The following is a 56,622-nucleotide window of genomic DNA, read 5'->3' as shown; positions in this document are numbered from 1 at the left end:
AGCGCGGCACGCGCATGCACGCAGGCGAGAACGTCGGCATGGGCAAGGATCACACCCTGTTCGCGCTGGTCGACGGTCACGTCAAGTTCGCGACGAAGGGCGCGGACAAGAAGCATCTGGTCATCGTTGTCCCGGCGGCTGCCTAAGTTCAGGCACCCACGGGCTTCGTAGCCGAAAGGCCCCGCAGTCTTCGCGGGGCCTTTTTTTATTTGGCCGCCGGACGCGTGTGCGTTCCGGCGACTATCGCGCAACCGGCGTACGATCGGCCGAATGGCAGATTGTTCAAGCGCGCCGGTGCGCGGCACAATAGCGGAAATACTGGGCGGAGTGACGAATGAAGTTCATTGACGAAGCACGAATCGAAGTCATCGCCGGAGACGGAGGCGATGGCAGTGCGTCGATGCGCCGCGAGAAATTCGTCCCGTTCGGCGGGCCGGACGGCGGCGACGGCGGCCGGGGCGGTAGCGTCTATGCAATCGCCGACCGCAACATCAACACGCTGATCGACTACCGTTACGCGAAGAAGCATCTGGCGCGCAACGGCGAAAACGGCCGCGGCTCGGATTGCTACGGCAAGGGCGGCGACGACGTCACGCTGCGCATGCCGGTCGGCACGATCATCAACGACATGGATACCGGCGAGCTGATCGCCGACCTGACCGAGCACGACCAGCAGGTGATGCTCGCGCAGGGGGGCGCCGGCGGGCTCGGCAACCTGCATTTCAAGTCGAGTACGAACCGCGCGCCGCGCCAGAAGACGGACGGCAAGCCCGGCGAGCGCCGCATGCTGAGGCTCGAGCTGAAAGTGCTGGCCGACGTCGGCCTGCTCGGCATGCCGAACGCGGGCAAGTCGACGTTCATCTCGTCGGTGTCGAACGCGAAGCCGAAGATCGCCGATTACCCGTTCACGACGCTCGCGCCGAATCTCGGCGTGGTGCGCGTCGGCCCGAGCAAGAGCTTCGTGATTGCCGACATTCCGGGGCTGATCGAGGGCGCCGCCGAAGGCGCGGGCCTCGGCCATCAGTTCCTGCGTCACCTGCAGCGCACCGGCGTGCTGCTGCATCTCGTCGATCTCGCGCCGTTCGACGAAAGCGTCGATCCGGTCGCGGAAGCGACCGCGATCGTCGGCGAACTGCGCAAGTATGACGAGGCGCTCTACGAGAAGCCGCGCTGGCTCGTGCTCAACAAACTCGACATGGTGCCGGAAGACGAGCGCAAGGCGCGCGTCGCGGATTTCCTGGAGCGCTTCGGCTGGGACGGCTCCGTGTTCGAGATTTCGGCGCTGACGGGCCAGGGCTGCGAAGCGCTGTGCTACGCGATCTACGACTATCTCGCCGAACATTCGGACGCGCATCGCGAGGCGGAGGCGGAAGATCTCGCGGCGGACGTGCGTTTTCGCGACACGCCGCCCGCGAGCGGCGGTGCGACGCCGGGCGACGACGCCTGAGCGGTCCCGGAGTGCGTCGGGCGTGTTGCCCGGCGTCGGCGTTCAATCGCGCATCAGATACAGGAGACACGGCAGGATGCGTTCGATCATCGCGGATTCGAAGCGATTGGTGGTGAAGGTGGGCTCCAGCCTCGTGACCAACGACGGCAAGGGGCTCGATCATGCGGCAATCGGCCGCTGGGCGGCCCAGATTGCCGCGCTGCGCGCACAGGGCAAGGAGGTCGTGCTGGTCAGTTCGGGCGCGATTGCCGAGGGGATGCAACGGCTCGGCTGGAGCAAGCGGCCGCGGGAAATCGACGAGCTGCAGGCCGCCGCCGCAGTCGGCCAGATGGGGCTCGCGCAAGTCTACGAGAGCCGCTTCACCGAGCACGACATCCGCACCGCGCAGATCCTGCTCACGCATGCCGACCTGGCGGACCGCGAGCGTTACCTGAACGCGCGTTCGACGCTGCTCACGCTGCTGAGGCTCGGCGTCGTGCCGATCATCAACGAGAACGACACGGTCGTCACCGACGAAATCAAGTTCGGCGACAACGACACGCTCGGCGCACTCGTCGCGAACCTGATCGAAGGCGATGCGCTGATCATCCTGACCGACCAGTCGGGGCTGTTCACGGCCGATCCGCGCAAGGATCCGGGCGCGACGCTCGTTGCCGAAGCCAATGCCGGCGCACCGGAGCTCGAGGCGATGGCGGGCGGCGCGGGCTCGAGCCTCGGCCGTGGCGGCATGCTGACGAAGATCCTCGCGGCGAAGCGCGCGGCACACAGCGGCGCGAATACGGTCATCGCGAGCGGCCGGGAGGCCGATGTGCTCGTGCGTCTGGCGGCCGGCGAGGCGATCGGCACGCAGCTGATCGCGCGTACCGCGCGGATGGCGGCGCGCAAGCAGTGGATGGCCGACCATCTGCAGGTGCGTGGCCATGTCGTGATCGATGCGGGCGCGGTCGAGAAGCTGACGGCCGGCGGCAAGAGCCTGCTGCCGATCGGCGTGACGGGCGTGCAGGGCGCGTTCGCGCGCGGTGAGGTCATCGCGTGTGTCGGCCCCGACGGGCGTGAAGTGGCGCGCGGGCTGACGAACTACAGCAGTGCGGAGGCGAAACTGATTCATCGCAAGCCGAGCGGCGAGATCGAATCCGTGCTCGGCTACATGCTGGAACCCGAACTGATCCACCGCGACAACCTCGTGCTGGTATGACCCTGCGTTCCGGTGCCCGTCGCCACATGAAAAAGCCCGCTTGATGCGGGCTTTTTCATTCGAGCGGGGTGAGCGGGCGGGCGGCCCTGCGCACCGTCAGCGCAACTGCGTCATCGCGGTGCGATGGAACCGGATGTTCTCCAGGATCTGCCGGGTCGAGCCCTGCGGCATCTTGTTCGCGCAGAAGTAGTCCTGATAGAGCGCGGAATGGTAGGCGTTCAGCTCGCCGTTCTCGATGCGCTGCCAGTCGTTCTCGACCGTGCGATCCCAGCCGTCGTGGTCGGAATTCAGGGCGGCGTACTGACGCCATTCGTAGGTGTCGCAGCGGATGCCCTCGTAATTCACGTTGCGCGCGCCGGCGGGGCTCGTGACGACAACCGCGTAGCGCACGACGCCATCGGTGCCGACCGCGAGCGACTTCGCGTCGACGAAGAACTTGAGCGGCGTGTTCTGCGATACGTTGAACGGCAGCAGGTCGCCCGCCTGCGGCAGCGGCGGCAGCGAGTCGACCGCGTTTTCCTTCCAGTTGCCCTGGCGGTCCAGCAGATACACGAACGCGCTGTCATCCTTGTTGGTGGGCGTCTTCGAATTCGCGCAACCTGCCAGCGTGGCCGCCGCGGCAATCGATGCGAGCGCGAGAGCAATCGCTTTCAATATGCATTCCTCGTAAAAAAAGGGCGCGACACCAAGGTCGCGCCCGGTCATGCAGTTCGATTCGTCATTTGCCGATGATCAGGTGGGGCGGCATCGCGTCGAGCGTGCTCGCTTCCACTTCGATCTCCGAACAGACTATCGATGTGTCGACAATCGTCAGCGTTTGCTCGGACGATGCGCCAATGACGCGCGGATAGCGCGACAGACGCGGCCCGCGCGGCTTCTCGGCTCGCTGCGCCGGGCGGCGCAGGAAGCGCGACAGTTCCGTCAGCGCCAACTGATAGACATCCCGCTTGAACTCGATCACCGCATCGAGCGGCACCCAGTACTCGTTCCAGCGCCACGCATCGAACTCCGGGTGGTCGGTCGCGCGCAAGCAAATGTCGCAATCGCGTCCAACCATCCGCAGCAGGAACCAGATCTGCTTCTGGCCGCGGTAATGACCGCGTACCTCGCGCTTGATGAACTTGTCAGGCACCTCGTAACGCAACCAGTCGCGGGTGCGGCCGATTATCTTGACGTGTTCCGGATGCAGGCCCGTTTCCTCGTGCAGTTCCCGGTACATCGCCTGCATGGGGGTCTCGCCATACTTGATCCCACCTTGAGGAAACTGCCAGGAGTGCTCGCGGAGCCGCTTGCCCCAAAACACCTCGTTGCGCGCGTTCAAGAGGATGATGCCGACGTTCGGGCGAAAGCCTTCACGATCCAGCATACAACCACCTTCGAATCCTTTAAAATTGCTTTGATTATAAACAGATAACGGGCGCTGCGCACCGTGACGGAGCGAATCCGCGCGAGGCGTGCCGGTTGAATTGTCCCTGATTAGTCTGCTAAGTCATCTGCGCCATCGCCGTTCGTCGCGCGCAGCTTTTTCTCCTTGAAACTTTTTCGGGCGCCCCGCCTGGGGGCGCCGTTTTTGGAACCGTCCGCATGAAAGCTTCCCGTTTCTTTATCGGCACCCTGAAAGAAGCTCCCGCCGACGCGGAGATCGTCAGCCACAAGCTGATGGTCCGCGCCGGCATGATCCGCCGCGTCGCCGGCGGCATCTATAACTACCTGCCGGTCGGCCTGCGTTCGATTCGCAAGGTCGAGGCGATCGTGCGCGAGGAAATGAACCGGGCGGGCGCCATCGAGCTGCTGATGCCGGCAGTGCAGCCGGCCGAGCTGTGGCAGGAATCGGGCCGCTGGGAGCAATACGGCCCCGAGCTGCTGCGCTTCAAGGACCGCAAGGACAACGACTTCGTGATCGGGCCGACGCACGAGGAAGTCATCACCGACATCGCGCGCAACCAGATCAAGAGCTACCGGCAGATGCCGGTGAACTTCTACCAGATCCAGACGAAGTTCCGCGACGAGATCCGTCCGCGCTTCGGCGTGATGCGCGGCCGCGAATTCATCATGAAGGACGCGTATTCGTTCGACAAGGACGCGGCGGGCCTGAACGAGTCGTATCGCAAGATGTACGACGCGTACGTGCGCATCTTCACGCGCCTCGGCCTGGAGTTCCGTGCGGTCGCGGCCGACAGCGGCTCGATCGGCGGCAACTTCTCGCATGAATTCCACGTGATCGCCGACACCGGCGAGGACGCGATCGCGTACTGCCCGACGTCCGAATTCGCGGCGAACGTCGAGGCGGCCGAAGCGCTGCCGCTGACGCACGAGCGCGCGGCGCCGTCCGAAGCGATGGCGAAGGTCGCGACGCCCGGCAAGGCGAAGTGCGAAGCCGTGGCCGAGCTGCTGGCGATCCCGCTCGAGCGCACGATCAAGTCGATCGTGCTCGCGACCGACAACGAAGGCGCCGAGCCGACCATCTGGCTCGTGATGCTGCGCGGCGATCACGACCTGAACGAGATCAAGGTGTCGAAGCTGCCGGGCCTGAAGAACCACCGCTTCGCGACCGAGCAGGAAATCGTCGAGTGGTTCGGTACGCCGCCGGGCTACCTCGGCCCGGTCGGCACGAAGAAGCCCGTGAAGGTGATCGCGGACCGCACGGTCGCGAACATGAGCGACTTCGTCGTCGGCGCGAACGAGGTCGACTATCACATCGCGGGCGTGAACTGGGGCCGCGATCTGCCGGAGCCGGACGTTGCCGACGTGCGCAACGTGCAGAAGGGCGATCCGTCGCCGGACGGCAAGGGCGTGATCGACATCTGCCGCGGCATCGAGGTCGGCCACGTGTTCCAGCTGGGCACCAAGTACTCGGAAGCGATGGGCGCGACGTTCCTCGACGAATCGGGCAAGCCGCAGCCGATGCTGATGGGCTGCTACGGCGTCGGCGTCACGCGTATTCTCGGCGCGGCGATCGAACAGAACTTCGACGACCGCGGCATCATCTGGCCCGAGTCGATCGCGCCGTTCGAGGTCGTGCTGTGCCCGATGGGCTACGACCGCAGCGACATGGTGCGCGAGGCGGCCGACAAGCTGTACGCGGAACTGTCCGCGGCCGGCATCGACGTGATCCTCGACGATCGCGGCGAGCGCCCGGGCGTGATGTTCGCCGACTGGGAGCTGATCGGCGTGCCGCATCGCCTCGTGATCGGCGAGCGCGGCCTGAAGGAAGGCAAGATCGAGTACCAGGGCCGCCGCGACGCCGAAGCGACGCTGCTGCCGGCCGACGCGGCCGCGGCGACGGTTGCGGAGAAGATCCGCGCCGCGCTCGCGCGCTAAGCGCACCGACCGGGGAACGCGGTGGAATACACCTTCCTGTCGGCCACCGTGCTCCTGGTGCTGATCACCGATCCGCTCGGCAACATCCCGCTGTTCATTTCGGCCATGCGGGATGTGCCGCGCGAGCGGCGCGTGAAGCTGATCCTGCGTGAAGTCGGGATCGCGTTCGTGATCCTGCTGTTCTTCATGGTAGTCGGCGACCGCTTCCTGCGGATGATGAGCCTGACCGACCTGTCGCTGCGGCTCGGCGGCGGGATCGTGCTGTTCCTGATCGCGCTGCGGATGATCTTCCCGCATCCGGACGGCGCGCTCGGCAACGATCCGCGCGCGGGCGGCGAGCCGTTCATCGTGCCGCTCGCGATTCCGGCGCTGGCCGGGCCGTCCGCGCTCGCGACGGTGATGCTGCTGACGTCGCAGGCGCCGGGCAAGATGCTCGAGTGGGTCGGCGCGCTGACGGTCACGATGATCGTCTGCGCGGTGACGCTGGTGCTGGCAGAGCGGATACAGCAATGGATCGGCGAGCGGACCGTCGCGGCGTTCGAGCGGCTGATGGGCCTCGTGCTCGTCGCGATCTCGGTGGAAATGATGCTGGGCGGTATCCGCGCGTTCGTACACCAGTTGTAGGGCCGGGCGGCGCGCGCCCACGAAAGAAAGCGGCGCTCCGGGATGCCGGAGCGCCGCTTTTCATTTGTCTGGCGGGCAGCGGGGGGCTCAGACGTTCGCGGTGAGCGCGCGGATCGTCGGCAGGTTGCGCCAGTAGCCCTTCGCATCCATCCCGCAGCCGAACACGTAGCGGTCCGGCACCGAGAAGCCGCAGAAATCGGGGTGCAGCGGCTTCGCCTTCGCGAGCGTCTTCTCGCACAGCACGGCCGACATGAAGCGCTGCGCGCCCATGTCGAGGATGCGGTCGCGGATCGCGGCCATCGTCTCGCCTTCGTCGAGGATGTCGTCGAGCACGAGCACGATCCGGTCCTTCACCGATTCGCGCGGCGCGACGCGCCAGTGCATTTCCGGGCTGCCCTGCGTCGTGTTGCGGTAGCGGGTCAGGTGGATGTAGTCGAATTCCAGCGGGAAATCGAGATGCGGCAGCAGCATCCCGGTAAACACCGCGGCGCCGCCCATCACCGAGAGAACGAGCGGGAACGCATCGCCGATCTCGGCGCGGATCGCGTCGGCCATCCGGGAGATCGACGCGTTGACGGCGTCGGCCGAGACGATCTCTTCGGAGTGGTCGAAAATGTGGAGGGCTTCTTCGCGGTTCATGTGTTCAGGCGGGCAGTCGGTATACAAATAAGAATGAAGCAGAACGGCCGGCGAGCGCTACAGCAAAAACCCGCGCGCCGGCCGGCGGGCGGAATCAGCGCATGCCGGGCATCATGCCCTTCAGGCCGCGCATCATCTTCTGCATGTTGCCGCCCTTCAGCTTCTTCATCATCGTACGCATCTGGTCGTACTGGTTCAGCATCCGGTTGACTTCCTGCACCGGCACGCCCGCGCCGGCTGCAATGCGGCGCTTGCGCGTCGCCTTGATGATTTCGGGTTTCGCGCGCTCGGCGGGCGTCATCGAGCTGATGATGCCTTCCATCCGGCGGATCTGCTTTTCGGCCTGGCCCATGTCGGCGCCGGCGGCCGCCTGCTGGAATTGCGCAGGCAGCTTGTCCATCAGCGACGACAGGCCGCCCATGTTCTTCATCTGCGAGATCTGCGCGCGGAAATCGTTCAGGTCGAAGTCGCCGCCTTTCTTGACCTTGTCTGCGAGCTTCTGCGCGGCCTGCACGTCGACGCCGCGCTGTGCCTCCTCGACGAGCGCGAGGATGTCGCCCATGCCGAGGATCCGGTTCGCCATCCGGTCGGGGTGGAATACCTCGAGGCCGTCGAGCTTTTCGGCGACGCCGACGAACTTGATCGGCTTGCCGGTGACGTGGCGCACCGACAGTGCGGCGCCGCCGCGCGAATCGCCGTCGAGCTTGGTCAGCACGACGCCGGTGAGCGGCAGCGTGTCGTTGAATGCCTTCGCGGTGTTGACCGCGTCCTGGCCGAGCATCGCGTCGACGACGAACAGCGTCTCGGCAGGCTTCAGCGTGGCGTGCAGCGCGGCGATCTCCTGCATCATCGCCTCGTCGATGCCGAGGCGGCCGGCCGTGTCGACGATCAGCACGTCATGGTAGTGGCGCTTCGCCCAGTCGACGGCCGCGAGTGCGATGTCGACGGGCTTCTGGTCGGGCGTGGACGGGAAGAAGTCGGCGCCGACCTGTTCGCTCACCGTTTTCAGCTGCATGATGGCGGCCGGGCGATACACGTCGCACGACACGGTCAGCACCTTCTTCTTGTACTTCTCGCGCAGCAGCTTCGCGAGCTTGCCGGCGGTCGTGGTCTTGCCGGCGCCCTGCAGGCCGGCCATCAGGATCACGGCGGGCGGCGTGACTGCGAGGTTCAGCTCGGCGGCCTTGCCTTCGTAGTCGCCGCCGATCACGGCGGTCAGTTCCTTCTGGACCACGCCGACGAGCGCCTGGCCTGGCGACAGGCTGCTGATCACTTCCTCGCCGAGCGCCTTTTCCTTGACCTTGGCGATGAATTCGCGGACGACCGGCAGCGAGACGTCGGCCTCCAGCAGCGCGAGACGCACCTCGCGGAGCATCTCCTGCGTGTTCGCCTCGGTAAGCCGGGCCTCGCCGCGCAGCGTCTTGACGACGCGCGCCATCCGTTGAGTGAGATTGTCGAGCATGGGGAGCGATGGACAGTGGGGCCCGAAGGCGCGGCGGAACCGAATAAAGGGAGCCGTCGCGGGAAGGGGGCCTAGTGTAAACTTCGAACATGGATATTGTACTGTATGCCCTCACCGCATTCCTGTACGGCGGTCTCGCCGTCGCCGGCTGGCGCGCGCACCGCCAGGGCGGGACGCCGCTCGTCGCGAGCGTGCCGGCCGTGCCGGTTCCCGCGTCAGCCGCGTCAGGGATGAGCGGAGCCGGCCGCGCGCTGCTGTTCGCCGCGCTCGTCGCGCACGGCGTGCTGCTCCACATGACGATCTTTCCGAACGACGCGATGGTGTTCGGCTTCGCGTTCGCGCTGTCGGCGATGTTCTGGCTCGGCGCCGGCATCTACTGGATCGAGAGCTTCTTCTTCCCGCTCGACAGCCTGCGCCTGCTGGTGCTGCCGCTGGCGTGCGGCGCGTCGCTGCTGCCGCTCGTGTTCGGCGGCGTGCGGGTGCTTCCTTATGCCGCAGCGCCGCTGTTCAAGCTGCATTTCCTGATCGCCAACATCGCCTACGGCCTGTTCGCGATCGCCGCGCTGCACGCGATCCTGATGCTGCTGGTCGAGCGGCGCCTGCAGTCGCTGAGAGGCGGCGGGCGCGCCGGCTCGACGGGCTGGATCGCGAGCTGGCTCGAAACGCTGCCGCCGCTGCTCACGCTCGAGAAGCTGCTGTTCCGCCTGATCGGCGCCGGCTTCGTGCTGCTCACGCTGACGCTCGCGTCCGGCATCCTGTTCAGCGAGCAGGTCGACGCACGCGCGCTGCGGCTCGATCACAAGACCGTGTTCGCGATCCTGTCGTGGCTGATGTTCGGCGGCCTGCTGGTTGCGCGCAAGACGTCGGGCTGGCGCGGGCGCGGTGCCGCGCGCTGGGTGCTCGTGTCGTTCGCCGCGCTGCTGCTCGCGTATGTCGGCAGCCGGTTCGTTTTCGAGGTGCTGCTGCACCGTTCCGTGGTTTGACCGCAGGTTTCCGATGCGACAGATTCTTCTCCTGATTCTTCTTTTCTTCGCGGGTTCGTGGCTCGCACGCAAGCTGCGCCAGGCCCAGGAGCAGGCGCAGGCGCGTACCGGCCGCGGCGCCGGTTACGACGGCGCGTCCGGCGCCGGCGGCGCGGCGCGCCCGAACGGCGACGCGCGGTCGCTGCCCGAACCGATGGTGCGTTGTGCCGAATGCGGCGTGCATGCGCCGAAGGGCGATGCCATCGCCGCGGGCGACGAGTACTTCTGCAGCGCCGAGCACGCCCGGCGCCACGCGGCGCGATGAGCGGCGCGACGCTGCTGGCGGTCGACCCGAACGGCTGGGTGCGCGAGGCGCGCCACGCGCCGTCGCCGAATTTCGAGGCGCGGCCCGCGGGCGCGGTGCCGACGCTCGTGGTCGTCCACAACATCAGCCTGCCGCCCGGCGAATTCGGCGGCGACGCGATCGAGGCGCTGTTCCTGAATCGCCTCGATTGCGATGCGCACCCCTATTACCAGAGCCACCTGCGCGGCGTGCGCGTGTCCGCGCATTTCCTGATCCGCCGCGGCGGCGAACTCGTGCAGTTCGTGTCGTGCGACGAGCGCGCGTGGCACGCGGGCTCGTCCGAGTTCTTCGGCAGGCCCCGCTGCAACGACTTCTCGATCGGCATCGAGCTCGAAGGCGCGGACGACGTGCCGTTCGACGACGCGCAGTACGCGATGCTCGCCGCGCTCTGCCGCGCGCTCGCCGCGCACTATCCGGTCGACGCGTTTGCGGGGCACTCGGACATCGCGCCGGGCCGCAAGACCGACCCGGGCCCGCATTTCGATTGGCAACGCTTTGCGAGCGATGGCGGCTTTCCCGCCGGATACTTTCCTTTCCGTCAGCACTGATCGCGGGGTTTTTTGATCGGAGAAAGTTTTTTCCCCGACCAATGCCTTGTCGTGTCTGCGCGTGCGCGATGTCAAGACCTCCATCGCAAATTAACCGTTTGGACGTCCTCCGAATGTCCACTATACTTGGTGCCAGTTGAGCAGTTCTGCACTAGATATAGTGTGTGTCGCAGGGGAAACCCGAGCGGCGCCAGCCGGCGGTCAGTGCCGGCGGACAGGGTTCTCAGGGCGGCGCGTCAGGCCGGCGGTCCGGGCGTCGCGATCAGCGCAGCGAATTTCGGCGGGGCAGGGTACACATGACGAGGCACACGACCGGATCGGTTGTCGCGCATCGGCCGAACCGGCTCCCCCGGCGCATCGCTCGCCTCTTACCGCTCGCGCACCGCGTTGCGCAGCGTTCGTTTTAATCCGCGGTTCTCTCCGCACCATCCAACACCAGGAGCTTTGCACATGCAAACCACCGACAACGCGACGTCCCAGTACGAGAGCGCCTCGAGCCGTCCGCTCGGCGGGACCGAACAGGGCGCGAAGGCGCTCGCGCCGCAGGCCACGTTTGCCGACTACAAGGTGATCCGCCGCAACGGCAGCGTCGTGTCGTTCGAACCTTCGAAGATCGCGATCGCGGTGACCAAGGCTTTCCTGGCTGTCAACGGCGGGCAGGGTGCGGCATCGGCGCGCGTGCGCGAACAGGTCGAGCAACTGACGCAGAACGTCGTGCGCGCGCTCGTGCGCAGCCGCCCGAACGGCGGTACGTTCCATATCGAAGACATCCAGGATCAGGTCGAACTCGCGCTGATGCGCGGCGGCGAGCACAACGTCGCGCGTGCGTACGTGCTGTATCGCGAGAAGCGCCACCTCGAGCGCCAGAATGCGGGCGAGGAAGCGGTGGCAGCAGGCGGCGAATCGAACGCCGCCGGCATCAACGTCGTCGACAACGGCGTCACGCGTCCGCTCGACCTGAACGCGCTGCGCGCGCTGATCGTGTCGGCGTGCGATGGCCTCGGCGCTGCGGTTAACCCTGACCCGATCGTCGCGGAGACGGTGAAGAACCTGTACGACGGCGTGCCGATGAGCCAGGTCTACGACTCGGCGATCCTCGCTGCGCGCACGATGATCGAAAAGGATCCCGCGTACAGCCAGGTCACGGCCCGCATCCTGCTGCACACGATCCGTCGCGAGATCCTCGGCGAGGAAGTGGTGCAGGCCGAGATGCCGGCTCGCTACTCGGAGTATTTCCCGCAGTTCCTGAAGCGCGGCGTCGACGCCGGCCTGCTCGACGACAAGCTGCTGCAGTTCGACCTGAAGCGCCTCGGCGAAGCGCTCGACGCGAACCGCGACCTGCAGTTCGGCTACCTCGGCCTGCAGACGCTGTACGACCGCTACTTCCTGCACGTCGACGGCGCCCGCATCGAAATGCCGCAGGCATTCTTCATGCGTGTCGCGATGGGCCTGTCGCTGAACGAGATCGACCGCGAAACGCGCGCGATCGAGTTCTACAACGTGCTGTCGAGCTTCGACTTCATGAGCTCGACGCCGACGCTGTTCAACTCGGGCACGCACCGCTCGCAGCTGTCGTCGTGCTACCTGACGACGGTCGCGGACGATCTCGACGGCATCTATGAAGCGCTGAAGGAGAACGCGCTGCTGTCGAAGTTCGCCGGCGGCCTGGGCAACGACTGGACGCGCGTGCGCGCACTCGGCTCGCATATCAAGGGCACGAACGGCAAGTCGCAAGGCGTGGTGCCGTTCCTGAAGGTCGTCAACGACACGGCCGTCGCCGTCAACCAGGGCGGCAAGCGCAAGGGCGCGGTCTGCGCGTACCTCGAATCGTGGCACCTCGACATCGAGGAGTTCCTGGAGCTGCGCAAGAACACCGGCGACGATCGCCGCCGTACGCACGACATGAACACGGCGAACTGGATTCCCGACCTGTTCATGAAGCGCGTGATGGAAGGCACGGACTGGACGCTGTTCTCGCCGTCGACCTGCCCGGACCTGCACGACAAGTTCGGCGCGGAATTCGAGGCGGCTTACACGGCTTACGAAGACAAGGTCGCGCGCGGCGAGATCAAGCTGTTCAAGAAGATCCCGGCGCAGCAGCTCTGGCGCAAGATGCTCGGCATGCTGTTCGAGACGGGCCACCCGTGGATCACGTTCAAGGATCCGTGCAACGTGCGCTCGCCGCAGCAGCACGTGGGCGTCGTCCATTCGTCGAACCTGTGCACGGAAATCACGCTGAACACGAGCGACTCCGAAATCGCGGTGTGCAACCTCGGCTCGGTGAACCTCGTCGCCCACCTGGTGAAGCAGGCCGACGGCAGCTACGCGCTCGACCACGACAAGCTGAAGCGCACGGTCCGCGTCGCGATGCGCATGCTCGACAACGTGATCGACATCAACTACTACGCGGTGGCGAAGGCGCGTAACTCGAACCTGAAGCACCGCCCGGTCGGCATGGGCATCATGGGCTTCCAGGACTGCCTGCACCTGCTGCGCACGCCGTACGCGTCGGACGCGGCAGTCGAGTTCGCCGACCGTTCGATGGAAGCGGTCTGCTACTACGCGTATTACGCGTCGACCGAGCTGGCCGAAGAGCGCGGCCGCTATTCGAGCTACCGCGGCTCGCTGTGGGATCGCGGCATCCTCCCGCAGGACACGCTGAAGCTGCTGACGGAAGCGCGCGGCGGCTACGTCGAGGTCGACACGTCCGAGTCGCTCGACTGGACGACGCTGCGTTCGCGGATCGCCGCGCACGGCATGCGCAACTCGAACTGCGTCGCGATCGCGCCGACGGCGACGATCTCGAACATCATCGGCGTGTCGGCGTGCATCGAGCCGACCTTCCAGAACCTGTACGTGAAGTCGAACCTGTCGGGCGAATTCACGGTGGTGAACGAGTACCTCGTGCGCGACCTGAAGGAGCGCGGCCTGTGGGACGAGGTGATGGTCGCCGACCTGAAGTACTTCGACGGCATGCTGTCGCGCATCGACCGTATCCCGGCCGACCTGCGCGCGATCTACGCGACCGCGTTCGAAGTCGACCCGACGTGGCTGGTCGAAGCCGCATCGCGTCGCCAGAAGTGGATCGACCAGGCGCAGTCGCTGAACATCTACATGGGCGGCGCATCGGGCAAGAAGCTCGACGAGGTCTACAAGCTCGCATGGCTGCGCGGCCTGAAGACGACCTACTACCTCCGCACGATGGCGGCGACGCACGTCGAGAAATCGACGGTGGCGCACGGCGCGCTGAACGCGGTGCCGACGAACGGCGGGTCGGGCAGCGGCGGCGCGCAAGGCGCGGCAGGCGGCTTCGGCGCGGCGGGTGGCGATGCGTCGTCGGGTGCGATCAACGCGGCACCGGCACTCGCGCCGGTCGAGGCCGACGGCCCGGTGTGCACGATGCGTCCGGGCGATCCCGGCTTCGACGAGTGCGAAGCGTGCCAGTAACGCAGTGCGCCTGACCTGAAGAAGGTTCGGGCGGCGCACACGACGACCGATCGAGGTTGAAGTGTGCGCCGCTCTCAACTAAAAAAATGATAAGGAATCTGTAACGCGGCACCTGCGTTGCAGGCAGTGACGAGCGATCGAAACGTCCCCGACGATGTCGTGTTTCGATCAGCGTTCGATGCGTCGAGCGCACCTCGCGATACACGCGCGACTCGCATCGCGCGCTGCATGAACGACGATGCGTTGCTCAAAGTGTTGTATCGAGGTCGCAACGCGAATCGAAAAAAGGATTTTTCGTGAGCGAACCCTTTTATCGCTCAGGAAAAGATGGTACAAACCGTTCTAAATTGATGGTGAGAATTTATGCTCAACTGGGATGACGAGAAGACTGCCGTAACTCCCGCGAGCGGGGCGCAGCAAAACGCGATGCGCACCTCCGCCGGAATGGCTGTCGGAACGCAGGCAGCAGCGCCTGCCGCCCATCAGGTCCGCGACATTTTCGAAGGCGATCTTGCGGTGCCGCCGCAAGCATCGGCTGTTCCCGCCGGCGGTTCGGAAGCGCGGGTCAATGTCGCCGACAAGCGCATCATCAACGGCCAGACTGACGTGAATCAGCTGGTGCCGTTCAAGTACAAGTGGGCGTGGGAAAAGTATCTGGCCGGTTGTGCGAACCACTGGATGCCGCAGGAAATCAACATGTCCCGCGACATCGCCCTGTGGAAGGACCCGAACGGTCTGACCGAGGACGAGCGCCGCATCGTGAAGCGCAACCTCGGCTTCTTCGTGACGGCCGATTCGCTCGCGGCGAACAACATCGTGCTCGGCACGTACCGCCACATCACGGCGCCCGAGTGCCGGCAGTTCCTGCTGCGCCAGGCGTTCGAGGAAGCGATCCACACGCACGCGTACCAATACATTGTCGAATCGCTCGGTCTCGACGAAGGCGAGATCTTCAACGCGTACCACGAGGTCACGTCGATCCGCGCGAAGGACGAATTCCTGATCCCGTTCATCCACACGCTGACGGATCCGGCCTTCAAGACCGGCACGCTCGAAGCGGATCAGAAGCTGCTGAAGTCGCTGATCGTGTTCGCCTGCATCATGGAAGGCCTGTTCTTCTATGTCGGGTTCACGCAGATCCTCGCGCTCGGCCGCCAGAACAAGATGACGGGTGCTGCAGAGCAATATCAGTACATCCTGCGCGACGAGTCGATGCACTGCAATTTCGGCATCGACCTGATCAACCAGATCAAGCTCGAGAATCCGCATCTCTGGACCGCGGAATTCCGCGCCGAGATCCGCGAGCTGTTCAAGCAGGCTGTCGAACTCGAATACCGCTACGCCGAAGACACGATGCCGCGCGGCGTGCTGGGTTTGAACGCGTCGATGTTCAAGAGCTATCTGCGCTTCATCAGCAACCGCCGTTGCCAGCAGATCGGCCTCGATCCGCTGTACCCGAACGAGGAAAACCCGTTCCCGTGGATGAGCGAGATGATCGACCTGAAGAAGGAACGCAACTTCTTCGAGACGCGTGTGATCGAGTATCAGACGGGGGGCGCGCTGTCCTGGGAATAACCCGCAGCAGCGAACCCGTCACATGATGGAGCAGCCGGCGGCCTCTCGGCCCCGGCCCAAGGTTTAGGAGCAAGAACGCCTGATGCAAAGCATGCCCGGTGCCTTAACGGCCCAACGATACGACAGGCACTTTGCGAACCCTTCAGTGGGATGGGCAAACTTCCCTCCGGAAAAAGCGGACGGCCGTGTGGCGGTCCGCTTGATCAAGCGATTAGGGGTAGCGGCGCGAGGCGCGCCGGCTACCGACTTGATTTGGCGCGCGAGGCCGGGCGGTCACGCGCGCCATACCGTATTCATTAGCGTAAGCGCGTGGTATCCGCGTACGCCGATGAATAGCCCGCTTCGAAGCGCACGTCCTGAACAGCGTCCGCGGGAAGCGGGTTTTGACGAAGGGTGTAGTTTGAACTGACTCTCATCTGAACCTGAAGGAGAACAACATGGTTACCGCCAAGAAGAAACCGGCTGCTAAGAAGGTTGCTGCAAAGAAGACCGTTGCGAAGAAGGCTGCTGCTCCGGCGAAGAAGGCCGCTGCAGTGAAGAAGGTCGCGGTGAAGAAGGTTGCCGCGAAGAAGGCAGCACCGGCCAAGAAGGCCGCGGTGAAGAAGGTCGCAACGAAGAAGGTTGCAGCGAAGAAAGTCGCGGTGAAGAAGGTTGCCGCGAAGAAGGCAGCACCGGCCAAGAAGGCCGCAGTGAAGAAGGTTGCAGCGAAGAAGGTCGCAGTGAAGAAGGTTGCTGCGAAGAAGGCAGCACCGGCTAAGAAGGCTGCTGCGAAGAAGGCCGCGCCTGCTGCGAAGAAGGCTGTCGCGAAGAAGGCTGCGCCTGCTGCGAAGAAGGCCGCTGCGAAGAAGGCTGCCGCTCCGGCGAAGAAGGCCGCTGCGCCGAAGGCTGCTGCTCCGGCGAAGAAGGCCGCTGCACCGAAGGCTGCTGCTCCGGCGAAGAAGGCTGCTGCACCGAAGGCTGCCGCTCCGGCGAAGAAGGCTGCTGCGCCGAAAGCTGCCGCTCCGAAGGCTGCCGCTCCCGCAAAGAAGGCCGCTGCACCGAAGAAGGCCGTCGTGAAGAAGGCTGCGCCGGCAACGACCGCGTCGACCGCATCGGTTGCGCCGGCATCGGGCGTGAAGACCGCGCTCAACCCGGCAGCGGCATGGCCGTTCCCGACCGGCAGCCGTCCGTAATCGAGGCTGACCAGCACTACCCGGGCACTCACGTGGTGTCCGTGGGTTGAGTAGCGCTACTCAATCGATCCCGCCATCTGGCTCAGGTGGCGGGATTTTTTTTCGCCCGCATTCGAGCGTGCGCCGGATGCCCGTCTGCGGGCTGCGGCGAGCAGGGGCGAAAAAAAACGCATGTGCAGCTTCGCACATGCGTTCGACCGCGGCTTGCGCCGCGTGCTGAGGATACCGGTTAGTGCGTGACGCGCGTGACGCCGCCGCTCGACAGCAGTCGCACACGCTCGCCTGCGCGGAACGCTTCGCCGCTGGCGGCCTGCGTGATCGAGCGCAGATCGCCGTTGTCGAGGCGCACGGTGATTTCGACACCGTTCGCCGTGCTGAGGTTTTCGCCGACCGCGTTGCCCGCGACCGCACCCACGAGACCGCCGGCGATTGCCGTCAGGATCGATCCCTTGCCGCCGCCGATCGCGCTGCCTGCCACCGCACCGAGTGCGCCGCCGCCGATCGTGCCGATCGCGGCGCCGCCGCCGTCGGACTGGATGCGAACCGCGCGGACGCTTTCGACCGTGCCCATGCGGACCGTCTGTTCGCGCTGCGCCTGGCCGACGCTATAGACGTCGGCCGACCCGGGCGGCGTGAAGCAGCCGGCGAGCGTCAGCGAGGCCGTCAGCATGGCCGCGAGCGTGAGGGTCTTTTTCGTCAACATCTTTGCTCTCCCACAAAATTCATTCGAGACTGTAACCGAAGGCAGCCTCGAAGCGCGCGTCGATCTCGGCGCGCGTCAGTACGTAAGTCTGGGGCCCCTGGTGGGCGATCTTGAGCGAGCCCATCAGGCTCGCGAGGCGGCCCGTGGTTGCCCAGTCGAGGCCATTCTCGATGCCGTACAGCAGGCCGCCCCGGAAGGCATCGCCGCAGCCGGTCGGATCGACGACGCGCTCGGCACCCACGACGGGAATCTGTTCTTCGCCGTTCTTGTGAAGAATGGTGGAGCCGTGCTCGCCGCGCGTGATGATCAACGCCTGAACCCGGCTGGCGATTTCCTGTTCGGACCAGCCCGTCTTGTCGCTGACGAGCTTGCCTTCGTAATCGTTGACCGCGACGAACGTCGCGAGTTCAATGATGCGGCGCAGCGTCGCACCGTCGAACAGCGGCAGGCCCTGGCCCGGATCGAAGATGAACGGAACGCCGGCCTTCGCGAACTGCTCGGCGTGCTGGACCATGCCGTCGAAGCCGTCCGGCGCGACGATGCCGAGCTTCACGCCCGCGACGTCGTCCGCACGGTTCAGGTGCGACTGCATCATCGCGCCGGGGTGGAAGGCGGTGATCTGGTTGTTGTCGAGATCGGTCGTGATCATTGCCTGCGCGGTGTGCGTATCGGGCACCACGCGCACGTTTGCCTTCGACAGGCCGAGGCTGTCGAGGCGTTCGAGATACCGGTCGGCATCGTTCGCGCCGACCGTCGCCATGATGCGGGCGTCGCCCCCGAGCATGTGCAGTGCGTAAGCGATGTTCCCCGCGCAGCCGCCGAATTCGCGACGCATCGTCGGCACCAGGAAGCTCACGTTGAGAAGGTGAACCTGGTCGGGCAGGATGTGCTCGCGGAAGCGACCTTCGAAGGTCATGATGTTGTCGTAGGCGAGCGAGCCGCAAATCAGCGTAGTCAAGGCGTACGTTCCTGTAGAGAACAAAGGGAAGCGGCCGCCCGGCCGGCGCGCGAAGGGCCCGTCGTCGGGCTTCGCGCGGCAGGGCCGGGCGGCAGCGGGATTACTTCAGCGCGGCGAGCGCGGCGTCGTAGTTCGGCTCGTCCTTGATTTCGCCGACGAGTTCCGCGTGGATCACCTTGTCCTGCGCGTCGAGCACCACGACCGCGCGTGCGGTCAGGCCGTTCAGCGGGCCGCTCGTCACGTCGACGCCGTATGCGTTCGCGAACGCGCGGCCGGTGCGGAACGTCGAAGCCGTCACGACGTTCTCGAGGCCTTCGGTCGTGCAGAAGCGCGTGGCGGCGAACGGCAGGTCGGCGGACACGACGACGACGACCGTGTTGTCGAGCGACGATGCGGCTTCGTTGAACTTGCGGGTCGACGTCGCGCAGGTCGGCGTGTCGAGGCTCGGCACGATGTTCAGCACCTTGCGCTTGCCGGCGAAGCTGGCGAGCGACAGGTCGGCGAGATCCTTGCCGACCAGCTTGAAATCGGCGCCCTGGGCGCCGACAGTCGGGAACGTGCCGGCGAGATCGATCGGGTTGCCACCCAGCGTAACTTTGCTCATGTTCGTGCTCCGAAATAGCGCGCCGCTCGGGCGCGCGGGTTGAGACGGGCGCGCATGCGCGCGCCGCGGCGCGTCAAGGATAGAAGATCTGGACGCGGAAATTCGAGGCGGGCGTGCCGTTCGTTTCGAGGCGGACGACCATCGTCTGCGTCGTGCCGGGCGGCAGCCCGGCGTCGATCGGCGTGCCCGGGCGCACGTAGTCGCGCGGCGCGAGCACGCGGCGCACGGTTACGTGACTGGTGTCGTCGAGCAGCGTCAGTTCGAGCGACGGGTACGCGAGCGCAACGCGGTAGCGGTTCGTCAGCGGCACCTTCAGCTCGAGTTCTCGCGGGCCGTCGAGCTGGCGCAGGTCGGTTGCGTCGAGCCGCAGGCCGTCGATCGCGCGCGGCGGCGCGACGGTGCAGCCGAGCGGCGCGCAGGCCTGCCGGAACCAGCCCAGCGTGGCGGGCCAGCGGATCATCAACGCCTCGCGCTGCCACCACGCGAGCTGGGCAACGAGCAGCACGGCCAGCGCGGCGGCGACGAGGCCGCCGAAAAAGCCGCCGAGGATCCCGCGTCGCTGCGGTGCGCGCGTCTCGCGCGTGACGGCGAAGTGCGGGCGATCGTCGTCGGTCAGCGCAGCCGGAAACGGTGCGGCGGGCGTGTCGGCTGCCGCGGTTGTGGCTGTGTCGCGACGCGTGGCGGCGGTTTCGGGTGCCTGTTCGATGGCGGCCGGCGACGGCGTGAACGCGAATCGCGGTTCGCGCGGCGCGCGTTCGTCGTCCGGCAATGTGAAGCGCGCGGTGCCGACGGGTTCGGCTGCTTCGTGCGCGGTGTCTGCTTCGGGCGGAAGGTGGGCGACGAAGCGCGGTTCACGTGGATCGCGCTCCACGGGCGACTGAGCGGACTGAGCGGACTGAGCGGACTGAGCGGACTGAGCGGACTGAGCGGACTGAGCGGACTGAGCGGACTGAGCGGACTGAGCGGACTCAGCGGACTCAGCGGACTCAGCGGACTCAGCGGACTCAGCGGACTCAGCGGACTCAGCGGACTCAGCGGACTCAGCGGACTCAGCCGATGCTTCGGTATCTTGATGGATCCGCGCCGACGGCGATTCGGCCAATTGCGCGACGGAGGAGGCGGCCGGCGCGGCCGCGGACGGGGCGAACGGCGCCGCCGAGGCCGACAGGTGGACGACGCCGGCTTCCGTGGGCGGGAGCGCGACCGGCACGAGCGGCGCGGTACGCACCGTCCGCACGTTGTGCTGCAGAGCCGGATCGACGCCGGCATCGAGCCAGGGCGCCCACATGTCCCAGTGTTCCGGCTCGTAATCGGTGTCGGCAGGAGATCCGGCCGGCGCAGCGGAAGTGAACAGGCGGGCCGGCGGAGCGGGATGGTGCACCTCGCCGTCGTCCGGCTCGCCGGCCGGTTCGGTCACGGTCGGTTCGGGTTGCTGCGCGTGCTCGGGTACGAGCGACTCGGACGCGTTGAAGACTTCGTGGCAATGCCCGCAGCGCACGAGCCCGTGATGCAGCGAGAGCTGTTCCTGCTGCAGCCGGAAGACGGTTTCGCAATGAGGACAGCGCGTCGCAAGAAGCATGTCGAGCCGGGCGGCCTGCAGGCCAGAGTGAAGGACAGCGCTATTCTAATGGCTTTCCCGCCGCGTTCCGGCGAGGCATACCCAACCTTCGTGTTCGCGCCAGACCGAGATGTCGACGTAGCGTGCATAGACGGCCGCCACCTCGTCCGCCTGGCGTGCCAGCACGCCCGACAGCGCGATACGCCCGCCCGGTTTGACCTTCGAGGCAAGCATCGACGCCATCAGCTTCAGCGGATTCGACAGGATGTTCGCGACGACGATGTCGAATTCGCCGTCCGGGCACGCGTCGGGCAACCCGTACGTGACTTCCGCGCGGTTGCGTTCGCTGTTCTGCCGCGCCGACTCGACCGCCTGCGGATCGATGTCGATGCCGATGACGGGGTTCGCCCCGCATTTCCTCGCGAGGATCGCGAGAATGCCCGAGCCGCAGCCGTAGTCGAGCACCGACTGGCCGGGCTTCACCGACTGCTCGAGCCATTCCATGCAAAGACGCGTGGTCGGGTGGCTGCCGGTGCCGAACGCGAGGCCGGGGTCGAGCTCGAGGACGAGTGCATCGGGATCGGGCGCGTCGTGCCACGACGGCACGACCCAGATCCGTTCGCCGATCGGGATCGGCTCGAACTGCGACTGCGTGAGCCGCACCCAGTCCTGTTCCTCGACTTCGCGCACGGTGAACCCGGGCGTCTCGGCGATGCCGATCTCGTTCGCGGCCGCCGCGAGCAACACGGCCGGCTCGTGGTCGGCCGACAGCAGCGCGACCACGCGCGAGTGCTGCCACGCGGTGCGGTCCGGCACGAGGCCGGGCTCGCCGAAGAGCGGCTGTTCGTCGGGCGTGTCGGCGTCGGCGTCCTCGACGGACACCGACAGCGCGCCGAGTTCGAGCAGCGCGTCGGACAGCGCCTCCGCATGCTCGCGGGCCAGTTCGACGACGAGTTCGCGATAGCTCATGCTTACGCTTCTTCCGGTGCGACCTGCTGCTTCTGCGCGAGCCGGTTTTCGAGGTAATGGATGCTGGTGCCGCCTTCGACGAACTTCGAATCGATCATCAGCTCGCGGTGCAGCGGGATGTTGGTCTGGATGCCTTCGACGACCATTTCCGACAGCGCGATGCGCATCCGGCTGATCGCCTGCTCGCGCGTCGCGCCGTAGGTGATCAGCTTGCCGATCATCGAATCATAGTTCGGCGGCACGAAATAGCCATTGTAGGCGTGCGAGTCGACGCGCACGCCGGGGCCGCCCGGCGTATGCCAGGACGTGATGCGGCCGGGCGACGGCGTGAACTTGAACGGATCTTCGGCGTTGATCCGGCATTCGATCGCATGTCCGCGGAACTGGATGTCGCGCTGGCGCAGCGTGAGCTTCTCGCCGGCCGCGATGCGGATCTGTTCCTGCACGATGTCGACGCCCGTGATCAGCTCCGATACCGGGTGTTCGACCTGCACGCGCGTGTTCATCTCGATGAAGTAGAACTCGCCGTTTTCGTACAGGAACTCGAACGTGCCGGCGCCGAGGTAGCCCATCTTCTTGCAGGCGTCCGCGCAGCGGTCGCCGATGCGGTCGATCAGGCGGCGCGGGATGCCCGGCGCCGGTGCTTCCTCGATCACCTTCTGGTGGCGGCGCTGCATCGAGCAGTCGCGCTCGCCCAGCCAGATCGCGTTCTTGTACGCGTCGGACAGCACCTGGATCTCGATGTGACGCGGGTTCTCGAGGAACTTTTCCATGTACACCTGCGGGTTGCCGAACGCACGGCCGGCTTCCTCGCGGGTCATGTTGACCGCATTGACGAGCGCGGCCTCGGTGTGCACGACGCGCATGCCGCGCCCGCCGCCGCCGCCGGCCGCCTTGATGATGACCGGATAGCCGACCGCGCGCGCAATCTTGACGATCTCCTTCGGATCGTCCGGCAACGCGCCTTCCGAACCCGGCACGCATGGCACGCCGGTCTTGATCATCGTCTGCTTGGCGGTGACCTTGTCGCCCATCATGCGGATCGTTTCCGGGCGCGGGCCGATGAACGTGAAGCCCGACTGCTCGACGCGCTCGGCGAAATCGGCGTTTTCCGACAGGAAGCCGTAGCCGGGGTGGATCGCCTCGGCGTCGGTGACTTCCGCGGCGCTGATCAGCGCCGGCATGTTCAGGTAGCTCAGGTTCGACGGAGCCGGGCCGATACAGACGGCTTCGTCCGCGAGGCGCACGTACTTGGCTTCCTTGTCGGCTTCCGAGTAGACGACCACCGTCTTGACGCCGAGCTCGCGGCACGCGCGCTGAATACGCAGCGCGATTTCACCGCGGTTGGCAATGAGGATTTTTTCAAACATAGCGAGTATTCGTCTCTTCGAGGGGCGCGCGAACGGCGCCTGGCGAGCATCGGCGGCGCGCGGCCCGCAGGCCGCGCGGCGGGCTTAGCCGATCACGAAAAGCGGCTGGCCGTATTCGACTGCCTGGCCGTTCTCGACGAGGATTTCCTTGATCACGCCGGCCTTGTCCGACTCGATCTCGTTGAGCAGCTTCATCGCTTCGATGATGCAGATCGTCTGGCCTTCCTTGACCGTGTCGCCGACCTGGACGAACGGGTCCGCGCCCGGCGACGGTGCGCGATAGAACGTGCCGACCATCGGCGACGTCACGACGTGGCCCTGCGGAGCGGCCGGTGCGGCGGCACCGCCTGCGGCCGGCGCGGCAGCGCCGTCGGTCGGCAGCGCGACCGACGGGACCGGCGCGCTGACCTGCGGGGCATACCCAGCCGTCGGCTGCACGTAGACCGGCGGCGCGTTCTTGACGATGCGCACCTTGCCTTCGCCTTCCGTCACTTCCAGCTCGGAGATGCCGGATTCGGAAACGAGGTCGATCAGAGTTTTCAGCTTACGAAGATCCATCGGGAATTCCCCTTTCAATACGTGAAAGCGCCGGTTTAGCGGCCGGCGCTCAATCTAGATCGCGAAATCAGCCGCGCGACGCGCCTTGCAGCTTGTCCAGCGCGTACTCGAGCGCGTACAGATAACCTTTCCAGCCGAGCCCGCAGATCACGCCTTCGGCCTGGTCGGAAAAGTAGGAGTGGTGCCTGAACGCTTCGCGACGATGCACGTTCGACAAGTGAACCTCGACGAACGGAATGCCAACGCCGGCGATCGCGTCCCGGATCGCGACGCTCGTGTGCGTATACGCGGCCGGATTGATCAGGATGAAATCGGTCTGTTCTTCCCGCGCGGCCTGAATGCGGTCGACCAGCGCGCCTTCATGGTTGCTCTGGAACGACGACAGTTCGGCACCGGCTTCCCGGGCACGGGCGGCAAGCGCCTGATCGATCTGCGCCAGCGTGACGCGGCCGTACACCTCCGGTTCCCGGGTGCCGAGAAGGTTCAGGTTGGGGCCGTGCAGCACCAGCAATCGTGTCATGGTCGCTTCTATTTCTGCGGAATTGCGCGAACTTTAGCGCTATTTAGAGAAATTTGTCTAGTTTCGCCGAACGGCCGGGCGTTCCGGGCCTGAGGGAATTGCCGGTACGGATGCAAAGTGTCGGCGAATTCACGCGAAATTGCGGCGATCGACGGACAAATGGCCGCCAACGCACGTACAGCCGTTCGGGCAGGTTACAGCGCGTCGAGCGTCTTTTTCAGCTCGGCCGGCTGGATTTGCCCTAATTTTGTCTCGCGAATCTTGCCGGTTTCGTCGATGACGACCGTAAACGGCAGCGCGCCGGCGGTATTTCCGAAATTCCGGGCCAGATCGGCGCCTGCATATCCGCTGACGAAAACCGGATAGTCGACCTTCACCTTCTGCAGGAAGTTCTTCACGTTCTGCCCGGAATCGACGCCGATTCCGATGAAACGGATGCCCTTCTGCTTGTACTGGTGCGACAGCGCGACGAGCTCGGGCATCTCCTCGACGCACGGACCGCACCATGACGCCCAGAAATTGACCACGACCTTCTGGCCCTTGAAGGCGGCCAGCGAGGCCGGCTTGCCGTCGACATCCGTGAGCGATGCCGCCCACAGCTGCTCGACCGGGCTGCCGTGCGCGGCGGGCGCGGCGACGGCGACGCCGTCACCGTCGCCGGGAGCGCCGCGGAACCAGTGGCCGGCGGCGATCCCGCCGGCAACGGCGGCGGCCGCGACTACCGCGAGCGCCATCATGCGTTTCATTGTCATCGTTGAATCATTCCGGTTCGGAAGGGGCGTCGCCTGCTTCGACGAGCGCGCGCAGCGCCGCGGCATCCGCACGGGCGACCCGGCCGCGCGCGTCGGCCTTGACCGCGCCGCGCAGGTCGTCGCTCGCATAGAGCGCGAGGTGGATGCCGATCGCGTCCACGTCGCGCCGCGGGCGCCACAGGAAGCTCAGCGTCTCGACGTCGCCGCGGCCCGCGAAGTGCCGCGTCTCGGATACGTCGTACTGGACGTTCTGGTTCAGCAGGTAGATTGCGACGTCCTTCGGGTTATCGGTAAATGCCTGCAAATGGATGTCCGAATGCGCGTTCGCGGTGCCGTTCAGCACGGCGCCCGTCACATACGGGTTGAACTCGGCGAGCCGGCGCATCCATTCCAGCGCGACCTCGCGCAGGCGGCGCAGCTCGTCCGGCTGCGTGTCGCTCTGGAACAGGGCGAGGTACGCGTGCAGTTCTTCCTCGATCTGGTCGTTATCCGGCAGCCATTCGCCGGCAACGCGCGATTCGCCGAGCAACTGGCGCGCGGCCTTGCGTTTCGCGCCGGCGTAGTCCAGGCCGTCCTCCGCGATCAGGCGGGCGGCGGACTGGGCGATTTCCTCGCGGACGCGCCGCGGGTCGACAAGAGGTTTGCGAGACATGATCCGGCAATCATACTCGATCGCCGCAGCGCCCGAGCGCAGGTGCGGCGGCCTGCCGCCGGGCGCGCCGGCGCCGTTCGCGGACATCGTTCGGGCCGCCGGGCACGGCAGGCCGTCAGTTACAATAGTGTTCTTTGTGTCGCGGCAACCGCCGTCGAACGGGCACCGGTCGCACGGCGTGTCCGGCGCGCCGCAGACGCAATCTTTCCGAATCGACGGCGCCCCGGCGGCGCGAAAGCATTCATCTATGCACATCCACATTCTTGGCATCTGCGGCACCTTCATGGGCGGTCTCGCCGTACTCGCACGCGAGGCGGGCCACACGGTGACGGGTTGCGACGCGGGCGTCTATCCGCCGATGAGCACGCAGCTCGAAGCGCAGGGCATCACGCTGACCGAGGGCTACGGCGCCGAGCAGATCGACCTGAAGCCGGATCTCTTCGTGATCGGCAACGTCGTCACGCGCGGCAATCCGCTGATGGAAGCGATCCTCGATCGCGGCCTGCCGTACGTGTCGGGCCCGCAGTGGCTGGGCGAACACGTGCTGGCCGGCAAATGGGTGCTGGCGGTCGCGGGGACGCACGGCAAGACGACCACGTCGTCGATGCTCGCGTGGCTGCTGGAGGACGCAGGCCTGAACCCGGGCTTCCTGATCGGCGGCGTGCCGCTGAACTTCGGCGTGTCGGCGCGGCTCACCGATTCGAGCTTCTTCGTGATCGAGGCCGACGAATACGACACGGCGTTCTTCGACAAGCGCTCGAAGTTCGTCCACTATCGGCCGCGCACCGCGGTGCTGAACAATCTTGAGTTCGATCACGCCGACATCTTCCCGGATCTCGCCGCGATCGAGACGCAATTCCACCATCTCGTGCGTACCGTGCCCGGAGTCGGCCGGATCGTCACGAACGGCCGGTCGGACGCGCTCGAGCGCGTGCTGGCGCGCGGCTGCTGGAGCGAGGTCGAGCGGTTCGGCGTCGACGGCGGCTGGCAGGCGCTGCCGGCCGAGGACGGCGTGCCGGTCGACGAGCGTTTCGCCGTGTATGCGCAGGCCGGGCGCGTCGGCGAAGTCGCCTGGCAGGTGCAGGGCGATCACAACCGGATGAACGCGCTCGCGGCGATCGCCGCCGCGCGCCACGTCGGCGTGCCGCCCGCGCAGGCCGCCGCGTCCCTCGCGTCGTTCCGCAACGTGAAGCGCCGCATGGAAGTACGCGGCAGCGTGGACGGCGTGACCGTCTACGACGACTTCGCGCACCATCCGACCGCGATCGAAACCACGATCGCAGGCCTTCGTGCGCGCATCGGCCGCAAGCATGCCCGCATCCTCGCCGTACTCGAGCCGCGCTCGAATACGATGAAGCTCGGCGTGATGAAGTCGCAATTGCCGGCGAGCCTGGCCGACGCCGATCTCGTGTTCGGCTACGGCGCACCGGCGGGGCGCGACGCGCTCGGCTGGAATCTTGCCGAGGCGCTGGCGCCGCTCGACGACCGCGCACACGCGTTCGACGATCTTCACCTGCTGGTAAAGGCGGTCGTCGGGGCCGCCCGGCCGGGCGACCACGTACTCGTGATGAGCAACGGCGGCTTCGGCGGCGTGCACCAGAAGCTGCTCGACGCGCTCGGGAGCCGCACGTGATCCTGTATCTGCACGGCTTCCGGTCGTCGCCGGAATCGCAGAAGTCGCGGCTGCTCGCCGCGCGCATGGCCGAGCTCGGCCGCACGGACGAGTGGCGGTGCCCGTCGCTGTCGGTGTCGCCGCTCGATGCGATCGCGTTGGCCGAAGCGGAAGTGGCGGGCGCGCGCGACGTGACCGTCATCGGCAGCTCGCTCGGTGGTTACTACGCCACGTGGCTGGCCGAAAAGCACGGCTGGAAGGCCGTGCTGCTGAATCCGGCCATCGTGCCGCAGCGCGATCTCGAACAGCATCTGGGCGAGCAGCCGCTATGGCACGGCGGCGGCACGATCGTCGTCGAGCGCCGTCACCTGCACGAGCTCGACGCGCTGCGCGTGCCGGCGATCACGCGTGCCGACCGCTACTATCTGTTCGCGGCCACCGGCGACGAAGTGCTCGATTACCGCGAGATGCTGGCCCATTACCCGGGCGCGAAGACGCGCGTGATCGAAGGCAGCGATCATGGAATCAGCGAATTTGCCGACTATGTCGACGACGTTCTCGCGTTTTGCGACGGAAAAGCGTCATAACCCGGCCCCGTGCCGATCGAATCCCCATCATCATGCGGCGCCGCCGATGCGGTGCCCGGCAGTCTGAACGAGAGTACTGAGTGAACGTTTTCTTCGAGGAATCGGGCAGTTTCAAGGCGGGCAGCGTGCTGTCGCGCCAGGGCGACGCATTTCAGGTCGAGTTGCCCGGCGGGCGGCGTGCGAAGGTGCGCGCGAAAGACGTGCTGATCGAATTCGAGAAGCCGGCCGCGAGCGAACTGATGCAGGAGGCCGACACGGCCGCGCAGCAGATCGATCTGGACTTCCTGTGGGAGTGCGCGCCGTCCGACGAGTTCGCGTACACGGCGCTGGCCGAGGAGTACTTCGGCACAGCGTACGGCCCGGTCGAGCGCGCGGCGCTGGTGCTGCGGCTGCACGGCTCGCCCGTGTACTTCCGCCGCAAGGGGCGCGGCCAATACCAGCGCGCACCGGAGGAGCAGCTCAAGATGGCGCTCGCGTCGCTCGAGCGCAAGCGCCAGCAGGCGCTCGTCCAGGTGCAGTATGAAGAGGAACTGAAGGCCGGCAAGCTGCCGGAAGCGTTCGCGGGCAAGGTGCTCGGGCTGCTGACGCGGCCGGACAAGAACGCGATCGAATACAAGGCGATGGAAGCGGCGGCCGGCGCGCGCGGCGTGTCGCCGGCGCGGCTGATGCTCGATTGCGGCGGCATCGCGTCGCCGCGTGCGCTGCACGAGGCACGCTTCCTCGCGGAATTCTTCCCGCACGGCACGGGCTTTCCGCCCGTCACGGTCGGTGCGCTGCCGGACGACCTGCCGCGCGCGGACGTCGAGGCGTTCTCGATCGACGACGTCACGACGACCGAAATCGACGACGCGTTCTCGGTCGAGCACCTGTCCGACGGCCGGGTGCGGATCGGCGTGCACATCGCCGCGCCGGCGCTCGGCATCGTGCGCGGCGACGCGGTCGATGCGATCGCGCGGGCGCGCCTGTCGACGGTCTACATGCCGGGCGACAAGATCACGATGCTGCCGGACGACGTCGTCGACGTGTTCACGCTGAAGGAAGGCGATTACCGTCCGGCGCTGTCGCTGTACATCATCGTCAACCGCGACACGCAGGAGATCGTCGCGAACGAGACGCGCGCCGAGCTCGTGTTCGTGAAGAACAACCTGCGCCACAACACGCTCGACGAGCTCGTCACCGAAGAGACGCTCGCGGCCGGCACCGGCGACTATCCGCACAAGGACGACATCGCCGTGCTGTGGCCGCTCGCGCAGGCGCTGTTCGAGAAGCGCCAGCTGGCGCGCGCGGGCTACGGCCTGAAGCGTGAAGTGCAGCGCAATACCGACTACAACTTCTACGTCGAAGGCGAGCACGTGTCGATCACGCCGCGCCGCCGCGGGTCGCCGCTCGACCTGATCGTGTCGGAACTCGCGATTCTCGCGAACTCGACCTGGGGCGCGTTCCTGCACGATCACACGGTGCCCGGCATCTACCGCTCGCAGCGGGGTTTCGGCGCACCGGGCCCGAAACGCACGCGGATGCAGACGACGGCCGCGCCGCACGAAGGCCTCGGCGTGCCGCAGTACGCATGGAGCACGTCGCCGCTGCGCCGCTACGTCGACCTCGTGAACCAGTGGCAACTGCTCGCGTGCGTGCAGCACGGCGTCACCGCGAAGCTCGCCGCGCCGTTCAAGCCGAAGGACGCCGATCTGTACGCGGTCGTCCAGGGCTTCGACGATACGTATACGGCCTATGCCGACTACCAGCGCCGGATGGAATATTTCTGGTGCCTGCGCTGGCTCGCGCAGGAGCAGAAGAAGCAGGTCGTCGCGAGCGTCGTGAAGGGCGATCTCGTGCGCCTCGAGGAGATTCCGCTGCTGCTGCACGTGCCGGGGCTCGGCGTGCATGCGCGCGGCACGCGCGTGCTGCTCGACGTGATGTCGCTCGACGAGCTGACGATCGAGGCGTCGGTGCGGCTGCTGAACGTGCTCGACGCGCCGACCGTGACGAGCGGCGATGCGCCGGAAGAAGAGGATGAAGCGGAAAGCGGCGACACGCTGATCGACGCGGAAGACGCCACCGCGGAGACCGAGGCGGAAGCGCTGGCCGAAGCGGACGGCGCGACGGCGGACGCTGGCGGCGAAGCCGCGGGCGGCAACGGCAACGACAGCGAGGAGGGGCGCGCATCATGAACGCGGCTGCGTCGACGAGCGGCGCCGACCGCTATGTCGTGTTCGGCAACCCGGTGGCGCACAGCAAGTCGCCGTTCATCCACGAGCAGTTCGCCGCGCAGACCGGCGAGGCGGTTGCGTACACGCACCGGCTTGCGCCGGTCGACGGGTTCGAGGCGGCCGTGCGGGCCTTCGTCGCCGAAGGCGGGCGCGGCGCGAACGTGACGGTGCCGTTCAAGCTCGAGGCGCATGCGCTTGCCGACACGCTGTCGTCGCGCGCGGCGGCGGCGGGCGCGGTGAACACGCTGCGCATCGACGCCGACGGCCGCATCCACGGCGACAACACCGACGGCGCCGGTCTCGTGCGCGACATCGAAACGAATCTCGGCGTGTCGCTCGCGGGGGCGCGCATCCTGCTGCTCGGCGCGGGCGGCGCCGCACGCGGTGTCGTACTGCCGCTGCTCGACCGCGCGCCGCTGTCGATCACGATCGTGAACCGCACCGCCAGCAAAGCCGAAGCGCTCGTCGGCCAGTTCATGCAGGCCGCGCACGATGCGGGCTGCACGCTCGCGGGCGGCGGCCCCGACGTCGTGCGCGCGGAGCCGTACGACGTGGTGATCAATGCGACGGCAGGCAGCCTCGACGCCGCGCTGCCGGAGTGCGACGCGGCCGCGTTCGGTGCGGGCACGCTGGCGTACGACATGATGTACGGCGCGCAGCCGACCGTGTTCATGCAGCATGCGGCGTCGCTCGGCGCGCGCACGGCGGACGGGCTCGGGATGCTCGTCGAGCAGGCGGCCGAATCGTTCTTCATCTGGCGCGGCGTGCGGCCGGACGGCGCGGCGGTGCTGGCCGCGCTGCGCCAGGCGCTCGCGGCAGGCTGAACGGGGCGCGGCAGGTGGCGGCGGTGAGCGGCACGCAGCGTACGCGGACGGCGAGCCCGGCACGCTGGATCGTCTATGCGGGATCGGTGTTCGCGGGTGCGTGGCTCGCGACGCAGCTGTTCTATCTCGCGCAGATCGCGCTGTGGTCGTTCGTGAACCCGGGCTCGACCGCGTTCATGCGCACCGACGCATGGTGGCTGTCGCGCGACACACCGCCCGCGCAGATCCGGCACCAGTGGGTGCCGTACGACCAGATCTCGCGCAACCTGAAGCGCGCGCTGATCGCGTCGGAAGACTCGACCTTCGCGACCAACAACGGCTACGACGTCGACGCGATCCTGCAGGCGTGGGAGAAGAACAAGGCGCGCGGCCGGATCGTCGCGGGCGGCTCGACGATCACGCAGCAGCTCGCGCGCAACCTGTTCCTGTCGCGCGAGAAGAGCTACGTCCGCAAGGGGCAGGAGCTCATCATCACCTGGATGCTCGAAGCGGTGCTCGACAAGGAGCGGATTTTCGAGATCTACCTGAACTCCGTCGAGTGGGGGCGTGGCGTCTACGGCGCCGAGGCGGCCGCGCGCTATTACTACAAGATTCCCGCGAGCCGGCTCGGCGCATGGCAGTCGGCGCGTCTCGCGGTGATGCTGCCGAAGCCGCGCTGGTTCGACGCGCATCGCGGCTCGGCCTACCAGGCGCAGCGCGCGGCGATCATCGCGCGCCGGATGGGCGCGGCCGAGCTGCCGCAATCGGAGTGAACGGCGGCAGCACGCCGCCGCATTGTCCGTTTCGCCGCCCGTGCGCCGTTTGTGCGCTGCAGCGTATTCGTGACGCCCGCATTTCGGGCCATATCCTTTAGACGAATCCGTCTATTTCGTTTTGCTGAGCAATCCCGGCGAGTGCGCGATTTTGCCTGCCGATATGGCACGAAATCGGTGAAAGTTCAGTCGCCGCGAGTCAGTGCGCAGGTCAATGAAAGGCATGTGAAATGCAACGTTTCACGAGTCGAATTATTTCTGAAAGGTGTGCGCCGCACTGCGCATCGGCCAAATATTTCAAAATTTTTCAAAGCTGAAGGGCTCGCGTATATTGGCCAGCGCCTCGGCTTATCGGCCGCAATCGAGGCGGGGGGCGGCGTATCCGGCTGCTCGATACAAAAAACATCCGAGAGAAGGAAAGCAACGATGCCAGCGAGCAAAGCGAAGCTGTTGTTGGGAGTGGTGTTTTCTTCGCTGATTCTGACGGCCTGCAACGACGACGTGACACCGTCCGCCGCTGCCAGCGCCGACAGCTCAGCCGATCCCGCCAGTCTGGTGGACACGGCGTACAACGATCCGAACAGTTATTCGTCGAGCGCGAACGCGTCGCTCGACGCATCCGCCGCGGTTGAAAAGGCCGCCGTCACGCATCACCAGATCACGCTGAACGGCAAGACCATCCATTACACGGCCACGGCCGGCCACCTCGTCGCGCGCAATCCGCAGACGGGCGCGCCCGAAGCGTCGTTCTTCTATGTCGCGTACACGGCGGACAACCAGCCCGCGGCGAAGCGGCCCGTCACGTTCCTGTACAACGGCGGCCCCGGCTCGGCATCGGTGTGGCTGCATCTCGGCTCGTTCGGCCCGCGCCGGATCCAGACGGGCGACCCGAACGCGAACACGTCGAACTTCCCGTTCGTCGACAACCAGGAAAGCCTGCTCGACACGACCGACCTCGTGTTCGTCGACGCGATCGGCACCGGCTTCTCCGAAGCGATCGCACCGAACACGAACCAGACGTTCTGGGGCGTCGACCAGGATGGCGGCGCGTTCCGCGATTTCGTGACGCGCTACCTGAGCGTGAACCAGCGCAACGACTCGCCGAAATACCTGTTCGGCGAATCGTACGGCACGCCGCGCACCGACGTGCTCGCGAACCTGCTCGAGACGGCCGGCGTGAAGCTCGCGGGCATCGTGTTGCAGTCGTCGATCCTGAACTACAACACCAACTGCGACATGGCGAGCGACTATGTCGGCAACTCGAACAACGGCTCGAGCCCGGTGAGCTGCGCCGGCTTCGTGCCGTCCTACGGCACCGTCGGCGCGTATTACCAGCTCGACAATCCGAATCCGTCGAGCCTGCCGCAGTATGCCGACCAGATGCGCCTGCTGACGGCCGGCAGCTATTCGCCTGCCGTGAACGCGTACCTGGCGAGTCATACGGCGCCGCCGCCGAGCCTCGTCACGACGATGGCGAATTCGACCGGCGTGAAGCAGGCGCTGTGGAACGCGAACTTCAACGTGATCCCGACCTTCTTCGACAACAGCTTCCAGCTGTCGCTGATTCCGGGCACGCTGCTCGGCCGCTACGACGCGCGCGTGAACGTGCCGGTATCGAGCCCGCTCGCGTCGGGCGGCGATCCGTCGAGCACGTACATCACGCAGCCGTTCACCGACACGATCGGCCAGTACCTGCCGAACGAGCTGAAGTACACCGCGCAGTCGGCGTATTCGCTGAGCAGCAACGCGATCAATACGTGGGACTGGACGCACGACGGCCTCGCGATGCCCGACACGATCCCCGATCTGGCGGCCGCGCTGACGCTGAACCCGTCGCTGAAGGTGCTGTCGCTGAACGGGTATCACGACATCGCGACGCCGTTCTACCAGACCGAACTCGACCTCGCCCGGCTCGGGACGCAACCGAACCTGACGATCAAGGACTATCAGGGCGGACACATGGTCTATCTCGACGATACGTCGCGGCCGCAGGAGAAGGCCGACCTCGTGACCTTCTACAACGCGGTCGCGCACTGACGCGATGCGCGAGACCGGCGGCAGGCGCCCGTGGCGCCGCCCGCCGGCCGTCGACGACCTCATTCCTGACTGGAGCCTGATATGAAGAATCGTTTCATCGTCGTTGCCGCGGCGCTCGCATGGGCCGGTGCCGCAACATCCGTATCCGCGTTCGCGCAGGCGAGCGACACCGCCGTGCCGGCGCGGGCGCGCCAGGCGCAGCTCGGCGATCCGTACGTGCCGCCGGCCGCGCGCAAGGCGACTGCCGGCACGCAGACGACGGGCGCGGCGCTGCATGCGCAGGTGGTGCGCAAGCTCGCACGGCAGTTCAGCGCGGCCGACACGCAGAACACCGGTTCGATCACCGAATCGCAGGCGCGCGCGGCGGGCCTCGGCTATGTCGCGAACCACTTCCGGCAGATCGATTCCGGCGGCAGCGGCCGCGTGTCGTTCGCGGACGTACAGCGCTACATGCAGGCACGCAGCACAAGCCAGCAGTAAGCGCGGCGCGCGGTGAGCAAACGGGGGCGGAACCTGCGATACGGCGGGTTCCGCCCCCTTGCGCATGGTGCCGCCGTCATGTCGCGGACGCGGCGGATCATGGCCGGATTCTCATTATCTGGACAATGCATTCAAATATTGGAGGCGCGTTCACGCGCTCCTACAATCCGAAGCACATCGACGGCTTCGGACCCACGCATCGCGCGGCGCCCGACGCACACGGAGACACATTCCATGAAGTTCGCCGGGCGTTTTACTCGGTGCATCGACCGCCGCCTCGTGGCCATGCCGGACGCGGTTCCGGCGTCGCGCGAGCGGCTTCACCGATTCCGTTGAAGAAGCCCGTTCCATGACCAAGATGCCCGACTCCCTTGTACTCGACGCCCGGCGCGCGACGCCGGACGGTGCGTCGCTCACCGACAGCATCGGCGCGACCAGCACGCCGCTCGATCTTGCCGCCCAGCAGGCCGGCACGCAGACGCTGCTGCGCGGCCTCGCGATCCTCGAGGCGATCGCGAACGGCGCGCGCGACATGCGCGCGATCGGCGCCGCGCTCGGCACGACGCGCAGCACGACGCACCGCCTCGTCAGCAGCCTCGTGCAGGCGCGCTACCTGCGGCAGGTGCAGGGCGGCTACCTGCTCGGCCCGAAGCTGATCGAACTCGGCACGATCGCGCTCGAACAGATGCCGCTCACCGCCGTGGCGCGTCCGCACCTCGAAGCGCTCGCGGAAGCGACGCTCGACACGATCCACCTCGGCGTGCGCGACGGCGACGACGTGCTGTATATCGACAAGATTCCCGGCACGCGCGGCCTCGAGATGCGCTCGCGGGTCGGTCACCGGATGCCGCTCGCGTCGACCGGCATCGGCAAGGCGATGATGCTCGACCTCGATCCCGACCTGTGGAGCACGCTGTTCGAGGCCGCGCGGCGCGCGCTGGCCGGCGTCAACTTCAAGCCGGACAACCGGCCCGAGACGAGCGCGTTCCTGCAGCGCATGGCCCATTACGCGGCCGGCGGCTACACGTTCGACCTCGAGGAGAACGAGGCGTCGATCCGCTGCGTGGCCGCGCCGATCCGCGACGCGTCGGGCGCGATCGTCGCGGCCGTGTCGGTGGCGAGCACGATTCCGTACATGCCGCACGACCGGATGGACGAACTGATTCCGCTCGTGCAGCGCGAAGCGCGAGCCATTTCCGCGGAACTGGGCTGGAGCCCGCCGCAGGGTACCCGCAGGATCAAACGATGACGATTTCGACCCGGCCCGTTCCGGATTCCAGTTCCGCTTCCCCGTCGCTGATCGCGCTCGACTGGGGCACGACGTCGCTGCGCGCGTATCTGTACGACGCGCACGGTGCGATCGTCGACACGCGCAGCCGCGCGGCGGGCGTGATGCACGTGCCGGGCGGCGGCGCGCGCGCATTCGACGCGGTGTTCGAGGAAGCGTGCGGCGACTGGCTCGACCGTACGCCCGGCCTGCCGGTGCTCGCGGCCGGCATGGTCGGCAGCGCGCAGGGCTGGCGCGAGGCGCCGTACGTCGCGGTGCCGGCCGGCGCCGACGCGCTCGTCGCGGGCCTCATCACGGTGACGTCGTCGCGCGGCGCGACGGTGTCGATCGTGCCGGGCGTCATCGCGACGGGCGAATTGCCCGACGTGATGCGCGGTGAAGAAACGCAGATATTCGGCGCACTCGCGAACGATCCCATGCTTGGCGCCGATCGTTCAGGGCTACTGATCGGATTGCCGGGCACCCACGCAAAATGGGCGTGGGTCAGGGGCGGGCTGATCGAGCGCTTCCAGACCTTCATGACGGGCGAGTTGTTCGCGGTGCTGCGCGACCACACGATCCTCGGCCGCACGATGCGCGCGAGCGTGTCGCCCGATCGCGCGGCGTTCATGCGCGGCGTCTCGGTCGCGCGCGGGGCGCAGCGCACGGGGCTGCTCGCGACGATTTTCAGCACGCGCACGCTCGGCCTGACCGACCGGCTCGCACCTGATGCGCAGGGTGACTATCTGTCCGGCCTGCTGATCGGCCATGAACTCAATGCGCTCGACGCGATGCTCGCGGAGCGCGGCATCGCGCTCGCGGACCAGCCGCTGCGGCTGATCGGCGACGACGGTCTGTGCGCGCGCTACGTCGATGCGCTCCAGGAATTCGGCCATCCGCATTCGCAGGTCGTCGCGCATGCGACCGAACGCGGCCTGTGGCGGATCGCGTCGCGCGCCGGGCTCGTGCGCACCGATGGCGAACCCGCCTTCGCCGACCAATGAACCGCTTGCAGAGGAACCCCGTCATGCCGTCCGACCTTACGTTGCCCGCGCCGTACACCCCCCACGCCGGGCTGATGCGCGCCTTCGACACGTGCCCGCTGATCGCGATCCTGCGGGGGATCACGCCCGCCGAAGCCGCGGACCACGGCCATGCGCTCTACGAAGCCGGTTTCCGGATCGTCGAGGTGCCGCTCAACTCGCCGGCCCCGTTCGACAGCATCGCGGCGCTGCGGCGCGCGCTGCCCGACGATGCGGTCGTCGGCGCGGGCACCGTGCTGCGCGCGGAATACGTGGATCGCGTGCAGGACGCGGGCGGTGCGCTGATCGTGATGCCGCACAGCGACGCGGCCGTGATCCGCCGCGCACGCGAGCGCGGCCTCGCGAGCGCACCGGGCGTCGCGACGCCGACCGAAGCGTTCGCGGCGCTCGCGAACGGCGCCGACGTGCTGAAGATGTTCCCGGCCGAGCAGCTCGGCGTGCCGGTCGTGAAGGCGTGGCGCGCGGTGATCGACCGCGCGGTGCCGCTGATTCCGGTCGGCGGCATCCTGCCCGACAACATGCAGCCGTTCCTTGCGGCCGGCGCGAACGGCTTCGGGCTCGGCTCGGCGCTGTACCGGCCCGGCCAGGCGGCCGACGCGACCGCGGCGAACGCGCGTGCGTTCCAGGCCGGCTGGCGCGCCGCGCGCGGCGGAGCCGCATGATGGGCCGCCTCGCGGGCAAGGTTGCGATGGTGACGGGCGCGGGCCGCGGCATCGGCGCCGCGATCGCCCGCGCGTTCGCCCGCGAGGGCGCGGCCGTGGCGCTCGTCGACCTCGACTTCCCGCAGGCGCAGCACACAGCCGCCGCGATCGCGCACGACACCGACGGCGCGCGCGTGCTGCCGCTGCAGGCGGACGTCGCGCTGCAGGCGTCGGTGCATGAAGCCGTCGCGCGGACGGAGTCGGCGTTCGGTCCGCTCGACGTGCTGGTGAACAACGCGGGCATCAACGTGTTCGCCGATCCGCTGACGATGACCGACGACGACTGGCGCCGCTGCTTTGCGGTCGATCTCGACGGCGTGTGGCACGGCTGCCGCGCGGCGCTGGCCGGCATGGTCGACCGCGGTCGCGGCAGCATCGTCAACATCGCGTCGACGCACGCATTCAGGATCATCCCGGGCTGTTTTCCGTACCCGGTCGCGAAGCACGGCGTGCTGGGCCTCACGCGTGCGCTCGGCGTCGAATACGCGGCGCGCAACGTGCGCGTGAACGCGATCGCGCCGGGCTACATCGAGACGCAGCTCACGCGCGACTGGTGGGACGCGCAGCCCGATCCGGCCGCCGCGCGCGCCGCGACGCTCGCGCTGCAGCCGATGAAGCGGATCGGCCGGCCGGAGGAGGTCGCGATGACGGCCGTGTTCCTGGCGTCCGACGAGGCGCCCTTCATCAATGCCGCATGCATCACCGTCGACGGCGGGCGCGCGGCGCTGTACCACGACTGACGCGACGATTCGAAAGACCGCACGTGCGACGGCCGCGCGCACGCTGCGTCGAAACCAACAAGCGGCTGCATCCTGTTCGATGAAGACAAGGAGACACTGGAGATGAGACGCAGAACGTTCGTAACGCTGGCCGCCGCGGCCGCGGTGGTGATCGGGAGCCCGCTTGCGCACGCGGCCGATCCGGTCAAGATCGGCTTTCTCGTGAAACAGCCGGAAGAGCCGTGGTTCCAGGACGAGTGGAAGTTCGCGGAGATCGCCGCGAAGGAAAAGGGCTTCACGCTCGTGAAGATCGGCGCGCCGTCGGGCGAGAAGGTGATGAGCGCGATCGACAACCTGTCCGCGCAGAAGGCGCAGGGTTTCATCATCTGCACGCCCGACGTGAAGCTCGGGCCGGGCATCGTCGCGAAGGCGAAGTCGCACGGCCTGAAGATGATGACGGTCGACGACCGCCTCGTCGACGGCGCGGGCAAGCCGCTCGAGTCGGTGCCGCACATGGGGATCTCCGCGTACAACATCGGCAAGCAGGTCGGCGACGGCATCGCGGCCGAGATCAGGAAGCGCGGCTGGGACATGAAGGACGTCGGCGCGATCGACATCACCTACGAGCAGTTGCCGACCGCGCACGACCGCACGACCGGCGCGACCGATGCGCTGGTGGCCGCGGGCTTTCCGAAGGCGAACGTGATCGCGGCGCCGCAGGCGAAGACCGACACCGAGAATGCGTTCAACGCGGCGAATATCGCACTCACGAAGAACCCGCAGTTCAAGCACTGGGTCGCGTACGGCCTGAACGACGAGGCCGTGCTCGGCGCGGTACGCGCGGCCGAAGGGCGCGGCTTCAAGGCGGACAACATGATCGGCATCGGCATCGGCGGCTCCGACTCGGCGCTGAACGAGTTCAAGAAGCCGCAGCCGACCGGCTTCTACGGCACCGTGATCATCAGCCCGAAGCGCCACGGCGAGGAAACCTCGGACCTGATGTACACGTGGATCACGCAGGGCAAGGCACCGCCGCCGCTGACGCTGACGACCGGCATGCTCGCGACGCGCGACAACGTGTCGAAGGTGCGCGACGAGATGGGGCTCGCGTCGAAGTAAGCGTCCCGCCGGCTGCCGCGGCGATGCGGCGGCCGGCGGTCGATCGATCCGGATGTGGGGAGACGACGTGTCAGCTGCACTGCGTTTTGACAATATCGGCAAGGTCTTTCCCGGCGTGCGCGCACTCGACGGCATTTCGTTCGACGTGCACGCGGGCGAGGTGCATGGCCTGATGGGCGAGAACGGCGCGGGCAAGTCGACGCTGCTCAAGATTCTCGGCGGCGAATACCAGCCCGATGCGGGCAGCGTGCTGGTCGACGGCCGGCCCGTGCAGTTCGCGAATGCGGCCGCGTCGATCGCGGCCGGCGTCGCGGTGATCCACCAGGAGCTGCAGTACGTGCCGGACCTGACGGTCGCGGAAAACCTGCTGCTCGGCCGCCTGCCGAACGCGTTCGGCTGGGTGCGGAAGCGCGAGGCGAAGCGCTACGTGCGCGAGCGGCTCGCGGCGATGGGCGTCGATCTCGATCCCGACGCGAAACTCGGGCGGCTGTCGATCGCGCAGCGGCAGATGGTCGAGATCTGCAAGGCACTGATGCGCAACGCGCGCGTGATCGCGCTCGACGAGCCGACCAGCTCGCTGTCGCATCGCGAGACCGAGGTGCTGTTCAAGCTCGTCGACGACCTGCGTGCGCAGGGCCGCGCGCTGATCTACATCTCGCACCGGATGGACGAGATCTACCGGCTGTGCGATGCGTGCACGATCTTCCGCGACGGGCGCAAGATCGCGTCGCATGCGTCGCTCGGCGAGGTGCCGCGCGAACGGCTCGTCGCCGAGATGGTCGGGCGCGAGATTTCGGATATCTACCACTACGCGCCGCGCGCGCTCGGCGACGTGCGGTTCTCGGTCGAAGGCATCGACGGCCCGGCGCTGCGCGAACCCGCGAGCTTCGCGGTGCGCGCGGGCGAGATCGTCGGGTTCTTCGGGCTGGTCGGCGCGGGCCGCAGCGAACTGATGCGGCTCGTGTACGGCGCGGACCGCCGGCGCGCGGGCGTGCTGACGCTCGACGGCGCGCACATCGACGTGAAGCGCACCGGCGACGCGATCCGCCACGGCATCGTGCTGTGCCCCGAGGACCGCAAGGAAGAGGGGATCATCGCGATCGCGTCGGTCGCGGAGAACATCAACATCAGTTGCCGCCGCCATTCGCTGCGCGCCGGGCTCTTCCTCAACCGCAGGGCCGAAAGCGAGACGGCCGACCGCTTCATCCAGCGGCTGAAGATCAAGACGCCGAGCCGGCGCCAGAAGATCCGCTTCCTGTCGGGCGGCAACCAGCAGAAGGCGATCCTGTCGCGCTGGCTCGCGGAGCCCGACCTGAAGGTCGTGATCCTCGACGAGCCGACGCGCGGGATCGACGTCGGCGCGAAGCACGAGATCTACGACGTGATTTACCGGCTCGCGGAGCGCGGCTGCGCGATCGTGATGGTGTCGTCGGAACTGCCGGAAGTGCTCGGCGTGTCCGACCGCATCGTCGTGATGCGCGAAGGCCGGATCGCGGGCGAGTTGCCGCGCGGGCAGGCGAACGAGCACGCGGTGCTGAGACTCGCGTTGCCGCAGACGAGCGCCGCGCAGGCGGCGTGACGCGGCGCACGACATTCGAATCGACCAGGCGCGGCGCGGGCCGCGCGATGCAGGAGCAGGAGACGCCATCATGCAAGTCAGGGAAAACCTCGCCAGCGCTGCCGCGAAGCCGTCGGTCGACGCGCTGGTTCCGCAACAGAACGAACGCCAGAAGTGGTGGCAGCATCTGACCGAATACAGCCTCATCGCGATCTTCGCGGTGATGTTCGTGACGATGTCGCTGACGGTCGATCACTTCTTCTCGATCGACAACATGCTCGGCCTCGCGCTGTCGATCTCGCAGATCGGCATGGTCGCGTGCACGATGATGTTCTGTCTCGCGTCGCGCGACTTCGACCTGTCGATCGGCTCGACCGTCGCGTTCTCGGGCGTGCTGTGCGCGATGGTGCTGAACGCGACGGACAACACGTTCGTCGCGATTGTCGCGGCGGTCGCGGCCGGCGCCGCGATCGGCTTCGTGAACGGCGCGGTGATCGCGTACCTGCGCATCAACGCGCTGATCACGACGCTCGCGACGATGGAGATCGTGCGCGGGCTCGGCTTCATCGTGTCGAAAGGGCAGGCGGTCGGCGTGTCGTCGGACACGTTCATCGCACTCGGCGGGCTCACGCTGTTCGGCGTGTCGCTGCCGATCTGGGTCACGCTGCTGTGCTTCATCGCGTTCGGCGTGCTGCTGAACCAGACCGTGTACGGCCGCAACACGCTCGCGATCGGCGGCAACCCCGAGGCGTCGCGGCTCGCGGGGATCAACGTCGAACGCACCCGCGTGTATATCTTCCTGATCCAGGGCGCGGTGACGGCGCTCGCCGGCGTGATCCTCGCGTCGCGCATCACGTCGGGCCAGCCGAACGCCGCGCAGGGCTTCGAGCTGAACGTGATCTCCGCGTGCGTGCTCGGCGGCGTGTCGCTGATGGGCGGCCGCGCGACGATTTCGGGCGTCGTGATCGGCGTGCTGATCATGGGCACGGTCGAGAACGTGATGAACCTGCTGAACATCGACGCGTTCTACCAGTACCTCGTGCGCGGCGCGATCCTGCTCGCGGCCGTGCTGCTCGACCAGCTGAAGAACCGCGGCGTGCGCGACTGACCGGGCGGGCCGACATGGAGACGAACCGCATGACCCACGCCACTTCCGCGCATGACGCGCGCCATGCACGCTACCCGAGCCTCGAGGATCGCGCGGTGCTGATCACGGGCGGCGCGACCGGCATCGGCGCGTCGTTCGTCGAGCACTTCGCGCAGCAGGGCGCGCGCGTCGCGTTCGTCGACCTCGATGCGGCGGCCGGTGCCGCGCTGGCTGAAAGCCTCGCGCACGCGCGCCACGCGCCGCTGTTCCTGCCGTGCGACCTGACCGACATCGACGCGCTGCGCGGTGCGATCGACGCGATCCGCGCCCGCATCGGCGCGATCGCGGTGCTCGTGAACAATGCGGCGAACGACGCGCGCCACGCGATCGGCGACGTGACGCCGGCGTCGTTCGACGCGGGCATCGCGGTGAACCTGCGTCACCAGTTCTTCGCGGCGCAGGCGGTGATCGACGACATGAAGCAGCGGGGCGGCGGCGCGATCATCAATCTCGGCTCGATCAGCTGGATGCTGAAGAACGGCGGTTATCCCGTCTACGTGATGGCGAAGGCGGCCGTGCAGGGGCTGACGCGCGGGCTGGCGCGCGATCTCGGCCCGTTCGGCATCCGCGTGAACTCGCTGGTGCCCGGCTGGGTGATGACCGACAAGCAGCGCCGGCTGTGGCTCGACGACGCGGGCCGCGCGGCGATCAAGGCCGGCCAGTGCCTCGACGCCGAGCTGCTGCCGGCCGATCTTGCACGCATGGCGCTGTTTCTGGCGGCCGACGACAGCCGGATGATCACCGCGCAGGACCTGATCGTCGACGGCGGCTGGGCCTGACCGTTCGCACGACCCGCATCGTTTCTTCGACGAAGGAAAGGAGCTCATCATGACCGCCACGTCCTCGCGCGCATCGTCGTCCACCAGCCAGTCGCGCCGCGCGCGGCTGGCCGCCGCCGCGCAGCCGGTCAGCGCCGGCCCGCAGACAGCCGCGTTCGCGCAGGGCGTCGGCGCCGCGCATGCGGCGGCCGTCACGCTGTCGAATGCGTCGCTGCGGCTGGACGTGCTGCCGCACCTGGGCGGCGGCATCGCGCGCTTCGACTGGCGCGGCGACCACGGCGCGCTGACGCCGGTGTTCCGCCGTTGCGAGCACCCGGAGGCGGCGACGGATCCGAACCAGCTCGCGTGCTATCCGCTGCTGCCGTACTCGAACCGGATCGGCGACGGGCGTTTCGAATGCGACGGCCGCAGCGTCGCGGTGCCGCGCAACCGTCGCGACGAACCGCTGCCGATCCATGGCGACGGCTGGCTCGCGCCGTGGCAGGTGGGCGATGCCACCGACACGTCGCTGCACCTGTCGCTCGATCGCAGCGGCGGCGCGCCGTACGCGTTCCGTGCGTTCCAGTCGTTCGAACTCGACGACGGGACGCTGTCGATTGCGCTGACGATCGAGAATGCGGGGCGTGCCCGGCTGCCGTTCGGGCTCGGCGTGCATCCGTTCCTCGTGCGGGACGCGGCGACCGAGCTGGCGGCGGCGGCCGGCGGGCTGTGGCTGTCGGGCGCCGATTTCCTGCCGGTGCGGCACGTGAGCGTGCCGCCGGCGTGGCAGTTTGGCGTCGCGTATCCGCTGCCGGGCACGCTGGTCAATCACGCGTTCACCGGCTGGGGCGGCCGCGCGACGGTGAGCTGGCCGCGCCGCGGCTTGTCGCTGACGGTCGCGGCCGATGCCGACGCGTACGTGCTCTATACGCCGCCGGGCGAGGATTTCTTCTGCTTCGAGCCGGTCGATCATCCGATCAATGCGGTGAACCTGCCGGGCGGCGCGGCCGCGCACGGGATGACGCTGCTCGCGCCGGGCGAGCGGCTCACGCGGCGTTTCGCGTTCACCGTCGAGCGGGCCGATGCGCGCAGCAATGCCGCGACACGCGAGGGACGCCGGCGACGCGGGTAAAATACGCGGTCTACCAACGGTTTGCCGCGAGTACCCGCCATGTCTTCCCCGCTTACTTTCATTGAATCGCTGCGCGCCGCGTGGCAGCGCACGAATTCGCTGCTGTGCGTCGGCCTCGATCCCGAGCCGTCGCGTTTTCCGGTGCAGTTCGACGGCCAGCCCGACGCGATCTTCGAATTCTGCCGGCAGATCGTCGACGCCACCGCGCAATACGCGAGCGCGTTCAAGCCGCAGATCGCCTACTTCGCCGCGCATCGCGCGGAAGACCAGCTCGAGCGGCTGATCGCGCACATCCACCTGCAGCATCCGGGCCTCCCGGTGATCCTCGACGCGAAGCGCGGCGACATCGGCAGCACGGCCGAGCAGTACGCGCGCGAAGCGTTCGAGCGCTATCGCGCGGACGCGGTCACCGTGAACCCGTACATGGGCTACGACTCGGTCGAGCCGTATTTCGAGCATGAAGGCAAGGGTGTGATCGTGCTGTGCCGCACGTCGAACCCGGGCGGCTCCGACCTGCAATTCCTCGAAACGGGCGCGGCCGGCCATCCGGGCCGCCCGTTGTACCAGGTCGTCGCGGATCTCGCGGCGAACAAGTGGAACGCGAAGAACGGCCAGCTCGCCCTCGTGGTCGGCGCGACGTTCCCGAACGAAATCGAGATCGTGCGCGGGATCGTCGGCGACATGCCGCTGCTGATTCCCGGCATCGGCGCGCAGGGCGGCGACGTGCAGGCGACCGTCAACGCGGGCCGCACGGCCGACGGCACCGGCATGATGATCAACTCGTCGCGCGCGATCCTGTATGCGAGCAACGGCGAGGATTTTGCCGAAGCGGCGGCGCTCGCCGCACAGAAGACCCGCGACACGATCAACGCGCATCGTTGACCGGTCGTGCCGGCCGCCCGCCCGGGCGGCCGGTGCCACGCCTCCTGTCTTTTCCGTCGTTTCCCGCGCAGCCCGGCTCGCACCGGCGTGCGCGGAACTTCCCGGCGTATCCGCATCGCTCGCCCGCGCGACAATCGCGGCGATGCTGCCGCTTGCCGTCGATCTACAACGGAAAGGTCAGGAAAGGCGCAACGCCATGGCCATGCGGTCCCGATGTGTTCCGGGCACGCAGGCCGCGTTGCTTTGCTTGCGCTTCGCCCATGCGGGGATCTTTCGCACGGGCAGGCCGCGCGGCAGAAGTCGCCCGGCCTGCCGGTGACGGCGAACCGCAACCGGATCGTCGCGAAGCCCGATGCGTTCCGGCAAGCGCGGCCGGGGGCGATCAGCCTTCGCGTTCGTCGAGCAGCTTCAGCAGTCCGCGCAGCGCATGCGCGGCCGCCTGCGTGCGGATCTGCTCGCGGTCGCCCTTGAACACGAGCGTCTCGACGTCGGTATGCAGCCGATTGCTCCAGCCGAACGACACGGTGCCGACCGGCTTCTTCTCGCTGCCGCCGGCCGGGCCCGCGATGCCGGTGACGGACAGCGCGACCTGCGCGCGGCTGTTGCGCAGCGCGCCTTCGGCCATCGCGCGCGCGACGGGCTCGCTGACGGCGCCGTGCTTGTCGATCAGATCGTGCGGCACGCCGATCATCTCGATCTTGGCCTGGTTCGAGTACGTGACGAAGCCGCGCTCGAACCACTGGCTGCTGCCGGAAATGTCGGTGATCGCCGCGGCGATCATGCCGCCGGTGCAGGATTCGGCAGTGGCGAGCGACAGATGCTCGTCACGCAGCTTGTTGCCTGCGCGGATCGCAAGCTGATGGACGACGGAATCGGTTGGCATGCGCGTCGGGAAACGGGAGTCGGGAAATCGGTCAGCCGACGACGGAGCGCCACAGGGCGATCACGAGCAGCGTCATGAACGCGGCGACCAGGTCGTCGACCATGATGCCGAGCCCGCCTTTCAGGCGGCGGTCGAAATAGCGGATCGGCGGCGGCTTGAGCATGTCGAAGAAGCGGAACACGACGAACGCCCATAGCTGGCCGACGAAGGTCGCGGGCGTGACGAACAGCATCACGAGCCAGATCGCGACGATCTCGTCCCAGACGACGGCGCCCGGATCGGTGGTGCCCATCTTCCTCGCGGTGAAACCGGTGAGCCACGTGCCCGCCACGAAGCCGATCGCGATCAGCGCCCACCATTCGGGCACCGCCAGGTAGCGGTTGAGCAGCACGAACGTGAGCCAGCCGAACAGCGAACCGAACGTGCCGGGCATGATCGGCGCGAGCCCGCTGCCGAAGCCGAGCGACACGAGGTGCGCCGGGTGCGACAGCATGAAGCGTGCGGTCACGCGCTGCCGCGCCTTCGGCGCGGCGCCGGGAGCAGCCGCGGCGTGCGCGGGCGTCGGGTCAGTCTGCATGGAAGTGGTCGAAACCGTGCAACGTGAGAGCGAGGGGCGCGCCGGCAGCGTCGTACCACGCGATCGCGGGCGGTTCCGACGGCGCGGACAACGCGCGTATTGTACCGATTCGCGTGACCGCCACGCCGGCCGTCGCGCCGGCCGCCTCGACCGCCGCGCGGGCCGCGGCCGGCGCGGTGAAGCAGAGTTCGTAGTCGTCGCCGCCCGCGAGCGTACAGCGTCGCTGCACATCGGGCGGCAGCGTCGCGAGCGCGGCCGAGCGCGGCACCGCGTCGGCGTCGATTTCGGCGCGCACGTTCGAGCGGGCGAGGATGTGCTGCAGATCGCCGGCGAGGCCGTCCGAGATGTCGAGCGCCGCGTGCGCGACGCCCGCGAGCGCCAGGCCGAGCGCGATGCGCGGCTCGGGGCGCTCGAGCGCGCGCCGGAACGCGGCGGCTTCTGCCGCGCCGGCCGCCCATTCGCCGCGGGCGACGCCGAGGCCCGCGCGTGCGTCGCCGAGCGTGCCGGACACCCAGACGTCGTCGCCGTCGCGCGCGGCATCGCGCCGCAATGCCGCGTCGGGCGCGACCTCGCCGAACACGGTCACGCACAGGTTCAGCGGCCCGCTCGTCGTATCGCCGCCGATCAGCTCGCAGCCGAACCGCTCGGCAAGCGCGAACAGCCCGTCGGCGAACGCCTCGAGCCACGCCGCGTCGGCGCGCGGCAGCGCGCACGCGAGCGTGAACGCGCGCGGCTCGGCGCCCATCGCCGCGAGATCGGACAGGTTGACCGCGAGCGTCTTGTGGCCGAGCGCGTCGGCTGCGACATCGGGGAAGAAATGGCGGCCTTCCACCAGCATGTCCGTTGAAATCGCCATCAACTTTCCGGATCGTGGCTCGATCAGCGCGCAATCGTCGCCGATGCCGAGCGTCGACACGCGTGCCCCGCGGGCGGCGCGGCGCGTGAAGAAGCGTTCGATCAGCGAAAACTCGGAGAGGGCGGCTGGCACGGCGGATGATCCGAAACGATAGAGGGAACGGCATTGTACGAGGCGGACGGCGGGGTTCCTGCACCGTTCGGTACATTTTTGTCGCGGCTGTTGCACCCGAATCGCAGGTCTGGCGGCCGGTGATTGGCGCTACAATGCCCCGTCGAAGAGTTATTCTAATCCGCCCGTCACGAGACACATGTCCACGCAATCCTCCTCCAAAGCCAAGCTCCGCGAAGCCGCGCTCGATTATCACGAATTCCCGACGCCCGGGAAAATCGCGATCGCCCCGACCAAGCAGATGATCAACCAGCGTGACCTCGCGCTCGCGTACTCGCCGGGCGTGGCGTATGCGTGCGAGGAGATCGTCGAGAACCCGCTCAACGCGGCGCGCTTCACCGCGCGCAGCAACCTGGTAGGCGTCGTCACGAACGGCACGGCGGTGCTCGGGCTCGGCAACATCGGCCCGCTCGCGTCGAAGCCGGTGATGGAAGGCAAGGCCGTGCTGTTCAAGAAGTTCGCGGGCATCGACGTGTTCGACATCGAGCTGAACGAGTCGGACCCGCACAAGCTCGTCGACGTGATCGCCGCGCTGGAGCCGACCTTCGGCGGGATCAACCTGGAAGACATCAAGGCGCCGGACTGCTTCATCGTCGAGCGCGAAGCGCGCAAGCGGATGAAGATTCCGGTGTTCCACGACGACCAGCACGGCACCGCGATCGTCGTGGCCGCGGCCGTCACGAACGGCCTGAAGGTCGTCAACAAGGACATCAAGAAGGTCAAGCTCGTCGCGTCCGGCGCGGGCGCGGCCGCGCTCGCGTGTCTCGACCTGCTGGTCGATATCGGGCTGCCGCTCGAGAACATCATCGTGACCGACCTGGCCGGCGTGGTCTACAAGGGCCGCACCGAGCTGATGGATCCGGACAAGGAGCGTTTCGCACGCGAAACCGACGCACGGACGCTGGCCGAAGTGATCGACGGCGCGGACATCTTCCTCGGCCTGTCGGCCGCCGGCGTGCTGAAGCAGGAGATGGTGAAGGGCATGGCGGAGCGCCCGCTGATCCTCGCGCTCGCGAATCCGACTCCGGAAATCCTGCCGGAGCTCGCGCTCGAAGTGCGCCCGGACGCCGTGCTGGCCACCGGCCGCACCGATTACCCGAACCAGGTCAACAACGTCCTGTGCTTCCCGTTCATCTTCCGCGGCGCGCTCGACGTCGGCGCGACGACGATCACGCGTGAAATGGAGATCGCGGCGGTCAACGCGATCGCCGAACTCGCGCAGCACGAGCAGAGCGACATCGTCGCGACGGCCTACGGCATCCAGGACCTTTCGTTCGGGCCCGAATACCTGATTCCGAAGCCGTTCGATCCGCGCCTGATCGTGAAGATCGCGCCGGCCGTCGCGCAGGCGGCGATGGACGGCGGCGTCGCGACGCGCCCGATCGAGGACATGGAGGCGTACCGCGTCCACCTCCAGCAGTTCGTGTACCACAGCGGCACGACGATGAAGCCGATCTTCCAGATCGCGCGCGCCGCGCCGGAAGAGAAGAAGCGGGTCGTGTTCGCCGAAGGCGAGGAAGAGCGCGTGTTGCGCGCCGTCCAGATCATCGTCGACGAAAAACTCGCGAAGCCGGTCCTGATCGGCCGCCCGTCGGTGATCGAGCACCGTATCCAGCGCTACGGCCTGCGCCTGACGCCGGGTACCGATTTCACGGTCGTCAACACGGAACACGACGAGCGCTATCGCGACTTCTGGCAGACGTACTACAAGATGATGGCGCGCAAGGGCATCAGCGAGCAGCTTGCGCGCGTCGAGATGCGCCGCCGCACGACGCTGATCGGCTCGATGCTGGTGAAGAAGGGCGAGGCGGACGGGATGATCTGCGGCACGATCAGCACCACGCACCGCCACCTGCACTTCATCGACCAGGTGATCGGCAAGCGCCCGGGCTGCAGCGTGTACGCGGCAATGAACGGCCTCGTGCTGCCGGGCCGCCAGATTTTCCTCGTCGATACGCACGTGAACGTCGATCCGACCCCGGAAGAACTGGCCGAGATCACGATCATGGCCGCGGAAGAGGTGCGCCGCTTCGGCATCGAGCCAAAGGTCGCGCTGCTGTCGCACTCGAATTTCGGCACGAGCAACGCCCCTTCGGCGAAGAAGATGCGCGATACGCTCGCGATCCTGCAGGAACGCGCGCCGGAACTGAAGGTCGACGGCGAGATGCACGGCGATGTCGCGCTCGACGCGGCGCTGCGCAAGGAAATCCTGCCGGAGTCGACGCTGGAAGGCGAAGCGAACCTGCTGATCCTGCCGAACATCGACGCCGCGAACATCGCGTACAACCTGCTGAAGACGGCCGCCGGCAACAACATCGCGATCGGGCCGATCCTGCTGGGCGCCGCGCAGCCGGTGCACGTGCTGACCGAATCAGCGACCGTTCGTCGCATCGTCAACATGGCGGCGCTGCTGGTCGCCGACGTCAACGCCACGCGCTGAGCCGGAACGAGCGCGCGAGGCCGGTCGAACCGGCTCCGCGCGCCGGGCGAAATGTAAACAAAAGCAAAAAGAGGCGTGCCCGCGATGGGCACGCCGCCGGGCAGAGGCGCAAGCGCGCCTCCCTCAAGCAACTACCGGCATCTTCCCACTCCAGGCAGCGAGCGAGGCAAGGAGGCAGGACTTGCCTTCAGGAAGATGCCGCCCGTATTTTATCCTATGTAAGATAAATGTAGTGTTTATGGGGTAAAAAATCTGCAATTCCGGGTATTCCGGGGCTTTCGATCTCCAAACGGACATTGATTCGCGCGGCCAATAACGCTACGCTAACGCCTTTGTTGGTCGTCAACTACTTGATTTAACAGCGGGAACCCTGGTTCATGGCACGCAAGTGGCTCCGCAACGGCGCGCTCGCGTCCGTCTTCGCGATGTTCGCGATGGGTATCGTCGGCACGCCGACGGGCAGTCTGGTTTCCGCCGCTTACGCACGGGAGGCCGTTCCGGCCGACGTGGCCGCGAGCGGGCTCGACACGATTCCGACCGCCCGTCTTCCGCGCGAGGCCGTGACGACGCTGGGCCTGATCGGCGCCGGCGGCCCCTATCCGTACGAGAAAGACGGCGTCGTATTCGGCAATCGCGAACGGATCCTGCCGAAAGCGAAGCGCGGCTACTACCATGAATACACGGTGCCGACGCCGCGCGCCCGCAACCGCGGCGCGCGCCGGATCGTTTGTGGCGGTCCGTTGCGCCGGATCGACAACTGTTATTACACGGGCGACCACTACAACAGTTTTAAACGTATTGTTGAATGACTTCGGGACGAATGGCATGAGCGACTCCATCTACGCGCACGATACGGCGGCGGCGGAACTGTTCGCGGCCGGTGACGGCAATCTGTTTCAGCGCGTGATCCAGCTGCACGCGGCGGCGCAGGCTGTCGGCGCACCGGCGCAACAGGAAGCCGAACCCGGGCTTTCATCGAACGAGGAGCCTATGAGCCTTTTCACGACCGTGCGACCCAACCTCGTGCAGTCGATCCGCGCGTTCCGCGTGCAGGATCTTGCCGACGAAGCCGGCCGGCTCGGCCAGCATTTCCTGTACGCGTATTGCGGCGCCGCGCAGTCGAAGCAGGAAGTGATGGAAACGATCGCGACGTCGTTCCTGTTCCCGAAGCATTTCGGGAAGAACTACGACGCGTTGTACGACAGCCTGACCGACCTCGTGGCGAAGGCCGGCGCGCAGCCCGGTTTCGTGATCGTTCTCGAAGGGCTGCCGATCGCGCAGAAGTTCGACAAGGAAGGGCGCGAGACGCTGCTCGACGTGTTCCGCGAGGCGGCCGAATTCTGGGCCGAACGCAAGGTCGCGTTCCGCGTGTTCTACTCGTTCGCGTAAGCCCGCATCGGCCCGCGGCCGATCCGGCAAGAAGCCCGCTTCGAGCGGGCTTTTTTGCGCGCGTACGGCGCGCGCGCTGGCGTGGCGTGGCGCAGGCCGGCCCCGGTCTTTCATCGGCCCCCTTTTTTTCGCGACAATCCCGGTCAGCCTGGCTGCGGCCGCCGCATCGGGCACTCAAAACAAACCATCGAGAGAGGGCTGTCTTCCCATGAGCATTTCCCGTTCCGCACGCGCCGCCGTGCTGTCCCTGCTGGCTGCGGCGGGTGTCGCGCACGCCGCGCCGCTGACGCCCGAGCAGACCGTCGACCTTTACATCGGCGCATTCGTCAACGGCGACATGTCGAAGGCCCGCGCATTCAACGATGCGGTCCGCGCGAGTTACGGCGGGAAGGACGCGCTCGACGTCGACGTTCTGTCGAAGCTCGGCGAGTCGTTGCGAAAGAATCTGGCCAGCGGCGTGCTCGCGTCGATGCCGCCGAAGGTCGGCGCCGCATTGCGTCCGTCGGCCGAGACCATGGCCGCGGCCTATCAGCGCGCGATCAACCGGTCGGCGTGCGAGGCGACCGGGGCATCGCAACGGCCGAACCCGGCGGTCGCCGGCGCAACGGTCGCGACCGTCGAATTCGCCTGCCGCGTGGCGAATGCCGGGCCGGGCGGGAAGGCGCTGGAGGCCAGACTGGGCCCCGATCGACGCCTGAAGAACGATGCGGCGCGCATTGCCGCGTTCAAGGCGGTCCTGACCGGTCTCGCGCAGGTTCTGGACGACGCACCGGTCACGCTGCCGGTGACGGGCAAGATCGATGTGTACAGCCTCGACGGCGGCTGGACGACCGGTAGCCCCGAAGACGTGCTGATGCCGGTGATCGACGCGTTGCGGGATTCGATGCCGGATGGTGCGCCGGCCGACAGGTAAGGCGCGATACATCGCGGCGCCGCCGCACACCGCTTGCCGGCGGGGCGGCCGGCAGGATCCCGCGCATTGCGGGATCGAGGGCGGGCGCGTGCCGCACCGCCGGGCGGAGGCACGGCCCGTTCGTTACCACCCGCCCCAGCGCGCCGCGAGTGCCGCGAGCACGGCGGCGCCCGCCGTCTCGGTGCGCAGCACGCGGGGCCCGAGCGACAGCGCGGTGAAGCCGCGCGCCCGCGCCGCGTTTTCTTCGTCGGGCGACAGCCCGCCTTCGGGCCCGATCAGCAGCGTGACAGTTGCCGCGGGCGGCGCGTCGGGCAGCGATGCGAACGGGATGCTGGCACGCGGCGACAGAAGCAGCCGCAACTCGCCGTCGGCCGGCGCGGCCGGCAGCGCATCGAGCCACGCATGGAAGCCGGCTATCGCGGCGACGTCGGGCACCCGGTTGCGCCCGCATTGTTCGCATGACGCGCGCACGACGCCGCGCCAGTGTGCGACGCGCTTGTCCGCGCGTTCGCCGGCGAGCTTCACGACGCCGCGCGCGGTCGACAGCGGCACGACCGCCGCGACGCCCAGCTCGACGGCCTTCTCGATCACCCAGTCCATCTTGTCGCCGCCGGCGATGCCTTGCGCGAGCGTCACGCGATAGGGCGGCTCGGCCTCGGCCGGCTCGAATGTGTCGATCTGCGCGAGCGCGCTGCGCTTGTCGATCTCGACGAGTCGTGCGCGGTACTGGCCGCCCGTGCCGTCGAACAGCGCGAGTGCGTCGCCGGGCTGCAGGCGCAGCACCTGCGCGTGGCGCGCGACGTCGGCCGGCAGCGCGAGCGTGGCGTCGGCGCGCAGCGCGGCGTCGACGAAAAAGCGCGGCACGGCCGCGGTGGTGGTGGCTTCGGTCATGCGTGTCACTGTGTCGTTCATGTGTCGAGACGGCGCCCGAGGGCCCATCGGTAGCCGTCGAGATCCTCGATCTGCGCGAAGCGGTCGCCCCAGAACTGGTCCTGCGGCGCGGTCAGCGACCGGGCGCCCGCGTCGAGCGCGCGCTGCCACGTGGCGTCGACGTCGTCGACATACAAATAGAAGGATTGCGGTGCGGTGGCGTTCGCGCTTTTCGGCGTGAGCGCGGTCGAACCGAACGCGCCCTCGGGCGCGAACATCACGATCAGCTGGCCGCGATAGGCCATCTCGACGTGCATGATCGCGCCGTCTTCGTCGTGCAGGTCGCGCAACTCGAAGCCGAATGCGGCCTTGAAGAACTCGATGGCGGCGCGCGCGTTGCGTACGGCCAGGTAGGGTGTCAACCAAGGCACGTTGGCCGGACGTGGATCGGTCATGAAAATCTCCTGTGTTGGCGCTTCGGCGCTTGCTTCGATTCCGTGCCCAGGCGTTCGTTCAGGGGGCGCCGCGTGTTCGCTCCGGTGCCGCGCATCGCACATCCGGCGACGCCGCGATGGCGCGGTGCGGCAGTGCCGCGGTGCGGTGTGGCGGCCCGGGCCGCCTAGCGGCGGACGCCCAGTGTATCGCGCAGCGCGCGCGGCAGGGCAAAGAGGGACGCATGCAGCCGCGCGTCGTAGTAGCGCAAACCCTGGACGTGGCGGGCGGCGAGCCGGTCGTCGATGTCGTGCGCGAACAGCGCGGCGGCGTCGAGCGTGTCGCTCGCGATCGCCATCAGCCACTGCGAGCCGTACAGCGGCACGTGTGCGGACAGCGGATCGACGACCGCGAAGCTCGCGCGCAGGTCGTCGAGCAGCGCGGCGATCCGCGCCGCGTGGAACACCGGCGAGCCGAGGTGCATCGAGATCGCGCCGCACGGCGCGAGGATCCGCTTGAGCCGTGCGTAGAACGCGCGCGTATAGAGGCCGGCCGCCGGCGAATCGGGCGGCGTGAGGTCGAACACGACGAGATCGAAATGCTCGACGGTCGACTCGACGAAATGCGCGGCGTCGCCGATCACGACCTCGACGCGCGGATCGTCGAGCGCGCCCTGGTGCACGTCGTCGAGATAGCGGCGCGCCATCCCGATCACTTCGTCGTCGAGTTCCGCGACCACGATCCGCTCGATGCATGCATGCTTGAGCAACTGGCGCGCCGCGCCGCCGTCGCCGCCGCCGAGCACGAGCGCCCGGCGCGGCGACGGGTGCGCGAGCGCGGCCGGGTGCGTCATGCACTCGTGGTAGACGTACTCGTCGCCGACCGACGTCATCGGCCGGCCGTCCAGCGTGAACAGGCGGCCGAGCTGCGGGGTTTCCCAGACTTCGATCCGCTGGTGCGGGGACGCGACGTGCGCGAGCCGCCGGGCGTTCGGGAACCCGTAGGTGGCGTCGGGCGTAGGGTGGAAAAGTAGCGTGGTGCTCACGGGCGGGCCGTTGGGGGCAGGCAGTTCCGACGCCTGAATTATAGGAGGCGTGCGGTTTGGCTGAAAACCGTGCCGGAACACTAGGCGCGGACAAGGGAAATGTCAGCCCATCTGTTAAAATGTCGAGCTTTGCAGCCTCGTCCGTAGGCTCCGTCCGCTTCGCGTCCGTCAGGCGCCGCACCGCGCGCCGGGAACGATCGACGCCCGAGCTTCCGGATGCCGCCGTGCCCCGTTTCCTCGACTCGTTCTCCGGACTCGACATGACGACTTCGTCTCCCGCCTCTACCACCCTGATGGCCAACGCGATCCGCGCGCTCGCGATGGATGCCGTCCAGCAAGCGAACTCCGGCCACCCCGGCATGCCGATGGGCATGGCCGAAATCGGCGTCGCGCTCTGGTCGCGCCACCTGAAGCACAACCCGACGAATCCGCACTGGGCGGACCGCGACCGCTTCGTGCTGTCGAACGGCCATGGCTCGATGCTGCTGTACGCGCTGCTGCACCTGACCGGCTACGACCTGCCGATGGAAGAGCTGAAGAACTTCCGCCAGCTGCACTCGAAGACGCCGGGTCACCCGGAGTACGGCATCACGCCGGGGGTCGAGACGACCACCGGCCCGCTCGGCCAGGGCCTCGCGAACGCGGTCGGCATGGCGCTCGGCGAAGCGCTGATGGCGGACGAATTCAACCGCGACGGCGCGAAGATCGTCGATCACCACACGTACGTGTTCCTCGGCGACGGCTGCCTGATGGAAGGCATCTCGCACGAAGCCTGCTCGCTCGCCGGCACGCTGAAGCTGAACAAGCTGATCGCGCTGTACGACGACAACGGCATCTCGATCGACGGCGACGTCGTGAACTGGTTCCACGACGACACGCCGAAGCGCTTCGAAGCGTACGGCTGGAACGTGATCCCGAACGTGAACGGCCATGACGTCGACGCGGTCGACGCGGCCATCGCGAAGGCGAAGCTGTCGGACAAGCCGACGCTGATCTGCTGCAAGACGGTGATCGGCCAGGGCGCGGCAACCAAGGCCGGCGGCCACGACGTGCACGGCGCGGCGCTCGGCGCGGAAGAAATCGCGAAGACGCGCGAAGCGCTCGGCTGGACCTGGGCGCCGTTCGTGATTCCGCAGGAAGTCTATGCGGCGTGGGACGCGAAGGAAGCCGGCAAGCACGCGGAAACCGAATGGGATGCGACGTTCGCGCAGTATCGCGCGCAGTTCCCGGCGGAAGCGGCCGAATTCGAGCGCCGGATGGCCAACGCGCTGCCGGCCGACTGGGCCGAAAAGGCCGCGGCGATCATCGCCGGCGCGAACGAGCGCGGCGAGACGGTGGCGACCCGCAAGGCGTCGCAGCAGGCGATCGAAGGCCTGGCCGCCGCACTGCCGGAACTGCTCGGCGGCTCGGCCGACCTGACCGGCTCGAACCTGACCAACTGGAAGGCCTCGAAGGCCGTCCGCGCGAATCCGCAAGGCCCGGGCGTCGCGCTCGGCAACCACATCAACTACGGCGTGCGCGAATTCGGCATGAGCGCCGCGATCAACGGCCTCGCGCTGCATGGCGGCCACAAGCCGTTCGGCGGCACGTTCCTGACGTTCTCCGACTACAGCCGCAACGCGCTGCGCGTGGCCGCGCTGATGAAGGTGCCGTCGATCTTCGTGTTCACGCACGATTCGATCGGCCTCGGCGAAGACGGCCCGACGCACCAGTCGATCGAGCACGTGTCGAGCCTGCGCCTGATCCCGAACCACGACGTGTGGCGTCCGGCCGACACGGTCGAGACGGCCGTCGCGTGGACCCACGCAGTTGCCGCAGACCGTCCGTCGAGCCTGATCTTCAGCCGCCAGAACCTCGCGTTCAACCCGCGTACCGATGCGCAGATCGCGAACATCGACAAGGGCGGCTACGTGCTGAAGGACTGGGACGAAGAGATCGTCGCGCGCAAGATCATCCTGATCGCGACGGGCTCGGAAGTCGAACTCGCGATGAAGGCCGTCGAGCCGCTCGCGCAGCAGGGCATCGCGGCCCGCGTCGTGTCGATGCCGTCGACCAACGTGTTCGACCGCCAGGACGCCGAATACCGCGAACGCGTGCTGCCGCACGGCGTGCGCCGCGTCGCGATCGAAGCGGGCGTGACGGCCTTCTGGCACAAGTACGTCGGCCTCGAAGGCGGCGTCGTCGGGATCGACACGTTCGGCGAATCGGCGCCGGCCGGCGTGCTGTTCAAGCACTTCGGCTTCACCGTCGAGCACGTCGTCGAAACCGCGAAGGCCGTGCTGGCCTGAGAACCTACGCGACGCGCGCCACCCCTCGCGCGCGTCGCACCGTGAAGCTGCACGAAACGAATTTTTTCAGCCATCAGGAGATAGACCATGACGATTCGCGTCGCAATCAACGGCTACGGCCGTATCGGCCGCAACACGCTGCGCGCGTTCTATGAAAACGGCAAGAAGCACGATCTCGAGATCGTCGCGATCAACGACCTGGGCGATGCGAAGACCAACGCGCACCTGACCCAGTACGACACCGCGCACGGCAAGTTCCCGGGCGAAGTGTCGGTCGACGGCGATTACCTCGTCGTGAACGGCGACAAGATCCGCGTGCTGGCGAACCGCAACCCGGCCGAACTGCCGTGGGGCGAGCTGGGCGTCGACGTCGTGATGGAATGCACGGGCTTCTTCACGACCAAGGAAAAGGCCAGCGCGCACCTGAAGGGCGGCGCGAAGAAGGTGATCATCTCGGCGCCGGGCGGCAAGGACGTCGACGCAACGATCGTCTACGGCGTGAACCACAACGTGCTGAAGGCCGAGCACAC

The 56,622-nt window shown here is 67.3% G+C and carries 55 protein-coding genes (2 of these 55 cut by a window edge); 35 read left to right on the top strand and 20 right to left on the bottom strand.

Features of this window, described 5'->3' with window-relative positions; translation table 11 throughout:
• From rpmA to proB, 3 genes are all read left to right on the top strand, one after another.
• On the top strand, nt 1-146 hold the 3' portion of the coding sequence (gene rpmA / locus GQ56_RS0112250; protein WP_006476999.1) for a 50S ribosomal protein L27. 118 nt of this gene lie to the left of the window's left edge; the window shows 146 of its 264 coding nt (coding positions 119-264); its start codon lies beyond the left edge, outside the window; its stop codon occupies nt 144-146.
• Nucleotides 147-334: 188 nt separating this feature from the next.
• Nucleotides 335-1,447, top strand: coding sequence for a GTPase ObgE (gene obgE, locus GQ56_RS0112245; protein ID WP_031398932.1), 1,113 nt, complete (start codon nt 335-337; stop codon nt 1,445-1,447).
• Nucleotides 1,448-1,523: 76 nt separating this feature from the next.
• Nucleotides 1,524-2,642 (top strand): glutamate 5-kinase, encoded by a 1,119-nt coding sequence (proB, locus tag GQ56_RS0112240; protein ID WP_031398931.1) that lies wholly within the window; start codon nt 1,524-1,526, stop codon nt 2,640-2,642.
• A 96-nt stretch (nt 2,643-2,738) separates the two neighbouring features.
• Here proB and GQ56_RS0112235 read toward each other — a convergent pair whose 3' ends face one another.
• Nucleotides 2,739-3,347 carry a CNP1-like family protein gene (locus GQ56_RS0112235; RefSeq protein ID WP_034198053.1) on the bottom strand — a complete coding sequence of 203 codons (609 nt, stop codon included), beginning with the start codon at nt 3,345-3,347 and terminating at the stop codon, nt 2,739-2,741.
• 13 nt (nt 3,348-3,360) lie between these two features.
• Nucleotides 3,361-4,008, bottom strand: coding sequence for an RNA pyrophosphohydrolase (locus tag GQ56_RS0112230; RefSeq protein WP_031398929.1), 648 nt, complete (start codon nt 4,006-4,008; stop codon nt 3,361-3,363).
• A 218-nt stretch (nt 4,009-4,226) separates the two neighbouring features.
• Between GQ56_RS0112230 and GQ56_RS0112225 the strand changes: the two genes are divergently transcribed.
• Nucleotides 4,227-5,963 (top strand): proline--tRNA ligase, encoded by a 1,737-nt coding sequence (locus tag GQ56_RS0112225; RefSeq protein WP_031398928.1) that lies wholly within the window; start codon nt 4,227-4,229, stop codon nt 5,961-5,963.
• Between the two features lie 21 nt (nt 5,964-5,984).
• Nucleotides 5,985-6,587: a MarC family protein gene (locus GQ56_RS0112220; protein ID WP_031398927.1), complete on the top strand. Its 603-nt coding sequence runs from the start codon at nt 5,985-5,987 to the stop codon at nt 6,585-6,587.
• A gap of 87 nt (nt 6,588-6,674) precedes the next feature.
• Here GQ56_RS0112220 and GQ56_RS0112215 read toward each other — a convergent pair whose 3' ends face one another.
• Both GQ56_RS0112215 and ffh read right to left on the bottom strand, forming a co-directional pair.
• Nucleotides 6,675-7,226, bottom strand: a complete 552-nt coding sequence (locus tag GQ56_RS0112215) for a hypoxanthine-guanine phosphoribosyltransferase (RefSeq protein WP_031398926.1) — start codon at nt 7,224-7,226, stop codon at nt 6,675-6,677.
• 94 nt (nt 7,227-7,320) lie between these two features.
• Nucleotides 7,321-8,688, bottom strand: a complete 1,368-nt coding sequence (gene ffh, locus GQ56_RS0112210; protein ID WP_031398925.1) for a signal recognition particle protein — start codon at nt 8,686-8,688, stop codon at nt 7,321-7,323.
• Nucleotides 8,689-8,777: 89 nt separating this feature from the next.
• Here ffh and GQ56_RS0112205 point away from each other — a divergent pair, with 89 nt between their 5' ends.
• From GQ56_RS0112205 to GQ56_RS41155, 7 genes are all read left to right on the top strand, one after another.
• Entirely contained in the window at nt 8,778-9,671 is an 894-nt protein-coding gene (locus tag GQ56_RS0112205; RefSeq protein WP_031398924.1) for a cytochrome C assembly family protein, read from the top strand.
• 13 nt (nt 9,672-9,684) lie between these two features.
• Entirely contained in the window at nt 9,685-9,975 is a 291-nt protein-coding gene (locus GQ56_RS0112200) for a PP0621 family protein (RefSeq protein ID WP_031398923.1), read from the top strand.
• Nucleotides 9,972-10,562 carry a 1,6-anhydro-N-acetylmuramyl-L-alanine amidase AmpD gene (gene ampD, locus GQ56_RS0112195; RefSeq protein ID WP_031398922.1) on the top strand — a complete coding sequence of 197 codons (591 nt, stop codon included), beginning with the start codon at nt 9,972-9,974 and terminating at the stop codon, nt 10,560-10,562. The genes GQ56_RS0112200 and ampD overlap by 4 nt, the downstream gene beginning before the upstream one ends.
• Before the next feature lie 450 nt (nt 10,563-11,012).
• Nucleotides 11,013-14,009, top strand: coding sequence for a ribonucleoside-diphosphate reductase subunit alpha (locus tag GQ56_RS0112190; RefSeq protein WP_031398921.1), 2,997 nt, complete (start codon nt 11,013-11,015; stop codon nt 14,007-14,009).
• Nucleotides 14,010-14,372: 363 nt separating this feature from the next.
• Nucleotides 14,373-15,584, top strand: coding sequence for a ribonucleotide-diphosphate reductase subunit beta (locus GQ56_RS0112185; protein WP_006758915.1), 1,212 nt, complete (start codon nt 14,373-14,375; stop codon nt 15,582-15,584).
• Nucleotides 15,585-15,666: 82 nt separating this feature from the next.
• Nucleotides 15,667-15,993: a hypothetical protein gene (locus tag GQ56_RS41160; RefSeq protein WP_075122923.1), complete on the top strand. Its 327-nt coding sequence runs from the start codon at nt 15,667-15,669 to the stop codon at nt 15,991-15,993.
• Nucleotides 15,994-16,021: 28 nt separating this feature from the next.
• On the top strand, nt 16,022-16,756 hold the full coding sequence (locus GQ56_RS41155) for a histone H1-like repetitive region-containing protein (RefSeq protein ID WP_031398920.1): 735 nt from the start codon (nt 16,022-16,024) through the stop codon (nt 16,754-16,756).
• Between the two features lie 229 nt (nt 16,757-16,985).
• Here GQ56_RS41155 and GQ56_RS0112175 read toward each other — a convergent pair whose 3' ends face one another.
• The 10 genes from GQ56_RS0112175 to GQ56_RS0112125 form a co-directional block, all read right to left on the bottom strand.
• The gene (locus GQ56_RS0112175; RefSeq protein WP_031398919.1) at nt 16,986-17,459 is read right to left on the bottom strand and encodes an outer membrane lipoprotein; all 474 of its coding nucleotides are present in this window, start codon (nt 17,457-17,459) and stop codon (nt 16,986-16,988) included.
• A 19-nt stretch (nt 17,460-17,478) separates the two neighbouring features.
• Entirely contained in the window at nt 17,479-18,417 is a 939-nt protein-coding gene (locus GQ56_RS0112170) for a carbohydrate kinase family protein (protein WP_031398918.1), read from the bottom strand.
• A 100-nt stretch (nt 18,418-18,517) separates the two neighbouring features.
• Nucleotides 18,518-19,021, bottom strand: a complete 504-nt coding sequence (gene tpx, locus GQ56_RS0112165; RefSeq protein ID WP_031398917.1) for a thiol peroxidase — start codon at nt 19,019-19,021, stop codon at nt 18,518-18,520.
• Nucleotides 19,022-19,094: 73 nt separating this feature from the next.
• Nucleotides 19,095-20,600, bottom strand: coding sequence for a zinc-ribbon and DUF3426 domain-containing protein (locus tag GQ56_RS39315; protein ID WP_043301323.1), 1,506 nt, complete (start codon nt 20,598-20,600; stop codon nt 19,095-19,097).
• Nucleotides 20,601-20,645: 45 nt separating this feature from the next.
• Nucleotides 20,646-21,548: a 50S ribosomal protein L11 methyltransferase gene (gene prmA, locus GQ56_RS0112150; RefSeq protein ID WP_031398916.1), complete on the bottom strand. Its 903-nt coding sequence runs from the start codon at nt 21,546-21,548 to the stop codon at nt 20,646-20,648.
• Between the two features lie 2 nt (nt 21,549-21,550).
• Complete coding sequence (accC, locus tag GQ56_RS0112145) at nt 21,551-22,918, bottom strand: acetyl-CoA carboxylase biotin carboxylase subunit (protein WP_031398915.1); 1,368 nt, start codon at nt 22,916-22,918, stop codon at nt 21,551-21,553.
• 84 nt (nt 22,919-23,002) lie between these two features.
• Nucleotides 23,003-23,476 (bottom strand): acetyl-CoA carboxylase biotin carboxyl carrier protein, encoded by a 474-nt coding sequence (gene accB, locus GQ56_RS0112140; RefSeq protein ID WP_031398914.1) that lies wholly within the window; start codon nt 23,474-23,476, stop codon nt 23,003-23,005.
• A gap of 67 nt (nt 23,477-23,543) precedes the next feature.
• The gene (gene aroQ / locus GQ56_RS0112135) at nt 23,544-23,996 is read right to left on the bottom strand and encodes a type II 3-dehydroquinate dehydratase (protein ID WP_027783493.1); all 453 of its coding nucleotides are present in this window, start codon (nt 23,994-23,996) and stop codon (nt 23,544-23,546) included.
• A gap of 194 nt (nt 23,997-24,190) precedes the next feature.
• Nucleotides 24,191-24,748: a TlpA family protein disulfide reductase gene (locus GQ56_RS0112130; RefSeq protein WP_031398913.1), complete on the bottom strand. Its 558-nt coding sequence runs from the start codon at nt 24,746-24,748 to the stop codon at nt 24,191-24,193.
• Between the two features lie 7 nt (nt 24,749-24,755).
• Nucleotides 24,756-25,400: a hypothetical protein gene (locus GQ56_RS0112125; RefSeq protein WP_031398912.1), complete on the bottom strand. Its 645-nt coding sequence runs from the start codon at nt 25,398-25,400 to the stop codon at nt 24,756-24,758.
• A gap of 247 nt (nt 25,401-25,647) precedes the next feature.
• Between GQ56_RS0112125 and mpl the strand changes: the two genes are divergently transcribed.
• The 17 genes from mpl to pyrF all read left to right on the top strand — a co-directional run bounded on the left by mpl (nt 25,648) and on the right by pyrF (nt 44,228).
• The gene (gene mpl / locus GQ56_RS0112120; RefSeq protein WP_031398911.1) at nt 25,648-27,033 is read left to right on the top strand and encodes a UDP-N-acetylmuramate:L-alanyl-gamma-D-glutamyl-meso-diaminopimelate ligase; all 1,386 of its coding nucleotides are present in this window, start codon (nt 25,648-25,650) and stop codon (nt 27,031-27,033) included.
• The gene (locus GQ56_RS0112115) at nt 27,030-27,599 is read left to right on the top strand and encodes a YqiA/YcfP family alpha/beta fold hydrolase (protein WP_031398910.1); all 570 of its coding nucleotides are present in this window, start codon (nt 27,030-27,032) and stop codon (nt 27,597-27,599) included. Before mpl ends, GQ56_RS0112115 begins: the two co-directional genes overlap by 4 nt.
• 80 nt (nt 27,600-27,679) lie before the next feature.
• Nucleotides 27,680-29,770, top strand: coding sequence for a ribonuclease catalytic domain-containing protein (locus GQ56_RS0112110; RefSeq protein WP_031398909.1), 2,091 nt, complete (start codon nt 27,680-27,682; stop codon nt 29,768-29,770).
• A complete protein-coding gene (gene aroE, locus GQ56_RS0112105; RefSeq protein ID WP_031398908.1) occupies nt 29,767-30,633 on the top strand; it encodes a shikimate dehydrogenase in 867 nt (288 codons plus the stop codon). The genes GQ56_RS0112110 and aroE overlap by 4 nt, the downstream gene beginning before the upstream one ends.
• A gap of 14 nt (nt 30,634-30,647) precedes the next feature.
• Nucleotides 30,648-31,385, top strand: coding sequence for a monofunctional biosynthetic peptidoglycan transglycosylase (gene mtgA / locus GQ56_RS0112100; protein WP_031398907.1), 738 nt, complete (start codon nt 30,648-30,650; stop codon nt 31,383-31,385).
• A 426-nt stretch (nt 31,386-31,811) separates the two neighbouring features.
• On the top strand, nt 31,812-33,422 hold the full coding sequence (locus GQ56_RS0112095; RefSeq protein ID WP_031398906.1) for a S10 family peptidase: 1,611 nt from the start codon (nt 31,812-31,814) through the stop codon (nt 33,420-33,422).
• A gap of 81 nt (nt 33,423-33,503) precedes the next feature.
• A complete protein-coding gene (locus GQ56_RS0112090; protein ID WP_031398905.1) occupies nt 33,504-33,902 on the top strand; it encodes an EF-hand domain-containing protein in 399 nt (132 codons plus the stop codon).
• Between the two features lie 349 nt (nt 33,903-34,251).
• On the top strand, nt 34,252-35,151 hold the full coding sequence (locus tag GQ56_RS0112085) for an IclR family transcriptional regulator (RefSeq protein ID WP_031398904.1): 900 nt from the start codon (nt 34,252-34,254) through the stop codon (nt 35,149-35,151).
• Nucleotides 35,148-36,173, top strand: a complete 1,026-nt coding sequence (locus GQ56_RS0112080; protein ID WP_031398903.1) for a 2-dehydro-3-deoxygalactonokinase — start codon at nt 35,148-35,150, stop codon at nt 36,171-36,173. The genes GQ56_RS0112085 and GQ56_RS0112080 overlap by 4 nt, the downstream gene beginning before the upstream one ends.
• A 23-nt stretch (nt 36,174-36,196) precedes the next feature.
• A complete protein-coding gene (locus tag GQ56_RS0112075; RefSeq protein ID WP_031398902.1) occupies nt 36,197-36,874 on the top strand; it encodes a 2-dehydro-3-deoxy-6-phosphogalactonate aldolase in 678 nt (225 codons plus the stop codon).
• Nucleotides 36,874-37,653 (top strand): SDR family oxidoreductase, encoded by a 780-nt coding sequence (locus GQ56_RS0112070; protein ID WP_031398901.1) that lies wholly within the window; start codon nt 36,874-36,876, stop codon nt 37,651-37,653. Before GQ56_RS0112075 ends, GQ56_RS0112070 begins: the two co-directional genes overlap by 1 nt.
• A 102-nt stretch (nt 37,654-37,755) precedes the next feature.
• The gene (locus tag GQ56_RS0112065; protein ID WP_031398900.1) at nt 37,756-38,751 is read left to right on the top strand and encodes an arabinose ABC transporter substrate-binding protein; all 996 of its coding nucleotides are present in this window, start codon (nt 37,756-37,758) and stop codon (nt 38,749-38,751) included.
• A gap of 67 nt (nt 38,752-38,818) precedes the next feature.
• Complete coding sequence (araG, locus tag GQ56_RS0112060) at nt 38,819-40,330, top strand: L-arabinose ABC transporter ATP-binding protein AraG (protein WP_031398899.1); 1,512 nt, start codon at nt 38,819-38,821, stop codon at nt 40,328-40,330.
• A gap of 70 nt (nt 40,331-40,400) precedes the next feature.
• Complete coding sequence (gene araH / locus GQ56_RS0112055) at nt 40,401-41,417, top strand: L-arabinose ABC transporter permease AraH (RefSeq protein ID WP_031398898.1); 1,017 nt, start codon at nt 40,401-40,403, stop codon at nt 41,415-41,417.
• Nucleotides 41,418-41,446: 29 nt separating this feature from the next.
• On the top strand, nt 41,447-42,235 hold the full coding sequence (locus GQ56_RS0112050) for an SDR family NAD(P)-dependent oxidoreductase (RefSeq protein WP_031398897.1): 789 nt from the start codon (nt 41,447-41,449) through the stop codon (nt 42,233-42,235).
• Between the two features lie 49 nt (nt 42,236-42,284).
• On the top strand, nt 42,285-43,346 hold the full coding sequence (locus GQ56_RS0112045; protein ID WP_031398896.1) for an aldose 1-epimerase: 1,062 nt from the start codon (nt 42,285-42,287) through the stop codon (nt 43,344-43,346).
• Between the two features lie 39 nt (nt 43,347-43,385).
• A complete protein-coding gene (gene pyrF / locus GQ56_RS0112040) occupies nt 43,386-44,228 on the top strand; it encodes an orotidine-5'-phosphate decarboxylase (protein ID WP_031398895.1) in 843 nt (280 codons plus the stop codon).
• 382 nt (nt 44,229-44,610) lie between these two features.
• On the opposite strand, the gene GQ56_RS0112035 is transcribed toward pyrF, so the two are convergent.
• Genes GQ56_RS0112035 through thiL form a run of 3 tightly spaced genes read right to left on the bottom strand, consistent with a single transcriptional unit; the run spans nt 44,611 to nt 46,676 of the window.
• Nucleotides 44,611-45,111, bottom strand: a complete 501-nt coding sequence (locus GQ56_RS0112035) for a CinA family protein (RefSeq protein WP_031398894.1) — start codon at nt 45,109-45,111, stop codon at nt 44,611-44,613.
• Between the two features lie 31 nt (nt 45,112-45,142).
• Nucleotides 45,143-45,688: a phosphatidylglycerophosphatase A family protein gene (locus tag GQ56_RS0112030; protein WP_031398893.1), complete on the bottom strand. Its 546-nt coding sequence runs from the start codon at nt 45,686-45,688 to the stop codon at nt 45,143-45,145.
• Entirely contained in the window at nt 45,678-46,676 is a 999-nt protein-coding gene (thiL, locus tag GQ56_RS0112025; protein WP_031398892.1) for a thiamine-phosphate kinase, read from the bottom strand. Before thiL ends, GQ56_RS0112030 begins: the two co-directional genes overlap by 11 nt.
• Before the next feature lie 178 nt (nt 46,677-46,854).
• Here thiL and GQ56_RS0112020 point away from each other — a divergent pair, with 178 nt between their 5' ends.
• The 4 genes from GQ56_RS0112020 to GQ56_RS0112005 all read left to right on the top strand — a co-directional run bounded on the left by GQ56_RS0112020 (nt 46,855) and on the right by GQ56_RS0112005 (nt 51,457).
• Nucleotides 46,855-49,155, top strand: coding sequence for an NADP-dependent malic enzyme (locus tag GQ56_RS0112020; protein ID WP_031398891.1), 2,301 nt, complete (start codon nt 46,855-46,857; stop codon nt 49,153-49,155).
• Nucleotides 49,156-49,532: 377 nt separating this feature from the next.
• Entirely contained in the window at nt 49,533-49,964 is a 432-nt protein-coding gene (locus tag GQ56_RS0112015; RefSeq protein ID WP_031398890.1) for a ribonuclease domain-containing protein, read from the top strand.
• A gap of 16 nt (nt 49,965-49,980) precedes the next feature.
• Nucleotides 49,981-50,544 (top strand): barstar family protein, encoded by a 564-nt coding sequence (locus tag GQ56_RS0112010; protein ID WP_031398889.1) that lies wholly within the window; start codon nt 49,981-49,983, stop codon nt 50,542-50,544.
• A gap of 208 nt (nt 50,545-50,752) precedes the next feature.
• Nucleotides 50,753-51,457 carry a hypothetical protein gene (locus tag GQ56_RS0112005; RefSeq protein WP_031398888.1) on the top strand — a complete coding sequence of 235 codons (705 nt, stop codon included), beginning with the start codon at nt 50,753-50,755 and terminating at the stop codon, nt 51,455-51,457.
• A 123-nt stretch (nt 51,458-51,580) separates the two neighbouring features.
• On the opposite strand, the gene GQ56_RS0112000 is transcribed toward GQ56_RS0112005, so the two are convergent.
• From GQ56_RS0112000 to speE, 3 genes are all read right to left on the bottom strand, one after another.
• Nucleotides 51,581-52,348 carry a 16S rRNA (uracil(1498)-N(3))-methyltransferase gene (locus GQ56_RS0112000; protein ID WP_031398887.1) on the bottom strand — a complete coding sequence of 256 codons (768 nt, stop codon included), beginning with the start codon at nt 52,346-52,348 and terminating at the stop codon, nt 51,581-51,583.
• Nucleotides 52,349-52,365: 17 nt separating this feature from the next.
• Nucleotides 52,366-52,782 (bottom strand): VOC family protein, encoded by a 417-nt coding sequence (locus GQ56_RS0111995; RefSeq protein ID WP_031398886.1) that lies wholly within the window; start codon nt 52,780-52,782, stop codon nt 52,366-52,368.
• 164 nt (nt 52,783-52,946) lie between these two features.
• On the bottom strand, nt 52,947-53,804 hold the full coding sequence (speE, locus tag GQ56_RS0111990; protein WP_031398885.1) for a polyamine aminopropyltransferase: 858 nt from the start codon (nt 53,802-53,804) through the stop codon (nt 52,947-52,949).
• A gap of 260 nt (nt 53,805-54,064) precedes the next feature.
• Between speE and tkt the strand changes: the two genes are divergently transcribed.
• Nucleotides 54,065-56,092 carry a transketolase gene (gene tkt / locus GQ56_RS0111985; protein WP_052001294.1) on the top strand — a complete coding sequence of 676 codons (2,028 nt, stop codon included), beginning with the start codon at nt 54,065-54,067 and terminating at the stop codon, nt 56,090-56,092.
• A gap of 87 nt (nt 56,093-56,179) precedes the next feature.
• A protein-coding gene (gene gap, locus GQ56_RS0111980) for a type I glyceraldehyde-3-phosphate dehydrogenase (protein ID WP_014898111.1) crosses the window boundary here: on the top strand, nt 56,180-56,622 show its 5' end (the start). It continues 568 nt past the right edge of the window; only the first 443 of its 1,011 coding nucleotides appear in the window; the start codon lies at nt 56,180-56,182; its stop codon lies off the right edge, out of view.

Origin of the sequence: Burkholderia paludis, assembly GCF_000732615.1 — a bacterium.
GTDB classification, from domain to species: Bacteria; Pseudomonadota; Gammaproteobacteria; order Burkholderiales; family Burkholderiaceae; genus Burkholderia; species Burkholderia paludis.
Note: the sequence above shows the minus strand (reverse complement) of the source record. Positions and strands in the feature narration are given on the sequence as shown.

Bases quoted from the DNA above. Each gene is read 5' to 3' on its own strand.
- GQ56_RS41160 (WP_075122923.1), top strand. From the start codon at position 15,667: ATGCAAAGCATGCCCGGTGCCTTAACGGCCCAACGATACGACAGGCAC.
- GQ56_RS0112190 (WP_031398921.1), top strand. From the start codon at position 11,013: ATGCAAACCACCGACAACGCGACGTCCCAGTACGAGAGCGCCTCGAGC.
- accB (WP_031398914.1), bottom strand. From the start codon at position 23,476: ATGGATCTTCGTAAGCTGAAAACTCTGATCGACCTCGTTTCCGAATCC.
- GQ56_RS0112070 (WP_031398901.1), top strand. From the start codon at position 36,874: ATGGGCCGCCTCGCGGGCAAGGTTGCGATGGTGACGGGCGCGGGCCGC.
- GQ56_RS41155 (WP_031398920.1), top strand. From the start codon at position 16,022: ATGGTTACCGCCAAGAAGAAACCGGCTGCTAAGAAGGTTGCTGCAAAG.
- GQ56_RS0112030 (WP_031398893.1), bottom strand. From the start codon at position 45,688: ATGCAGACTGACCCGACGCCCGCGCACGCCGCGGCTGCTCCCGGCGCC.
- GQ56_RS0112230 (WP_031398929.1), bottom strand. From the start codon at position 4,008: ATGCTGGATCGTGAAGGCTTTCGCCCGAACGTCGGCATCATCCTCTTG.
- GQ56_RS0112200 (WP_031398923.1), top strand. From the start codon at position 9,685: ATGCGACAGATTCTTCTCCTGATTCTTCTTTTCTTCGCGGGTTCGTGG.
- GQ56_RS0112010 (WP_031398889.1), top strand. From the start codon at position 49,981: ATGAGCGACTCCATCTACGCGCACGATACGGCGGCGGCGGAACTGTTC.
- pyrF (WP_031398895.1), top strand. From the start codon at position 43,386: ATGTCTTCCCCGCTTACTTTCATTGAATCGCTGCGCGCCGCGTGGCAG.
- GQ56_RS0112095 (WP_031398906.1), top strand. From the start codon at position 31,812: ATGCCAGCGAGCAAAGCGAAGCTGTTGTTGGGAGTGGTGTTTTCTTCG.
- GQ56_RS0112235 (WP_034198053.1), bottom strand. From the start codon at position 3,347: ATGACCGGGCGCGACCTTGGTGTCGCGCCCTTTTTTTACGAGGAATGC.
- tkt (WP_052001294.1), top strand. From the start codon at position 54,065: ATGACGACTTCGTCTCCCGCCTCTACCACCCTGATGGCCAACGCGATC.
- GQ56_RS0112065 (WP_031398900.1), top strand. From the start codon at position 37,756: ATGAGACGCAGAACGTTCGTAACGCTGGCCGCCGCGGCCGCGGTGGTG.
- ffh (WP_031398925.1), bottom strand. From the start codon at position 8,688: ATGCTCGACAATCTCACTCAACGGATGGCGCGCGTCGTCAAGACGCTG.
- GQ56_RS0112175 (WP_031398919.1), bottom strand. From the start codon at position 17,459: ATGTTGACGAAAAAGACCCTCACGCTCGCGGCCATGCTGACGGCCTCG.
- aroQ (WP_027783493.1), bottom strand. From the start codon at position 23,996: ATGACACGATTGCTGGTGCTGCACGGCCCCAACCTGAACCTTCTCGGC.
- GQ56_RS0112225 (WP_031398928.1), top strand. From the start codon at position 4,227: ATGAAAGCTTCCCGTTTCTTTATCGGCACCCTGAAAGAAGCTCCCGCC.
- aroE (WP_031398908.1), top strand. From the start codon at position 29,767: ATGAACGCGGCTGCGTCGACGAGCGGCGCCGACCGCTATGTCGTGTTC.
- GQ56_RS0112185 (WP_006758915.1), top strand. From the start codon at position 14,373: ATGCTCAACTGGGATGACGAGAAGACTGCCGTAACTCCCGCGAGCGGG.
- prmA (WP_031398916.1), bottom strand. From the start codon at position 21,548: ATGAGCTATCGCGAACTCGTCGTCGAACTGGCCCGCGAGCATGCGGAG.
- GQ56_RS0112080 (WP_031398903.1), top strand. From the start codon at position 35,148: ATGACGATTTCGACCCGGCCCGTTCCGGATTCCAGTTCCGCTTCCCCG.
- araH (WP_031398898.1), top strand. From the start codon at position 40,401: ATGCAAGTCAGGGAAAACCTCGCCAGCGCTGCCGCGAAGCCGTCGGTC.
- GQ56_RS0112015 (WP_031398890.1), top strand. From the start codon at position 49,533: ATGGCACGCAAGTGGCTCCGCAACGGCGCGCTCGCGTCCGTCTTCGCG.
- ampD (WP_031398922.1), top strand. From the start codon at position 9,972: ATGAGCGGCGCGACGCTGCTGGCGGTCGACCCGAACGGCTGGGTGCGC.
- accC (WP_031398915.1), bottom strand. From the start codon at position 22,918: ATGTTTGAAAAAATCCTCATTGCCAACCGCGGTGAAATCGCGCTGCGT.
- proB (WP_031398931.1), top strand. From the start codon at position 1,524: ATGCGTTCGATCATCGCGGATTCGAAGCGATTGGTGGTGAAGGTGGGC.
- GQ56_RS0112215 (WP_031398926.1), bottom strand. From the start codon at position 7,226: ATGAACCGCGAAGAAGCCCTCCACATTTTCGACCACTCCGAAGAGATC.
- GQ56_RS0112125 (WP_031398912.1), bottom strand. From the start codon at position 25,400: ATGTCTCGCAAACCTCTTGTCGACCCGCGGCGCGTCCGCGAGGAAATC.
- GQ56_RS0112075 (WP_031398902.1), top strand. From the start codon at position 36,197: ATGCCGTCCGACCTTACGTTGCCCGCGCCGTACACCCCCCACGCCGGG.
- GQ56_RS0111995 (WP_031398886.1), bottom strand. From the start codon at position 52,782: ATGACCGATCCACGTCCGGCCAACGTGCCTTGGTTGACACCCTACCTG.
- GQ56_RS0112035 (WP_031398894.1), bottom strand. From the start codon at position 45,111: ATGCCAACCGATTCCGTCGTCCATCAGCTTGCGATCCGCGCAGGCAAC.
- GQ56_RS0112045 (WP_031398896.1), top strand. From the start codon at position 42,285: ATGACCGCCACGTCCTCGCGCGCATCGTCGTCCACCAGCCAGTCGCGC.
- GQ56_RS0112000 (WP_031398887.1), bottom strand. From the start codon at position 52,348: ATGACCGAAGCCACCACCACCGCGGCCGTGCCGCGCTTTTTCGTCGAC.
- obgE (WP_031398932.1), top strand. From the start codon at position 335: ATGAAGTTCATTGACGAAGCACGAATCGAAGTCATCGCCGGAGACGGA.
- mpl (WP_031398911.1), top strand. From the start codon at position 25,648: ATGCACATCCACATTCTTGGCATCTGCGGCACCTTCATGGGCGGTCTC.
- GQ56_RS0112090 (WP_031398905.1), top strand. From the start codon at position 33,504: ATGAAGAATCGTTTCATCGTCGTTGCCGCGGCGCTCGCATGGGCCGGT.
- GQ56_RS0112130 (WP_031398913.1), bottom strand. From the start codon at position 24,748: ATGACAATGAAACGCATGATGGCGCTCGCGGTAGTCGCGGCCGCCGCC.
- GQ56_RS0112205 (WP_031398924.1), top strand. From the start codon at position 8,778: ATGGATATTGTACTGTATGCCCTCACCGCATTCCTGTACGGCGGTCTC.
- GQ56_RS0112005 (WP_031398888.1), top strand. From the start codon at position 50,753: ATGAGCATTTCCCGTTCCGCACGCGCCGCCGTGCTGTCCCTGCTGGCT.
- GQ56_RS0112020 (WP_031398891.1), top strand. From the start codon at position 46,855: ATGTCCACGCAATCCTCCTCCAAAGCCAAGCTCCGCGAAGCCGCGCTC.
- GQ56_RS39315 (WP_043301323.1), bottom strand. From the start codon at position 20,600: ATGCTTCTTGCGACGCGCTGTCCTCATTGCGAAACCGTCTTCCGGCTG.
- GQ56_RS0112085 (WP_031398904.1), top strand. From the start codon at position 34,252: ATGACCAAGATGCCCGACTCCCTTGTACTCGACGCCCGGCGCGCGACG.
- GQ56_RS0112050 (WP_031398897.1), top strand. From the start codon at position 41,447: ATGACCCACGCCACTTCCGCGCATGACGCGCGCCATGCACGCTACCCG.
- tpx (WP_031398917.1), bottom strand. From the start codon at position 19,021: ATGAGCAAAGTTACGCTGGGTGGCAACCCGATCGATCTCGCCGGCACG.